62 protein-coding genes, 4 tRNA genes and 1 other annotated feature are annotated in these 56093 nt (G+C 51.5%); of the genes, 36 read left to right on the top strand and 30 right to left on the bottom strand.

The window, feature by feature from the left end:
• The 10 genes from cysC to rpoS all read left to right on the top strand — a co-directional run bounded on the left by cysC (position 1) and on the right by rpoS (position 7480).
• Entirely contained in the window at positions 1-624 is a 624-nt protein-coding gene (gene cysC, locus HGO41_RS15885; protein ID WP_013574010.1) for an adenylyl-sulfate kinase, read from the top strand.
• Positions 625-683: 59 nt separating this feature from the next.
• Positions 684-1064 (top strand): DUF3561 family protein, encoded by a 381-nt coding sequence (locus HGO41_RS15880; RefSeq protein ID WP_013574011.1) that lies wholly within the window; start codon positions 684-686, stop codon positions 1062-1064.
• 167 nt (positions 1065-1231) lie between these two features.
• Positions 1232-1552 carry a cell division protein FtsB gene (ftsB, locus tag HGO41_RS15875; RefSeq protein ID WP_013574012.1) on the top strand — a complete coding sequence of 107 codons (321 nt, stop codon included), beginning with the start codon at positions 1232-1234 and terminating at the stop codon, positions 1550-1552.
• Positions 1553-1554: 2 nt separating this feature from the next.
• Complete coding sequence (ispD, locus tag HGO41_RS15870; RefSeq protein WP_112152125.1) at positions 1555-2274, top strand: 2-C-methyl-D-erythritol 4-phosphate cytidylyltransferase; 720 nt, start codon at positions 1555-1557, stop codon at positions 2272-2274.
• The gene (gene ispF / locus HGO41_RS15865; RefSeq protein ID WP_013574014.1) at positions 2274-2747 is read left to right on the top strand and encodes a 2-C-methyl-D-erythritol 2,4-cyclodiphosphate synthase; all 474 of its coding nucleotides are present in this window, start codon (positions 2274-2276) and stop codon (positions 2745-2747) included. Before ispD ends, ispF begins: the two co-directional genes overlap by 1 nt.
• A 22-nt stretch (positions 2748-2769) precedes the next feature.
• On the top strand, positions 2770-3816 hold the full coding sequence (gene truD / locus HGO41_RS15860) for a tRNA pseudouridine(13) synthase TruD (protein ID WP_162906091.1): 1047 nt from the start codon (positions 2770-2772) through the stop codon (positions 3814-3816).
• Entirely contained in the window at positions 3797-4561 is a 765-nt protein-coding gene (gene surE / locus HGO41_RS15855) for a 5'/3'-nucleotidase SurE (protein ID WP_013574016.1), read from the top strand. Before truD ends, surE begins: the two co-directional genes overlap by 20 nt.
• The gene (locus HGO41_RS15850) at positions 4551-5177 is read left to right on the top strand and encodes a protein-L-isoaspartate(D-aspartate) O-methyltransferase (protein WP_013574017.1); all 627 of its coding nucleotides are present in this window, start codon (positions 4551-4553) and stop codon (positions 5175-5177) included. The genes surE and HGO41_RS15850 overlap by 11 nt, the downstream gene beginning before the upstream one ends.
• 242 nt (positions 5178-5419) lie before the next feature.
• Positions 5420-6442 (top strand): murein hydrolase activator NlpD, encoded by a 1023-nt coding sequence (gene nlpD / locus HGO41_RS15845; RefSeq protein WP_013574018.1) that lies wholly within the window; start codon positions 5420-5422, stop codon positions 6440-6442.
• A gap of 51 nt (positions 6443-6493) precedes the next feature.
• A complete protein-coding gene (rpoS, locus tag HGO41_RS15840; protein ID WP_013574019.1) occupies positions 6494-7480 on the top strand; it encodes an RNA polymerase sigma factor RpoS in 987 nt (328 codons plus the stop codon).
• A gap of 98 nt (positions 7481-7578) precedes the next feature.
• On the opposite strand, the gene mutS is transcribed toward rpoS, so the two are convergent.
• Positions 7579-10134 (bottom strand): DNA mismatch repair protein MutS, encoded by a 2556-nt coding sequence (mutS, locus tag HGO41_RS15835; protein WP_013574020.1) that lies wholly within the window; start codon positions 10132-10134, stop codon positions 7579-7581.
• Positions 10135-10557: 423 nt separating this feature from the next.
• Between mutS and HGO41_RS15830 the strand changes: the two genes are divergently transcribed.
• From HGO41_RS15830 to luxS, 15 genes are all read left to right on the top strand, one after another.
• On the top strand, positions 10558-13218 hold the full coding sequence (locus HGO41_RS15830; protein ID WP_250981208.1) for a hypothetical protein: 2661 nt from the start codon (positions 10558-10560) through the stop codon (positions 13216-13218).
• A gap of 153 nt (positions 13219-13371) precedes the next feature.
• Complete coding sequence (gene mltB, locus HGO41_RS15825; protein ID WP_013574022.1) at positions 13372-14475, top strand: lytic murein transglycosylase B; 1104 nt, start codon at positions 13372-13374, stop codon at positions 14473-14475.
• Positions 14476-14636: 161 nt separating this feature from the next.
• The gene (gene pncC, locus HGO41_RS15820) at positions 14637-15131 is read left to right on the top strand and encodes a nicotinamide-nucleotide amidase (RefSeq protein WP_013574023.1); all 495 of its coding nucleotides are present in this window, start codon (positions 14637-14639) and stop codon (positions 15129-15131) included.
• Positions 15132-15238: 107 nt separating this feature from the next.
• A complete protein-coding gene (gene recA / locus HGO41_RS15815; RefSeq protein WP_013574024.1) occupies positions 15239-16303 on the top strand; it encodes a recombinase RecA in 1065 nt (354 codons plus the stop codon).
• Between the two features lie 171 nt (positions 16304-16474).
• Positions 16475-17113, top strand: coding sequence for a recombination regulator RecX (gene recX / locus HGO41_RS15810; protein WP_370447458.1), 639 nt, complete (start codon positions 16475-16477; stop codon positions 17111-17113).
• A 138-nt stretch (positions 17114-17251) separates the two neighbouring features.
• Entirely contained in the window at positions 17252-19879 is a 2628-nt protein-coding gene (gene alaS, locus HGO41_RS15805) for an alanine--tRNA ligase (RefSeq protein ID WP_015689392.1), read from the top strand.
• Positions 19880-20135: 256 nt separating this feature from the next.
• Positions 20136-20321 (top strand): carbon storage regulator CsrA, encoded by a 186-nt coding sequence (csrA, locus tag HGO41_RS15800; protein ID WP_013574027.1) that lies wholly within the window; start codon positions 20136-20138, stop codon positions 20319-20321.
• 325 nt (positions 20322-20646) lie between these two features.
• Positions 20647-20739 (top strand) — tRNA-Ser (locus tag HGO41_RS15795).
• 8 nt (positions 20740-20747) lie between these two features.
• Positions 20748-20824, top strand: a tRNA-Arg gene (locus HGO41_RS15790).
• 110 nt (positions 20825-20934) lie between these two features.
• Positions 20935-21011: transfer RNA gene (locus HGO41_RS15785), tRNA-Arg, on the top strand.
• A 42-nt stretch (positions 21012-21053) separates the two neighbouring features.
• Positions 21054-21130 (top strand) — tRNA-Arg (locus HGO41_RS15780).
• Between the two features lie 222 nt (positions 21131-21352).
• Complete coding sequence (yqaB, locus tag HGO41_RS15775) at positions 21353-21919, top strand: fructose-1-phosphate/6-phosphogluconate phosphatase (protein ID WP_013574028.1); 567 nt, start codon at positions 21353-21355, stop codon at positions 21917-21919.
• On the top strand, positions 21916-22344 hold the full coding sequence (locus tag HGO41_RS15770; RefSeq protein ID WP_013574029.1) for a YqaA family protein: 429 nt from the start codon (positions 21916-21918) through the stop codon (positions 22342-22344). Before yqaB ends, HGO41_RS15770 begins: the two co-directional genes overlap by 4 nt.
• Before the next feature lie 85 nt (positions 22345-22429).
• On the top strand, positions 22430-24001 hold the full coding sequence (gene gshA / locus HGO41_RS15765; protein WP_013574030.1) for a glutamate--cysteine ligase: 1572 nt from the start codon (positions 22430-22432) through the stop codon (positions 23999-24001).
• Between the two features lie 157 nt (positions 24002-24158).
• Entirely contained in the window at positions 24159-24674 is a 516-nt protein-coding gene (gene luxS, locus HGO41_RS15760; RefSeq protein ID WP_013574031.1) for an S-ribosylhomocysteine lyase, read from the top strand.
• Between the two features lie 69 nt (positions 24675-24743).
• Here the strand turns inward: luxS and HGO41_RS15755 are convergent, their stop codons facing one another.
• Together HGO41_RS15755 and HGO41_RS15750 are read right to left on the bottom strand one after the other, a co-directional pair.
• On the bottom strand, positions 24744-26033 hold the full coding sequence (locus HGO41_RS15755) for an HlyC/CorC family transporter (protein WP_013574032.1): 1290 nt from the start codon (positions 26031-26033) through the stop codon (positions 24744-24746).
• A 16-nt stretch (positions 26034-26049) separates the two neighbouring features.
• Positions 26050-26841 (bottom strand): cytochrome C assembly family protein, encoded by a 792-nt coding sequence (locus HGO41_RS15750; RefSeq protein ID WP_013574033.1) that lies wholly within the window; start codon positions 26839-26841, stop codon positions 26050-26052.
• 164 nt (positions 26842-27005) lie between these two features.
• Here HGO41_RS15750 and ffh point away from each other — a divergent pair, with 164 nt between their 5' ends.
• The 5 genes from ffh (at position 27006) to rplS (ending at position 30598) form a co-directional block, all read left to right on the top strand.
• The gene (ffh, locus tag HGO41_RS15745; RefSeq protein ID WP_013574034.1) at positions 27006-28367 is read left to right on the top strand and encodes a signal recognition particle protein; all 1362 of its coding nucleotides are present in this window, start codon (positions 27006-27008) and stop codon (positions 28365-28367) included.
• A 178-nt stretch (positions 28368-28545) separates the two neighbouring features.
• The gene (gene rpsP / locus HGO41_RS15740; protein WP_015689395.1) at positions 28546-28794 is read left to right on the top strand and encodes a 30S ribosomal protein S16; all 249 of its coding nucleotides are present in this window, start codon (positions 28546-28548) and stop codon (positions 28792-28794) included.
• Between the two features lie 18 nt (positions 28795-28812).
• On the top strand, positions 28813-29361 hold the full coding sequence (gene rimM / locus HGO41_RS15735; RefSeq protein WP_013574036.1) for a ribosome maturation factor RimM: 549 nt from the start codon (positions 28813-28815) through the stop codon (positions 29359-29361).
• Between the two features lie 67 nt (positions 29362-29428).
• Entirely contained in the window at positions 29429-30202 is a 774-nt protein-coding gene (trmD, locus tag HGO41_RS15730) for a tRNA (guanosine(37)-N1)-methyltransferase TrmD (RefSeq protein WP_015689396.1), read from the top strand.
• A gap of 48 nt (positions 30203-30250) precedes the next feature.
• Positions 30251-30598: a 50S ribosomal protein L19 gene (rplS, locus tag HGO41_RS15725; protein WP_013574038.1), complete on the top strand. Its 348-nt coding sequence runs from the start codon at positions 30251-30253 to the stop codon at positions 30596-30598.
• A 92-nt stretch (positions 30599-30690) separates the two neighbouring features.
• Here the strand turns inward: rplS and HGO41_RS15720 are convergent, their stop codons facing one another.
• The 23 genes from HGO41_RS15720 to repB form a co-directional block, all read right to left on the bottom strand.
• On the bottom strand, positions 30691-30870 hold the full coding sequence (locus tag HGO41_RS15720) for an ogr/Delta-like zinc finger family protein (protein ID WP_013574039.1): 180 nt from the start codon (positions 30868-30870) through the stop codon (positions 30691-30693).
• Positions 30871-30934: 64 nt separating this feature from the next.
• The gene (locus tag HGO41_RS15715) at positions 30935-32035 is read right to left on the bottom strand and encodes a contractile injection system protein, VgrG/Pvc8 family (protein WP_013574040.1); all 1101 of its coding nucleotides are present in this window, start codon (positions 32033-32035) and stop codon (positions 30935-30937) included.
• A gap of 2 nt (positions 32036-32037) precedes the next feature.
• Positions 32038-32508, bottom strand: coding sequence for a phage tail protein (locus HGO41_RS15710; RefSeq protein ID WP_013574041.1), 471 nt, complete (start codon positions 32506-32508; stop codon positions 32038-32040).
• Positions 32505-34136, bottom strand: a complete 1632-nt coding sequence (locus HGO41_RS15705; RefSeq protein ID WP_250981207.1) for a phage tail tape measure protein — start codon at positions 34134-34136, stop codon at positions 32505-32507. The genes HGO41_RS15710 and HGO41_RS15705 overlap by 4 nt, the downstream gene beginning before the upstream one ends.
• The gene (locus HGO41_RS15700; protein ID WP_013574043.1) at positions 34129-34263 is read right to left on the bottom strand and encodes a GpE family phage tail protein; all 135 of its coding nucleotides are present in this window, start codon (positions 34261-34263) and stop codon (positions 34129-34131) included. The genes HGO41_RS15705 and HGO41_RS15700 overlap by 8 nt, the downstream gene beginning before the upstream one ends.
• 20 nt (positions 34264-34283) lie before the next feature.
• Complete coding sequence (locus HGO41_RS15695; RefSeq protein WP_013574044.1) at positions 34284-34571, bottom strand: phage tail assembly protein; 288 nt, start codon at positions 34569-34571, stop codon at positions 34284-34286.
• Between the two features lie 59 nt (positions 34572-34630).
• Complete coding sequence (locus HGO41_RS15690) at positions 34631-35140, bottom strand: phage major tail tube protein (RefSeq protein ID WP_013574045.1); 510 nt, start codon at positions 35138-35140, stop codon at positions 34631-34633.
• A 14-nt stretch (positions 35141-35154) separates the two neighbouring features.
• Positions 35155-36324 carry a phage tail sheath protein gene (locus tag HGO41_RS15685; protein ID WP_013574046.1) on the bottom strand — a complete coding sequence of 390 codons (1170 nt, stop codon included), beginning with the start codon at positions 36322-36324 and terminating at the stop codon, positions 35155-35157.
• Positions 36325-36494: 170 nt separating this feature from the next.
• A complete protein-coding gene (locus HGO41_RS15680; RefSeq protein WP_153376025.1) occupies positions 36495-37526 on the bottom strand; it encodes a phage tail-collar fiber domain-containing protein in 1032 nt (343 codons plus the stop codon).
• Positions 37516-38130, bottom strand: coding sequence for a phage tail protein I (locus HGO41_RS15675; RefSeq protein WP_250981206.1), 615 nt, complete (start codon positions 38128-38130; stop codon positions 37516-37518). The genes HGO41_RS15680 and HGO41_RS15675 overlap by 11 nt, the downstream gene beginning before the upstream one ends.
• Positions 38123-39031, bottom strand: coding sequence for a baseplate assembly protein (locus tag HGO41_RS15670; protein ID WP_013574049.1), 909 nt, complete (start codon positions 39029-39031; stop codon positions 38123-38125). The genes HGO41_RS15675 and HGO41_RS15670 overlap by 8 nt, the downstream gene beginning before the upstream one ends.
• Positions 39032-39036: 5 nt before the next feature.
• Complete coding sequence (locus HGO41_RS15665; RefSeq protein ID WP_013574050.1) at positions 39037-39387, bottom strand: GPW/gp25 family protein; 351 nt, start codon at positions 39385-39387, stop codon at positions 39037-39039.
• On the bottom strand, positions 39384-40025 hold the full coding sequence (locus tag HGO41_RS15660) for a phage baseplate assembly protein V (RefSeq protein ID WP_013574051.1): 642 nt from the start codon (positions 40023-40025) through the stop codon (positions 39384-39386). The genes HGO41_RS15665 and HGO41_RS15660 overlap by 4 nt, the downstream gene beginning before the upstream one ends.
• An 81-nt stretch (positions 40026-40106) precedes the next feature.
• Positions 40107-40568 carry a phage tail protein gene (locus HGO41_RS15655; protein ID WP_241916728.1) on the bottom strand — a complete coding sequence of 154 codons (462 nt, stop codon included), beginning with the start codon at positions 40566-40568 and terminating at the stop codon, positions 40107-40109.
• A complete protein-coding gene (gene lysC, locus HGO41_RS15650) occupies positions 40531-40773 on the bottom strand; it encodes an Rz1-like lysis system protein LysC (RefSeq protein ID WP_250981210.1) in 243 nt (80 codons plus the stop codon). Before lysC ends, HGO41_RS15655 begins: the two co-directional genes overlap by 38 nt.
• Positions 40661-41089: an Rz-like lysis system protein LysB gene (gene lysB / locus HGO41_RS15645; RefSeq protein ID WP_013574053.1), complete on the bottom strand. Its 429-nt coding sequence runs from the start codon at positions 41087-41089 to the stop codon at positions 40661-40663. The genes lysC and lysB overlap by 113 nt, the downstream gene beginning before the upstream one ends.
• Positions 41090-41599: a lysozyme gene (locus HGO41_RS15640; RefSeq protein WP_250981205.1), complete on the bottom strand. Its 510-nt coding sequence runs from the start codon at positions 41597-41599 to the stop codon at positions 41090-41092. It lies immediately after the preceding gene.
• Positions 41580-41801, bottom strand: coding sequence for an HP1 family phage holin (locus tag HGO41_RS15635; protein WP_013574055.1), 222 nt, complete (start codon positions 41799-41801; stop codon positions 41580-41582). Before HGO41_RS15635 ends, HGO41_RS15640 begins: the two co-directional genes overlap by 20 nt.
• Entirely contained in the window at positions 41792-41995 is a 204-nt protein-coding gene (locus HGO41_RS15630; RefSeq protein ID WP_013574056.1) for a tail protein X, read from the bottom strand. Before HGO41_RS15630 ends, HGO41_RS15635 begins: the two co-directional genes overlap by 10 nt.
• A 211-nt stretch (positions 41996-42206) precedes the next feature.
• Positions 42207-42401, bottom strand: a complete 195-nt coding sequence (locus tag HGO41_RS15625; RefSeq protein WP_013574057.1) for a hypothetical protein — start codon at positions 42399-42401, stop codon at positions 42207-42209.
• A 112-nt stretch (positions 42402-42513) separates the two neighbouring features.
• Positions 42514-44442, bottom strand: a complete 1929-nt coding sequence (locus HGO41_RS15620; protein WP_250981204.1) for a replication endonuclease — start codon at positions 44440-44442, stop codon at positions 42514-42516.
• A 93-nt stretch (positions 44443-44535) separates the two neighbouring features.
• Positions 44536-44757, bottom strand: coding sequence for a TraR/DksA C4-type zinc finger protein (locus tag HGO41_RS15615; RefSeq protein ID WP_013574059.1), 222 nt, complete (start codon positions 44755-44757; stop codon positions 44536-44538).
• On the bottom strand, positions 44757-45032 hold the full coding sequence (gene repB, locus HGO41_RS15610) for a phage replication protein B (protein ID WP_013574060.1): 276 nt from the start codon (positions 45030-45032) through the stop codon (positions 44757-44759). The genes HGO41_RS15615 and repB overlap by 1 nt, the downstream gene beginning before the upstream one ends.
• Positions 45033-45164: 132 nt before the next feature.
• On the opposite strand from repB, the gene HGO41_RS15605 reads away from it, so the two are divergent.
• The 3 genes from HGO41_RS15605 (at position 45165) to tyrA (ending at position 48248) form a co-directional block, all read left to right on the top strand.
• On the top strand, positions 45165-45755 hold the full coding sequence (locus HGO41_RS15605; RefSeq protein ID WP_013574061.1) for a helix-turn-helix domain-containing protein: 591 nt from the start codon (positions 45165-45167) through the stop codon (positions 45753-45755).
• Between the two features lie 288 nt (positions 45756-46043).
• The gene (locus tag HGO41_RS15600) at positions 46044-47120 is read left to right on the top strand and encodes a 3-deoxy-7-phosphoheptulonate synthase (RefSeq protein WP_037034120.1); all 1077 of its coding nucleotides are present in this window, start codon (positions 46044-46046) and stop codon (positions 47118-47120) included.
• A 6-nt stretch (positions 47121-47126) separates the two neighbouring features.
• The gene (gene tyrA, locus HGO41_RS15595) at positions 47127-48248 is read left to right on the top strand and encodes a bifunctional chorismate mutase/prephenate dehydrogenase (protein WP_013574063.1); all 1122 of its coding nucleotides are present in this window, start codon (positions 47127-47129) and stop codon (positions 48246-48248) included.
• A gap of 77 nt (positions 48249-48325) precedes the next feature.
• Here the strand turns inward: tyrA and pheA are convergent, their stop codons facing one another.
• The 4 genes from pheA to bamD all read right to left on the bottom strand — a co-directional run bounded on the left by pheA (position 48326) and on the right by bamD (position 51152).
• Positions 48326-49480, bottom strand: a complete 1155-nt coding sequence (pheA, locus tag HGO41_RS15590) for a bifunctional chorismate mutase/prephenate dehydratase (protein ID WP_013574064.1) — start codon at positions 49478-49480, stop codon at positions 48326-48328.
• A 53-nt stretch (positions 49481-49533) separates the two neighbouring features.
• Positions 49534-49658, bottom strand: a sequence feature (Phe leader region).
• The gene (locus HGO41_RS25925) at positions 49610-49657 is read right to left on the bottom strand and encodes a hypothetical protein (protein WP_369794779.1); all 48 of its coding nucleotides are present in this window, start codon (positions 49655-49657) and stop codon (positions 49610-49612) included. It overlaps the preceding feature by 48 nt.
• 133 nt (positions 49659-49791) lie before the next feature.
• Positions 49792-50136 carry a ribosome-associated translation inhibitor RaiA gene (raiA, locus tag HGO41_RS15585; RefSeq protein WP_013574065.1) on the bottom strand — a complete coding sequence of 115 codons (345 nt, stop codon included), beginning with the start codon at positions 50134-50136 and terminating at the stop codon, positions 49792-49794.
• A gap of 281 nt (positions 50137-50417) precedes the next feature.
• Positions 50418-51152 (bottom strand): outer membrane protein assembly factor BamD, encoded by a 735-nt coding sequence (bamD, locus tag HGO41_RS15580; RefSeq protein ID WP_013574066.1) that lies wholly within the window; start codon positions 51150-51152, stop codon positions 50418-50420.
• Between the two features lie 130 nt (positions 51153-51282).
• Between bamD and rluD the strand changes: the two genes are divergently transcribed.
• From rluD to clpB, 3 genes are all read left to right on the top strand, one after another.
• The gene (gene rluD, locus HGO41_RS15575; RefSeq protein ID WP_037034119.1) at positions 51283-52260 is read left to right on the top strand and encodes a 23S rRNA pseudouridine(1911/1915/1917) synthase RluD; all 978 of its coding nucleotides are present in this window, start codon (positions 51283-51285) and stop codon (positions 52258-52260) included.
• The gene (yfiH, locus tag HGO41_RS15570; protein ID WP_250981203.1) at positions 52260-52997 is read left to right on the top strand and encodes a purine nucleoside phosphorylase YfiH; all 738 of its coding nucleotides are present in this window, start codon (positions 52260-52262) and stop codon (positions 52995-52997) included. The genes rluD and yfiH overlap by 1 nt, the downstream gene beginning before the upstream one ends.
• A 130-nt stretch (positions 52998-53127) precedes the next feature.
• Positions 53128-55701 carry an ATP-dependent chaperone ClpB gene (gene clpB / locus HGO41_RS15565; RefSeq protein WP_250981202.1) on the top strand — a complete coding sequence of 858 codons (2574 nt, stop codon included), beginning with the start codon at positions 53128-53130 and terminating at the stop codon, positions 55699-55701.
• The last annotated feature ends 392 nt before the right edge of the window (positions 55702-56093 follow it).

Raw genomic sequence — 56093 nt, 5'->3', positions numbered from 1 at the left:
ATGGCGTCACAAGACAGCACTTTTTTAAAAGATGAGAATGTTGTCTGGCATCCGCACACGGTGACTCGTGCGGATCGCGAAAAGCAACATGGCCATCGTGGTGCGGTGCTGTGGTTCACCGGGCTTTCTGGCTCGGGGAAATCCACCGTGGCCGGTGCGCTTGAACAGGCGCTGTATGCGCAGGGCGTTAGCACTTATCTGCTCGATGGCGATAATGTCCGTCACGGACTGTGCCGTGATCTGGGCTTCACCGACGACGACCGGCGTGAAAACATCCGTCGCGTAGGTGAAGTGGCGAAACTGATGGTGGATGCCGGGCAGGTCGTGCTGACGGCGTTCATTTCACCTCACCGCGCCGAGCGTGAAATGGTGCGTGATTTGCTGGAAGACGGTCAGTTTATTGAAGTGTTTGTGGATACGCCGCTGGCTATCTGCGAGGCACGTGATCCGAAAGGTTTGTATAAAAAAGCCCGTGCGGGTGAACTGAAAAACTTCACCGGTATTGACTCAGAATATCAGCCACCGGAAACCCCGGATGTGCATCTTGATGGTGAACAATTGGTAACACAATTGGTGCCTCAATTATTAGAAGTGATGCGCCAGCGCGCTATTATCAATCCCTGAATGTTGCCGGCCAAACGTCACAGAGCGTGCCGGTTTACACTGAAATACAGGGATCATCTATGCAGGCGTTATTTAGCAGACTTGTCAGTCGGAACCGCGTGGATCGCACCGGGGAAATTACCCCCCGGACACGCGTGCCGATACCGGAAACCGACAGTGCAGACACCGAAGATCCTTCCTACTCCATGCAGGGCGGATTCATCGGGTTTGTCTTCTACTGGCTGGCGTTCGCGATCCCCTTCCTGGTTTACGGTTCAAATACCCTTTTTTTCCTGCTCTACACCTGGCCGTTCTTCCTGGCGCTGATGCCCGTTTCCGTCCTGATAGGCATTGCGTTCAGCACGTTCTTTGGCGGTGGCTGGTTTAAAACCTCTCTGGCCAGCGCGGTCTGCGTTATCGGCATGTTCTGGACAGTCTTCTCTTTCCTGTCTGGCTGGTGACTTTTCCTGGCGGTTTTCCCTGCAAATTCCCTTCACGATGTAACCCATTGTGTCATTCTCACCCTTAATTGCGTGCGTAAGTCTGATTCTCACCGGCTTTACCACTGCCACAGTGGAGTCAGAGGGAAAGTTGTGGGATGATTGTCCAGCTTTTTTAGGGGGCGGGGATGGGCAAACTAACACTGCTATTACTGATTTTACTTGGCTGGCTACAGTATTCGCTGTGGCTGGGTAAGAATGGTATTCACGATTATGTACGTGTAAACGATGACGTTCAGGTGCAACAAGTTAATAACGGCAAACTGAAATCACGTAATGATCAACTTTTCGCAGAAATCGACGATTTAAACGGCGGTCAGGAAGCGATCGAAGAACGCGCACGCAATGAACTGGGCATGATTAAACCCGGCGAGACTTTTTATCGTCTGGTGCCTGACAACAAACGTGCGCCTGGTAGCACCGTTTCGCAAAACAACCTGAATCAATAGCCATGAGCCATATCGCTGTTTCCCTTCCAGAGGTTATTGCCGTGTTACCGGCTGCCGGCATTGGCAGCCGTATGCAGGCAGAATGCCCCAAGCAATATCTTTCTATTGGCGGTAAGACGCTGATAGAACACTCAATTTTCGCTTTGCTGCAAAGCGGCAAAGTCAGTCAGGTTATCGTGGCATTAAGCCCGCACGATACGCAATTCGAACAACTTCCCATTGCCCGTGATCCGCGTATTCGCGTGGTTGCAGGCGGTGCGGAACGTGCTGAGTCGGTGATGGCCGGGCTGGATGTTGCCGGAGACAGCGGCTGGGTGTTGGTACATGATGCGGCGCGCCCGTGTCTGCATCCTGACGATCTCCATAATCTGCTGGCGATTGCCACCACCAGTAAAGTGGGCGGGATCCTTGCCGCCCCCGTGCGCGACACGATGAAGCGTGGTGAACCGGGCATTACAGCGATTGCACATACGGTCGATCGTCAGGACCTGTGGCATGCACTGACGCCGCAATTTTTCCCGCTCGAATTACTGAAAACCTGCCTGCGCCGTGCACTCAATGAAGGTGCGGTGGTCACAGATGAAGCCTCGGCAATGGAATATTGCGGTTTTCATCCTATGCTGATCCCGGCACGGGCCGATAATATTAAAGTCACAAGGCCAGAAGATCTGGCCCTGGCTGAATTCTATTTAACCCGCTTATCCCAGGAGGAGAACGCATAATGCGTATCGGTCACGGTTTTGATGTACATAAATTTGGCGGCGAAGGCCCGCTGGTGATCGGTGGTGTGCGTATCCCTTATCCGCAGGGTTTACTGGCGCATTCAGATGGTGATGTTGCCCTGCACGCGGCTACGGACGCACTGCTTGGTGCCGCTGCGCTGGGAGATATAGGTAAACTTTTCCCGGACACTGACCCGGCATTCAAAGGTGCTGACAGCCGCGAACTGCTGCGCGAAGCCTGGCGCCGTATCCGTGCAAAAGGCTACAAGCTGGGCAATCTGGATATCACGATCATCGCACAGGCACCGAAAATGGCTCCGCACATCCCGCAGATGCGCGTGTTTCTGGCAGAAGATCTGCAATGTCATATGGATGACGTCAACGTGAAAGCCACGACAACCGAACAGCTGGGCTTTACTGGCCGTGGCGAAGGTATTGCCTGCGAAGCCGTTGCTCTGCTGATTAAGGAATGATGTTGTGGAAGATTACCGCATGATAGATATGTCCCGTCTCACCTGGTTGCTGGGCGAGCCTGTTGCCACCGGCCTGCTGAAAGCCAATCCCGAAGACTTTATTGTCGAAGAGGATCTGGGTTTTGAGCCGGATGGCGAAGGTGAACATCTGTTGGTGCGGATCCGCAAAAATGGCTGTAACACGCAGTTTGTCGCGGAACAACTGGCGCGATTTGCCAAAGTGCATCCGCGCGATGTCAGTTATGCCGGTCTCAAAGACCGTCATGCCGTTACCGAACAATGGTTTTGCCTGCATCTGCCGGGCAAGACTGATCCCGATTTAAGCCAGTTTGATCTCGAAGGCTGCGAAGTTGTCCGCGCCTCACGCCATCGCAAAAAGATGCGTATCGGTACGCTGAAAGGCAACGCGTTTACGCTGGTGCTGCGTCAGGTAAGCGATATGGCTGATGTCGAGGCGCGTCTGGAAAAAATCACCCAACAGGGCGTACCGAACTATTTCGGCACTCAGCGTTTTGGCCGTGGTGGCAATAATCTGGTGCAGGCGAAACGCTGGGCAACCAATGAAGCCCGTCCGAAAGAACGCGCCAAACGCAGCTTCTATCTTTCCGCCAGCCGCAGTGCGATGTTCAATATCGTCGCCAGCCAGCGTCTGGCCGATGGCACCGTACGTCAGCCGATGCTGGGCGATGCCCTGCAACTGAATGGCCGTGGCAGTTGGTTTGTGGCGAAAGCCGAAGAGTTCGAATCGCTGCTACCGCGCGTTGAAAACGGTGAATTGCTGGTAACCGCACCATTGCCGGGAGATGGCCCGCTGGGCACACTCGAAGACGCTGAAGCCTATGAGCTGGCCTGTCTGAATGGTCAGGAGGATTTACTGTCGCTGCTTAACCGTGAGAGGGTCGAACCGGCACGTCGTGCCATCATGCTGCAACCTTTGCAGATGCAATGGCAGCGCTGGGATGATGTTACTCTGGAACTCAAATTCTGGTTACCGGCCGGCAGTTATGCCACCAGCGTGGTGCGTGAACTGATGAATCTGGATGAAAGTGATGCGGATATTACTGAGTAACGACGACGGCGTACTGGCTCCGGGTATACAGGCGCTGGCGTCAGCACTGCGTGAATTTGCTGACGTGACGCTGGTGGCCCCTGATCGTAACCGTAGCGGCGCATCTAATGCGTTGACGCTGGACGGCCCGTTGCGTATTCAGTCTTACCCTAACGGGGATACCGCCGTAATTAACGGTACGCCGACCGATTGTGTGTATCTTGGCGTGAATACGCTGATGCGCCCTAAGCCAGATATCGTGGTCTCTGGCATCAATGCGGGGCCGAATCTGGGTGACGACGTCATCTATTCCGGTACGGTTGCCGCCGCGATGGAAGGCCGCCATCTGGGCTTTCCCGCGCTGGCGGTCTCACTGGACGGCCATCAGCATTATGACACGGCGGCGATCATCACCTGTCGGATCCTCAGGGCTCTGGCGCGTGAGCCTTTGCGTACTGGCAAAATTCTGAATATTAACGTCCCGGATTTGCCACTTTCGCAGATCAAAGGGATCAAGGTGACGCGTTGCGGTAGCCGTCATCCGGCCGAGCAGGTATTTTGTCAGCAGGACCCGCGTGGTCAGGACTTGTACTGGATTGGCCCGCCGGGGGATAAATTTGATGTCGCACCTGATACTGATTTTGCTGCTGTCGCGCAAGGTTATGTTTCAGTGACGCCACTTCAGGTGGATTTAACCGCCTATGCGGCTCAGGATGTCGTGGTCTCATGGTTGGAAAAGGCCGGGGTGAGCGCGAATGGTGAATAAACCGATGTACAACCTGCTGGAACAACTTCGCCAGCAGGGCATTCATGATGAAAAACTGTTGCATGCCATAGAATCTGTGCCGCGTGAGCGTTTCGTGGATGAGGCATTTCAGCATAAAGCTTACGAAAACACTGCGTTGCCTATTGGCTCCGGTCAGACCATTTCTCAGCCTTATACCGTGGCGAGAATGACCGAGCTGCTGCGCCTTGAACCCTCTTCACGCGTGCTGGAAATTGGCACCGGGTCAGGCTATCAGACTGCGATTCTGGCACACCTGGTTGAACATGTTTTCTCGGTTGAGCGCATCAAAGGGTTGCAGTGGCAGGCCAAAAGACGCCTCAAGCAACTCGATTTGCATAATGTCTCCACCCGTCATGGTGACGGCTGGCAGGGCTGGCCTTCGCGTGGCCCGTTCGATGCCATTATTGTCACTGCTGCACCTCCTGAAATACCTCAAGATCTACTGCAACAACTCGATGATGGCGGCGTATTAATTCTGCCCGTGGGCGAAGAAAATCAAACATTGCAACGGGTCACACGACGTGGTGATGAGTTTGTTGCAGAGACTATCGAAGCCGTTCGTTTTGTCCCGCTGGTGAAAGGCGAGCTCGCCTGAAACCGGTGATAAGCCGATCCCAGCAGGACTAACCTCTTAAAATTTAAATACAACTGTTATATGGTGCTGTACTGGCGATGTTGATAGCATCCACTACAGTTTTTTATGGCACAGCGGCATTTGGGCAAAGGCCTGAATGAGCATGTTGCCTGCCCGCACCGTGTCTGATGACACGAAAAGCGCCAGCTGGCGCGGTGTGCGAGGTTAAAGAGATATTCTGAGATTGCCGTAACGGGGGAAATATGAGCACGGGAAGCCCAATAAAAACACTAAGCCGCATTGTAATGTGTACTTTTATCAGTGCCTGGATGGCGGGATGTACGAACAATTCAACGACATCTGCACCCATCAGCAGCGTTAATGGCGGCGGTGGCAGTGGCAATAGTAGTCAGAATACTCTGAATTCCACTCCGCAAATGGCGCCTGCTGTCGGCCCTGGCGGACACATTGTGTACAACCGCAGCTATAACTCAATCCCTAAGGGAAGTTACAGTGGCAGCACCTATCAGGTGAAGCGTGGCGACACTCTGTTTTATATTGCATGGATCACGGGCAATGACTTCCGCGACCTGGCCGCGCGCAATAATATCCCAGAGCCATACAGCCTCGAAGTTGGCCAGACAATCCAGATAAATAACGTCTCTTCCGCAGCAAGTACCGGGGGTGCGATAGCGGTCACAGATGCCACAAATGGCGGTGTTCCGAAAGTTCCAACCGGGGGCATGCTCACAGGTTCTGTGGTTGCATCTCAACCAACTACCACGTATTCTGATTCTTCTGGTAAACAGAATGTAGGCAAGATGTTGCCTTCATCAGGTGCAGTTACTACCACCACAACACCTGTTGCTGTAGCCAGCACTCCCGTCGCCACATCTACAAATAATGGCGGTCCGGTTTCCTCCTGGAAATGGCCGACTGACGGGAAAATTATCGATAATTTCTCAGCTTCTGAAGGGGGAAATAAGGGGATCGATATTGCTGGTTCGCGTGGACAGTCTGTCGTAGCAACCGCCTCGGGGCGTGTGGTCTACGCCGGTAATGCTCTTCGCGGTTACGGTAATCTGATCATCATCAAACACAATGATGATTACCTGAGCGCCTATGCACATAACGATACAATGCTGGTCCGGGAACAACAAGAAGTGCAGGCGGGTCAAAAAATAGCGACTATGGGTAGCACCGGAACCAGTTCAGTAAGATTGCATTTTGAAATTCGTTACAAGGGGAAATCCGTAAACCCGCTGCGTTATCTTCCGCAGCGATAAATCGGGGCAGAGCATCGATTCTGCCCTCGGGACCACGGGTAGGAGCAGCTTATGAGTCAGAATACGCTGAAAGTTAACGAGTTACATGATGATGTAGATTTCGATGAGAACAGCGCTGAAGCCTTTGACGAGAAAGCAATAGTCGAAGAGACTGCCGACAACGATGCTGAAGAAGAATTGTTGTCGCAGACTGTAAGCCAACGAGTGCTGGATGCCACTCAACTGTACCTCGGTGAAATCGGTTATTCCCCTCTGCTTACCGCAGAAGAGGAAGTTTATTTCGCACGACGCGCGCTGCGGGGAGATGTTCCTTCCCGCCGCCGTATGATTGAAAGTAATCTGCGTTTGGTGGTTAAAATTGCCCGCCGCTACAGTAACCGCGGTCTGGCACTGCTGGATTTGATCGAGGAAGGTAACCTGGGTCTGATCCGTGCGGTTGAAAAATTCGACCCTGAGCGCGGCTTCCGTTTCTCTACCTATGCAACATGGTGGATCCGTCAGACAATCGAACGGGCGATTATGAATCAAACCCGTACTATTCGTCTGCCGATTCATATCGTTAAAGAACTGAACGTTTACCTGCGTACCGCACGTGAACTTGCACATAAACTGGACCATGAACCGAGCGCTGAAGAGATTGCTGAGCAACTCGACAAACCGGTACATGACGTCAGCCGTATGTTGCGCCTGAATGAACGCATCACTTCTGTAGACACCCCATTGGGTGGTGACTCAGAGAAAGCGTTGTTAGATATTCTGGCGGATGAAAAAGACAACGGCCCGGAAGACACCACACAAGACGACGATATGAAACAGAGTATCGTGAAGTGGTTATTCGAGTTGAATGCAAAACAGCGTGAAGTGCTGGCGCGTCGTTTTGGCCTGTTAGGCTATGAAGCGGCAACGCTGGAAGATGTGGGCCGCGAAATTGGTCTGACACGTGAACGTGTTCGTCAGATTCAGGTAGAAGGTTTGCGTCGCCTGCGTGAAATCCTGCAGGGGCAAGGACTGAGTATCGAAGCACTTTTCCGTGAGTAAATAACTCACAGGCAATTGCCACAATATGCAGCATCCAATAAAAACGGTGGGTTAATCCCCACCGTTTTTTTATGCATCCGGTTCAGTTCAGCGGACGTTTACACCATATCTTTCAGACGATAGATCCATTCCAGCGCCTGACGTGGCGATAAAGAATCTGCATCCAGTGACTCCAGTGCCTCAACTGCCGGAGACACTTCTTCGGTCAGTAAAGCCAGTTGCGGACCGTCAACTTTGCTGGCGGCAGCGTTGTTCGACAACGTTTCCAGCTCTTTCAGTTTCTGACGGGCGCGCTTAATCACATCACGTGGCACACCAGCCAGTGCGGCAACGGCCAGACCATAACTCTTGCTGGCGGCGCCATCCTGTACGCTGTGCATAAACGCGATAGTGTCGCCGTGTTCGATAGCATCCAGATGCACGTTGACGGTGCCTTCCATTTTTTCCGGCAGGGTGGTCAGCTCGAAATAATGGGTGGCGAACAACGTCATGGCTTTAATACGGCTGGCGAGGTTTTCCGCACATGCCCATGCCAGCGACAAACCATCGTACGTTGATGTCCCGCGCCCGATTTCATCCATCAGCACCAGGCTGTTTTCGGTCGCGTTGTGCAGGATATTCGCCGTCTCTGTCATTTCCACCATAAAGGTCGAACGCCCGGAAGCCAGATCGTCCGCGGCACCGACACGGGTGAAGATGCGATCCACCGGCCCGATGACAGCGGCTTCCGCCGGTACATAGCTGCCGATATGCGCCATCAGAACAATCAGTGCTGCCTGGCGCATATAGGTACTTTTACCGCCCATGTTCGGACCGGTGATAATAAGCATCCGTCGCGCCGGGGACATGTTCAGCGGGTTAGAAATAAACGGTTCACTTAGCACCTGCTCAACCACCGGATGGCGACCGCCGGTAATATTAATACCCGGTTTTTCACTCATGGTCGGACAGGCGTAATTGAGCGTGTAAGCACGTTCCGCCAGATTGCTCAGCACATCCAGTTCGGCCAGTGCACTGGCGCTTTGCTGTAATGCAGACAGGTGCGGCATCAGCAAATCGAACAACTCTTCGTACAGCGCCTTTTCCAGAGACAAGGCTTTACCTTTGGAGGTCAGCACCTTGTCTTCGTACTCTTTCAGCTCAGGAATGATGTAGCGCTCGGCATTTTTCAGCGTCTGGCGACGGACGTAATGAATCGGCACCAGATGGCTCTGCCCACGGCTGACCTGAATGTAATAACCGTGAACGCCGTTGAAACCGACTTTCAGCGTATCCAGCCCCAGCTTTTCACGTTCGCGGATCTCCAGACGATCGAGATAATCCGTCGCGCCGTCTGCCAGCGCACGCCATTCATCCAGCTCAGCGTTGTAACCTGGTGCGATTACGCCACCGTCACGCACCAGAACCGGCGGGCTTTCGATCACAGCGCGTTCAAGCAGTTCCACCAGTTCGGTAAAGTCACCGGTTTGCTCCACCAGCGTTTTCACATGAGCGGCTTCGGTTCCCTGCAAGATCTCGCGGATTTCCGGCAGTTGCTGCATGGCATGACGCATACGGGCCAGATCACGCGGACGTGCGCTGCGCAGTGCCAGACGTGCCAGAATACGCTCGAGGTCGCCGACCTGACGCAGCACCGGCTGTAAATCGGCGGTGATATCCTGTAACGCACCAATCGCCTGCTGACGATGCGTCAGCAGTTTGATATCGCGGCTCGGCATGTGGATCCAGCGCTTGAGCATGCGGCTGCCCATCGGCGTTACGGCCTGATCCAGCACTGCCGCCAGCGTGTTCTCTACACCACCCGCCAGATTTTGCGTCAGCTCCAGATTACGGCGCGTGGCCGCATCCATAATAATCCCATCCTGCTGGCGCTCCATGGTGACGCCACGGATATGCGGCAGGGCGGTGCGCTGGGTATCTTTAACGTATTGCAGCAGACAACCGGCAGCACGCAGCGCCTGAGCAGCCTGCTCAACGCCGAAGCCGCTCAGATCGCGGGTACCGAATTGCAGATTAAGCTGCTGTTTCGCGGTTTCCAGCTCGAATTCCCACATCGGACGGCGGCGCAGGCCACGGCGGGAGGAAATCAGCGACATGGCTTCAAAGCTTTCCGGGTAGAGTAATTCCGCCGGATTTGTGCGCTGTAATTCGGCTGCCATGGTTTCCAGATCGTCAGGCTGTGCGACGCGGAAACGGCCGGAACTGATATCCAGCGTGGCATAACCAAACCCGCGCCCGTCCTGCCAGATAGCCGCCAGCAGGTTATCATGACGCTCGCTCAGCAATGCTTCGTCACTGACGGTGCCCGGCGTGACGATGCGTACCACTTTGCGTTCAACCGGCCCTTTACTTAGGGCCGGGTCGCCAATTTGTTCAGCAATCGCGACGGATTCCCCTAGCTGGACCAGTTTCGCCAGATAACCTTCTACCGCATGATAAGGCACGCCCGCCATCGGGATCGGCTCACCGGCAGAAGCGCCGCGTTTGGTCAGGGAGATATCCATCAGCTGAGATGCGCGTTTCGCATCGTCATAAAACAGTTCGTAAAAGTCACCCATGCGATAGAACAGCAGAACTTCCGGGTTCTCAGCTTTCAGACGCAGATACTGCTGCATCATCGGGGTGTGGGCATCCAGGTTTACATTATTTGTCATAGACTTAATCTTTTTAATCCATTTTTCGACGCGATGGGTTTAAGGATTTTTTCTGTTGCGTATCTTAGCCCAGCGGGCAAGAAGCTGTCACAACTAAAAATGGAAAGCATCGCGCAAACCAGACATGTAACACCCCCTTCGTTTGCAGAGCGTAAAGGTCAGGGGATTTGAACATGTTGCAACGGGCGTAATAATAGAGTTTTTATTTTTTTGAGAATAATAATAAGGAGGTGATAATAATAAAAAACGTGCCGTTATATTAATGGGTTAGTTGTTCGTAATATTATTAATAATAAGTATATAAAATGAATTAAGTGTGGATATGAATGTTTTACTCCTCTGCTAGGGTGATGGCTGTTCCCGGATGATCTTATTAATACGGGATTTTTCCACGCTATTTATCCATCTTTGCGGAGAAGTATTATGCAATTGCAATTTAAATTAAACATGATCAACGATGCCTGGTATCCCACTCTCGATTTGAATGAGATTAAATCAACGTCTGGCGGCGCGGTTGATATTAAAGAAAAGTTAGTGATCGTATTTTCAGCACCCGGAAAAATAACTGCCGGTGATATTAATGTCGAAACCAATCCGTGGAAACCGCTCGGCACGAAAGTGGAATCCACGGAAGTTGGCGGCGGGATTTTTGATGTCAAAGTGACGATTGAGCCGACCGATGGACAGCCTGTGGGCGATGCCATTCAGAAAATTCATATGGGGCTGAACGTCTCCTCTGCGGATTCGCCTGCCTGGTCTGATTTCCGCGAAACCTTTGCGCTGGCCGCTGATGAAGAACCGGGTGTTACCGGTGAATTGTCGGTCAGTTGTCCGCCGTTGCCTGCCGGGCTGACAAATGCCGCACTCGAACTGCGTCTGGTGCGCGGCGATAAAACATTGCGCGTTTTGCCAGAGTTTGGTCACGTCTCTAAATTTTCCGTCAATGCGGGGAATTACAGTGTCTTTGCAGCAGAATTAAGCACGGAAGACGGTACTGTCCGCGTGCCTGTCAATCTCGGACAGACAGAAATCACCATTGATAAAGGCCGTACCACCTCGCTGGCCGTCACTTTCGGCGCTGTGGATCGCAGTACAACTATTGATGTGGCACTGAATTTTTCAGGCATTGCCGGTTTGCGCGATGAAGAGCTGACGCTGATTTGCAGCGAGAACGGCACAGATAAACTGAGCCTGCCAGTACGCTCCGGCCAGCAATATCGTCTGGAACATTTACCTGCTACCGGCTGCTTTGAAATCCGTATTGCCGATTTACGTCTGAACAATATTCATTATCTGTTTGATGATTACGACGGTCAGTTCGACGGCCAGTATCACAGTATTAACTTCACTCAGGCGCAGGTCAGCCAGCGTGGTGATTCACAGCCAAATGCTGCGAAGCTGACGGTCAGTGTGAAAGCGGAAAGCGCGGTCAGTAAATCCATTTCCCTGCGACTGACAGACAATTCGGCTACACCTCGTCAGTACCGCTTCGATGCGATTGCCGCGCAAAATGGCAGCATTGAGCAGCCAGTTCTGGTTGTGCCGGGTTCTTATACCGTGGTCTCGGGAACCTTTATTCACAACGGCATCGTACATTACGTGGATGTCAGCCCTCAGCCGTTACTGGTCAGCGCGAATGCACCGGCACAGCTGAATGTGACGATTGTGAAAGGGGCGAATCTGCACGTGAAAGGTTTCCCTGAGTTCCTCACCTTTGGTGCCTGCGCCAATATGGTGCCGACTAACGTGGATGATTTTGCCGCGGCGCGTGTGTCTTCAATTTTCAAATATTCCGGTGATGACGGCATGGGCGATGCGGGCGATTATCTGTCACCGTCTAAAGAACCGACGCTGCAAATTATTAAAATGGCACGGGACGTCTCCGCCAAACTGAATGAACCCGTGTTGCCGCTGATGGTGTCTTACACCTGTAACTTATCATTGGGTGATGTGCCGAATATTATTGCTGATCCGGTACGCCATAAATTCAGCTTCGCCAACTTTATTCAGTCGTTGCAAATGGCGCAATCCCAGCAGGATGCGGAACATCCGGTACCAGCCGGGTATATTGTGAATCCGGATTATCTCGGCGAATGCCAGAAATACGGTTTCCTGCCAACGTATGAAATTCCGGTTCGTCAGCCTCTGAGCGAAGCACTTGCCCACCACAATGTGAATGTGCAGGTTCCGGCAGGCATCACCAATACCCTGAAAGGCTATATCCGGGCGGTAAACTGGCTGACGCGCGTGGTTGCGCCAGACGTCGTACTCGGCTGGCAGGTCAACCTGTGGGGAGTGGCAGGTTCGCAGTGGATTTATAAAGATTTCGTCTACGATGATGTTTTTGATGCCGCTGACGGGCAACATAAAAAAATGACGGTTGATCCGTTCACTGCGGGCAGACTGACGGCGCAATATGCATTGCTGGTCGGCGTGTTTGATGACATCGAATATATCCGTGCAGACGGTTCTCCTGACGTGGCGAAGGGCGCTGATTTTATGGCCGCTGACCGTTATGAGGCTGATGACTTCACTATCCGTTCATATGCCAATGGTTATTGTTATTCGCCATACGAATGGGAGCGTACGTTCGATTTCTGCGCATCCTTAAGTCGCCACCTGCGTCAACCGGTTCTGCCATGGCAGATCCCGGCCAGCCATCTGCCAACTTCCGCAGATGAGGTTAATGCTGATTTCAACACCCAGAACTGGGGCAGCGGCGGCAGCTACCTGATGGGGCATTCCGAAATTGGTGCCTCGGTGGATGCCATCCATGAACGCCTTCTGCCGCTGAAATTCGATGCCGCTTATGCCTCAATGATGGGCCACGACACCCGGGAACTGTTCTCCCGGCATTCATGGGATCTTTCCACACCTAAGTATCTGGATTTCCCGTCACGCGGTATTTTCCATGTCCACCTGGGCGGCGGAGCGACGACCGGGGTGATCAGCGGCGTGGGTGATGCCAGCAGCTGGATGCGCAACAAGCTGAAAGCTTATCGTGATAATCCGGTGAAATTTGAGGAAAGCAGTACGCTTAAATCAGGCAGCCAGTGGCGTTCCAAGACGCCGTCGGTGAAATAATTACGCAGTATTTTTAACACGTGCGGGTCCGTTACAGCGGGCCCGTCACTTAGAATTTTTGTGCCTTGTAAAGACGATGATTTTCAGTTTTTTCGGCTTTAATAATGCTCTACCATATCCGCACCTCTTTTATTGCATGGTTACGGATATCCGATGCGCCACCTGGCAGTCATTCTTCCCCTGGTTCTTACACTTTCTGCATGTAGCAGTAATAAGCCCGCACCTCAACCTGAAGGCCCGCGAAATCCTTTTTCCGATGGAAGAAATGCCAGTGCGAATACGGTTCCCGCTGGTGGTTTTCTGCTGCAGGCTGAGCACACCGGTGCCGTCCAGACCGGTGATTTCGCCTATGATCCGGCCATGAACCAGTTTGTTGACAAAATGGTGCGCGAGCACGGATTTGACCGTCAGCAATTGCATGATGTCCTGTCGCAAACCAAACGTCTGGGATTTGTATTACGACTGATGGATCAGCAGGCGCCATCTGGCCCGCCATCTACCGTGCCGAATGGCGCATGGAACCGCTATCGCAGCAAATTCATTACGCCGGATAACGTGCAAAACGGCGTAGTGTTCTGGAATCAGTATCAGGATGCGTTACAGCGTGCGGAGCAGGTTTACGGCGTGCCGCCGGAAATCATTGTCGGGATTATCGGTGTGGAAACCCGCTGGGGACGCGTAATGGGTAAAACCCGCATAATCGATGCGCTGGCGACCTTATCCTTTGCTTATCCGCGCCGGGCAGAATATTTCTCCGGCGAGCTGGAAACCTTCCTGCTGATGTCCCGCCGTGAAGGCGATGATCCGCTGAGTTTACGTGGTTCCTTTGCGGGTGCGATGGGCTACGGCCAGTTTATGCCATCCTCTTATAAGGACTACGCTGTAGACTTTAACGGTGATGGTCATGCCAACCTGTGGGATCCGATTGATGCCATCGGCAGTGTTGCCAATTATTTCAAGGCACACGGCTGGACGAAAGGCGCACCGATTGCGGTGCCGGCAGCAGGCCAGGCGCCTCTGCTGGAGAATGGCTTCAAAACCAAGTATCCGCTGTATACGCTCAAAGCAGCGGGGCTTAGCCCGCTGGGTTCACTGGGCAATTATCAGGAAGCCAGCTTGCTGCGCCTTGATATGGGCACTAATTACCAGTACTGGTACGGATTGCCGAATTTCTACACCATCACCCGCTACAACCACAGCGTGCATTATGCGATGGCGGTATGGCAACTGGGTGAAGCGGTGAAAGCCGCGCGCTAACGCCGGTGAGTTAATCTTTCATGAGGGCCGCAGATTGTGGCCCTTCTTTTTCTTTTTATTCCAATTCTGAATACATCGCGCAAAACGCTTCGACGGGACTCACAGACCGGAAGAGAAATGCTAACATCGGGTCAGTTTCAGATGACCCGCCAGGAGGGAGTATGAGCGAAAAACGTTTACATGAACTGAGTGTGGAAATCGGGGCGGCGCTGAAAGCGAAGGGATGGTGGGTAACCTGTGCGGAATCCTGTACCGGTGGCCTGATTGCCAAAGCGATTACCGATATTGCTGGAAGCTCCGCCTGGTTTGACCGCGGATTTGTCACTTACAGCAATGCGGCCAAGCATGAATTGCTGGGCGTTTCTGAAAGCACGCTTGAGCAATATGGCGCAGTGAGTGAGCAGGTGGTGCATGAAATGGCACTGGGCGTGTTACATGCGGCGGGTGCTGATGTGGCGGTTTCGGTCAGCGGTATCGCCGGCCCTGACGGGGGTTCTGCAGAAAAGCCTGTCGGCACTGTCTGGTTTGGATTTGCCGGAAAAGACGGACGGGTTCTGACCGCGAAACAGCAGTTTTCCGGCGATCGCGAAGCAGTGCGTTTGCAAGCTGCTGTTTTTTCGTTACAAACTGCATTGCGTGAGTTTATTAAAAATTAGGCTTGATACTGTATGAGCATACAGTATAATTACTGCCAATTACCTGTACATAAATTATATTCAGTGATGCAGGCGGGATGTTCCCCTGTATCAGACGAGGAGTAAAAATGGCTATTGATGAGAACAAGCAAAAAGCGTTAGCTGCAGCACTGGGCCAGATTGAAAAGCAATTCGGTAAAGGCTCCATCATGCGTCTGGGTGAAGATCGCTCTATGGACGTCGAAACGATCTCTACCGGCTCTTTGTCTTTGGATATCGCGTTAGGTGCTGGCGGCTTGCCAATGGGCCGTATCGTTGAAATTTATGGTCCGGAATCCTCCGGTAAAACCACGCTGACTCTGCAGGTTATCGCTGCTGCACAGCGTGAAGGCAAAACCTGTGCGTTCATCGATGCAGAACACGCGCTGGACCCTATCTACGCTAAAAAACTGGGCGTCGATATCGATAACCTGCTGTGTTCTCAGCCAGATACCGGTGAACAGGCTCTGGAAATCTGTGATGCGCTGACCCGTTCAGGCGCCGTTGACGTTATCATCGTTGACTCCGTTGCCGCACTGACGCCAAAAGCTGAAATCGAAGGCGAAATTGGTGACTCTCACATGGGCCTCGCAGCTCGTATGATGAGCCAGGCGATGCGTAAGCTTGCGGGTAACCTGAAAAACGCCAATACCCTGCTGATCTTCATCAACCAGATCCGTATGAAAATCGGTGTGATGTTCGGTAACCCGGAAACCACCACCGGCGGTAACGCCCTGAAATTCTATGCCTCTGTACGTCTGGATATCCGTCGTATCGGCGCTATCAAAGAAGGTGATGTGGTTGTCGGTAGTGAAACACGTGTGAAAGTCGTGAAGAACAAAATCGCCGCACCATTTAAACAAGCTGAATTCCAGATCCTGTACGGCGAAGGTATCAACATCAACGGCGAACTGATCGACCTGGGCGTTAAGCACAAACTGATCGAGAAAGCGGGTGCATGGTACAGTTACAACGGCGAGAAGATTGGTCAGGGTAAAGCGAACTCTTGTAACTACCTCAAAGAAAACCCGAAAGTTGCTGCTGAACTGGACAAAAAACTGCGTGATATGCTGCTGAGCGGCACCGGTGAATTGAGCGTTGCGACTACTGCTGAAGACGCTGACGACAACATGGAAACCAGCGAAGAGTTTTAATTTCGCGGTTGTCTGACAAAGACATTTGAAGGGCAGGGGACTTTGTCCGCTACTTTCAACAGTCGTTAAAATGCCAGTCTGGTTTCCAGACTGGCATTTTGCATATCAGGGGGAAATCTTATGCCCGATGAAAAAATACTTAATGAAAAAATCGTCGACCTGAAAAAATTGCTGGAAGACGTTGCGCAAAACAGTGAGTCCACGCTGTTTGAGCCGCAGAAAAAAGACGGTGATGCAGCGAAAATCAACACGCTGATTAACCGCGCTATGCGCCTGCTTTCTCAGCGTGATCACGGCGAAACAGAGTTGCGCCGCAAGTTGCTTATTCCACCAATGCCTTTTGTTAAACCTCAGAATAAGAAAAACAGCTGGTCATCACGTAAAAAAGCGGAGCAAAATGCGTTTGCTGAAGAAGAGGTGGTGAGAGCTAAACCTCAGCCGCGGCCAGTGCCAGAAGAAATTGCGGAAGAACATGTGCAGGCGGTGATTGACTACTGCTATCAGCATCACTGGCTCGATGATGCCAAATTTGCCAGCCGTTATATTTCCGGTCGCAGTAACAAAGGTTACGGTGCGCAGCGCATCCGTTCGGAATTACTGCAAAAAGGCGTCGATAAAGAAATCATTACAGTGGCGCTGGAAAACACTGAGGTAGACTGGTGCGTTCTGGCGCGGGATTTGGCCGTCAGGAAATTTGGTGAAAATTTACCGACTGACTGGAAAGAAAAATCAAAAGTTCTGCGTTATTTGCTCTACCGGGGCTTCTTTCAGGAAGAAATACAGTCTATTTATCGCGATTTTGACGATTGACCGCATACGGTATTTTACTTCCCCGCGCAGAAATTTTATCTTATCCGCACTTTTTCGTTCGTGAGCTGAACAGATTGCTGCCATATGCAGCGTTATCCGGCTCAAGAGCCGTTCTTCCAGCATGATTCCGGGACATTTATGAGCAAGAGCACCGCTGAGATCCGTCAAGCGTTTCTCGATTTCTTCCATAGTAAGGGACACAACATTGTTTCAAGCAGTTCGCTTGTCCCGACAAACGATCCGACACTGTTGTTTACCAATGCCGGGATGAACCAATTTAAAGATGTTTTCCTCGGTCTGGATAAGCGTGATTACAACCGCGCCACCACATCTCAGCGTTGCGTCCGCGCAGGCGGTAAGCACAACGACCTCGAAAACGTCGGTTATACCGCACGTCACCACACCTTCTTCGAAATGCTGGGCAACTTCAGCTTCGGTGATTACTTCAAACACGATGCCATCAACTACGCCTGGGAACTACTGACCGGCGAAAACTGGTTTAATCTGCCGAAAGAGAAGTTGTGGGTCACCGTCTATGAGACTGATGACGAAGCCTTCGAAATCTGGGAAAAAGAAGTCGGCGTTCCAAAAGAACGTATTATCCGCATTGGCGATAATAAAGGCGGCGCATTTGCTTCTGATAACTTCTGGCAGATGGGCGATACCGGCCCTTGCGGCCCTTGTACCGAGATTTTCTATGATCATGGCGATCACATCTGGGGCGGTCCTCCGGGTTCTGCTGAAGAAGATGGCGACCGTTATATCGAGATCTGGAACCTGGTGTTCATGCAGTTCAACCGTCAGGCTGACGGCACCATGCTGCCACTGCCAAAACCATCCGTAGATACCGGGATGGGGCTTGAGCGTATCACTGCGGTTATGCAACATGTGAACTCAAACTACGACATCGACTTGTTCCAGAAACTGATCGCTGCGGTGGCAGAAGTCACTGGCGCGACCGATTTGAGCAACAAATCCCTGCGCGTTATTGCTGACCATATCCGTTCATGCGCATTCCTGATTGCAGATGGCGTTATCCCGTCGAATGAAAACCGTGGCTATGTGCTGCGTCGTATCATTCGTCGTGCGATCCGTCACGGCAACATGCTGGGGGCGCAAGACACGTTCTTCTACAAACTGGTTGCTCCGCTGATTGAAGTGATGGGGCCGGCTGCGACAGAACTGAAAGAACAGCAGGCGATGGTTGAGCAACTGCTGAAAACCGAAGAAGAACAGTTTGCCCGTACTCTGGAGCGCGGACTGGCGTTGCTGGACGAAGAATTGGCTGCACTGAAAGGCGACACTCTGGACGGCGAAATTGCTTTCCGTCTGTACGACACCTTTGGTTTCCCGCTGGATCTGACTGCTGACGTTTGCCGTGAACGTAATCTGAAAGTGGATGAAGCCGGTTTTGAAAAAGCGATGGATGTTCAACGCCGCCGCGCACGTGAGTCCAGCGGTTTCAGCGCAGACTACAACAGCATGGTGCGTGTTGACGGCGTGACTCAGTTCTCAGGCTACGAACATTTGCAGCGCCATTCCAAAGTCGTGGCGCTGTTTGTCGATGGGCAGCCAGTGAATGATATTCAGGCTGGCGTTAATGCTATCGTGGTTCTGGATGACACGCCGTTCTACGGTGAATCTGGTGGACAGGTTGGCGATAAAGGCATTCTGAAAACGACTACTGGCGTATTCTCTGTTTCTGATACCCAGAAATATGGAAAAGCGATCGGTCATCAGGGCGCACTGAGCGCAGGTAAACTGAGTATCGGCGACAGCGTCGAAGCAGAAGTTGATGTCGCCCGCCGTGACCGCATCCGTCTGAACCACTCGGCAACGCACTTGCTGCATGCCGCGCTGCGTCAGGTGCTGGGCAAGCACGTTGCTCAGAAAGGTTCTCTGGTTAACGATAACTATCTGCGTTTTGACTTCTCGCATTTTGAAGCAATGAAACCAGAGGAAATTCGCCAGGTAGAAGATCTGGTGAATGCCCAGATTCGTCGCAACTTGCCGATTCAGACCACCATCATGGATCTGGACGAAGCGAAAGAAAAAGGTGCAATGGCGCTGTTTGGTGAGAAATACGAAGACAGCGTTCGTGTGCTGAGCATGGGCGATTTCTCTACCGAATTGTGTGGCGGTACGCACGCCAGTCGTACCGGTGATATCGGCCTGTTCCGTATTCAGAGTGAATCCGGTACTGCAGCAGGTGTTCGTCGTATTGAAGGGATCACCGGTGAAAACGCGATTAATGCCCTGCATCAGCAAAGTGATTTGCTGCAGGATGTCGCGCATCTGGTTAAAGGGGATGTGAACAGCATCACCGATAAAATTCGTTCTCTGATTGAGCGTTCACGTACGCTGGAAAAAGAACTTCAGCAGGTGAAAGGTCAGCAAGCCGCGCAGGAAAGTGCATCACTGTCCAGCCAGGCGAAAGAAGTGAAAGGCGTTAAACTGTTGGTTCGTCAATTGGATAACGTAGAGCCTAAAATGCTGCGTACGATGGTTGATGACCTGAAAAATCAGTTAGGATCAGTGATTATTGTCTTGGCAACCATTGCCGATGACAAAGTCAGCCTGATTGCAGGTGTCACAAAGGATCTGACCGATCGTGTTAAAGCCGGTGAGCTGATTGCTTCTGTGGCACAGCAGGTCGGTGGCAAAGGTGGTGGTCGTCCTGATATGGCGCAGGCTGGCGGCAGCGATGTACAGGCATTGCCTGCCGCGCTGGCGACTGTTGAAGCCTGGGTTGAAGCTAAGCTGTAATAAGAAATAAATAGCTAACCATGAAAACGTCATAATGTATTGTGCTGTATGGCGTTTTCAGTCTTAATGGCAATGTAAGCTTCGCGATTAAAGTCGCGACAATGACGATATCGGCTAAACTTAAAGTACTCATGGCTGAAGTTGCAGGCTGCTTACATTTTATGTAGGGGTCATGGCTTACGTTTTACCCGCTTATGATCGATAATGGCCGGGAAACTGAGAGACCCGACTCTTTTAATTATTCAAGGAGCAAAGAATGCTTATTCTAACTCGCCGAGTTGGTGAAACCCTCATGATTGGCGATGAGGTTACTGTTACCGTATTAGGTGTTAAAGGTAATCAGGTGCGCATTGGTGTGAATGCGCCGAAAGAGGTCTCTGTTCACCGTGAAGAGATTTATCAGCGTATTCAGGCTGAAAAGTCACAGCAGACGAGTTACTGATTTACGAGGCGTCTCGCTAATGGCGAGGCGCTGAACCTCTTTTGTGTGTGTTATCCCTTATTCTTCCCTCGTTTTCCTGCGTTTTAGTTTTTAATTTCTTCCTGTGTCTTATCTCCTGAATTGTCTTTTTCTAAAAATGAAGGCGTTTTTTACGCGTTCGCGGCCTGTTATTGTGTTCAAACTGCGCAGGTTGCGCGTGAAATGTCCAAACGGGTGATTGTTAGGAAAAAAGGGTTTGACTTATAAGGGCCAGAAAGTAATATGTGCGCCACGCAGTGCCGATGAGCTTGAACAAAGTTAGTCAGCACACTCGCAAGAGGCGTATGGTGAGGTGGCCGAGAGGCTGAAGGCGCTCCCCTGCTAAGGGAGTATGCGGTCAAAAGCTGCATCCGGGGTTCGAATCCCCGCCTCACCGCCATTTAAAATGCACCCATAGCTCAGCTGGATAGAGTACTCGGCTACGAACCGAGCGGTCGGAAGTTCGAATCTTCCTGGGTGCACCATACTTTCCTGAATGTATGTTGATTTGCAATCAAATGAGCGTGAAGGGCAAAAGCGAAAGCTGATGTAGTACGGTAAAATGGTCAGGTAAATCTGCAGTAAGAATCAAAATGCACCCATAGCTCAGCTGGATAGAGTACTCGGCTACGAACCGAGCGGTCGGAAGTTCGAATCTTCCTGGGTGCACCATTCTTTTAGCAATTTCCGAAATAAAATCTGTAGTAACCCAATGCACCCATAGCTCAGCTGGATAGAGTACTCGGCTACGAACCGAGCGGTCGGAAGTTCGAATCTTCCTGGGTGCACCATATTTTGTGTATGTTGAAGCGATTTTTGTCTTTCAGCATTAGAAAACCCGCTTCGGCGGGTTTTTTGTTTTCTGGATTTCACGTCTGTATCTCACTCTTCTTTTTCATTTTCCTGATCTTTCTGACGTGTTCTGATGTGCTGTGCGCGTGGACAAAATGCGACTTTCTACAGACTTTGCGATAAAGTAGTTTTCCTGTTTTTTCGTGATCATGGAGCATCCGATGTACGATCGATACGAAGGGCTAATATTTGATATGGATGGCACCATATTGGATACCGAACCTACGCACCGTAAGGCATGGCATCAGGTCTTGACCAAATACAGCATGCGGTATGATGTCGACTCCATGGTCGCTCTGAATGGCTCTCCAACCTGGCGCATCGCCAAGTTTGTTATAGACAGCAATAATGTTGAGATGGACTCCCATCTTCTTGCTGCTGAGAAAACGGCTGCCGTGCAGGAAATGTTGCTCGATACCGTACGTCCTCTGCCGCTGATTGATGTCGTGAAGGCTTATCATGGCCGGCGTCCAATGGCGGTAGGAACAGGAAGTGAGCACTGGATGGCGGATGCACTCTTACGGCATTTAGGGCTGCGCGATTGCTTTGATGCGATTGTGGGGGCCAATGACGTGAAGAATCACAAACCTGCACCGGACACTTTTTTGCGTTGTGCGGAGCTGATTGGCGTGCCTCCTGAAAAATGTGTCGTCTTTGAAGATGCTGATTTCGGTATTGAGGCAGCAAAACGCGCCAATATGGATTTTGTGGACGTGCGTACGCTGTGAGCAGCGCCCTGGCGCTGGCTTCCTTATTCGGCAGCAGCTTTTTAAGTGCCACATTATTGCCTGGGAATTCAGAAGTCTTATTAGTGGCTTTATTGTCAGCTGGCAGCGCAATGCCAGCGGCACTGGTTTTGTCTGCATCAGTTGGCAATACCTTAGGTGGCATAACCAACGTCATCATCGGACGCTTTTTGCCGCAGCTTAAGCCTCAACGTGGACTCAATGTTGCACAGGGCTGGCTGAAGCGCTTCGGACCTGCGGCGTTATTGCTGAGCTGGTTACCGGTGATTGGTGATGTGTTATGCGTATTAGCAGGTTGGCTGCGAATGCCGTGGGGTCCTGTCGTCTTTTTCATGTTTATCGGAAAAGCAGTGCGTTACATCCTTTTGACTTTTGTAACGCTGGAGGGGCTCTCATGGTTCGGTTAGATTGGCATCAGCTATCAATTATGGTCACATCTATGCAGATTCAGTATGCTTGCAAATTAATGGTTTCACCAAGCGGGAGGTCAATTTGATCCCGGATGTATCTCAGGCGCTTTCCTGGCTGGAAGCCCACCCTCAGGCATTAAAAGGTATTCGTCGTGGTATCGAGCGTGAAACGCTTCGGGTTAATCCTGACGGTTCATTAGCGACTACGGGCCACCCGGAATCTTTAGGTGCGGCTCTGACGCATCGCTGGATCACCACCGATTTTGCTGAAGCCTTATTAGAATTTATTACGCCCGTCGATGACAATATTGAACATCTGATGGCGTTTCTCCGTGACATTCATCGTCATGTGGCCCGTGAGCTTGGTGACGAGCGTATGTGGCCGTTCAGCATGCCCTGCTTTATCGAATCCGGACAGGATATCGAACTGGCGCAATATGGTTCGTCGAACATCGGGCGTTTAAAGACACTTTATCGCGAAGGCCTGAAAAACCGCTATGGCGCGCTGATGCAGGTAATTTCCGGCATCCATTACAATTTCTCGCTGCCGATGACGTTTTGGCAGGAGCGGTTGGGCGTGACTGATACGGAAAGCGGGAAAGAGGCGATCTCTGCAGGTTATTTCAAACTCATCCGTAACTATTACCGTTTCGGTTGGGTGATCCCGTATCTGTTTGGGGCTTCGCCTGCAATCTGTTCCTCATTCCTCAAAGGACGTGAAACGGATCTGCCTTTCGAATATACCGAAGGTGGATTATGTTATCTGCCTTATGCGACATCACTGCGTCTGAGTGATTTAGGGTATACCAATAAGTCACAGAGCAATCTGGGCATCACTTTTAATGATCTGAACACCTACGTTCAGGGCGTGAAGAGAGCGATCCGCACACCGTCTGCTGAATATGCGGAAATGGGTGTGAAAAAAGACGGTAAATATCTTCAGCTGAACACCAATGTGTTACAGATTGAGAACGAACTTTATGCGCCAATCCGTCCTAAACGGGTCACCAAATCGGGTGAAACACCTTCGGATGCGCTGATGCGCAGCGGGATCGAATATATTGAAGTCCGCTCGCTGGACGTCAACCCGTTCTCTCCGGTGGGGATTGATGCAACCCAGGCGCGTTTCCTGGATCTGTTTTTGGTATGGTGTGCTTTAGCGGATGCGCCGGAAATGAACAGCGATGAGCTGCTTTGTACGCGTAAAAACTGGAACCGGGTGATCCTCGAAGGACGTAAACCGGGCCAGACGATTGGTATCGGGTGTAACGATGAACGTCAGCCGTTAGCCAGCGTTGGCAATGCGTTGTTTGCTGATCTGAATCGGGTGGCTCAGATCATGGATAACCAAAACGGTGATCATCTCTATCAGGATGTTTGTAAAGAGCTGGTTGCTGCGTTTGATGATCCTGAACTGACTTACTCTGCCCGCATCCTCAAGGATCTGAAACAACAGGGCGTTGGTAACCTCGGGCTGGAACTGGCAGAAAAATATCGTCAGATGCTGGTGAGTGAACCGCTGGAAGTGTTGGATGAAAGCGCTCTGATGGCTGAACAGGATGGTTCATGGCAGCGTCAGCGCACACTGGAAGCCAGTGATAAGCTAAGCTTTGAAGAATACCTGGCTGCGAATGCAGGCAGTAGCAATGAGTAGAAAAGAAAAAGGCCACAATTAATGTGGCCAAATAAACATCTCTGTTTACAGGGATGATGATAACAAATGCGCGTCTTTCACTAATTAAGACCCGCATGCTGGGAAAAGGTTTCCTGAGTTCGTAAAAAAAATTAATTTATTTAGGAGAGGTGACGATATGCCACTGTTGGATAGCTTTACCGTAGACCATACCCGTATGGCAGCACCTGCTGTTCGCGTCGCAAAAACCATGAAAACCCCGCACGGGGACACGATCACTGTGTTCGATCTGCGTTTCTGCCGCCCGAATATTGAAGTGATGCCGGAACGTGGTATCCACACGCTCGAGCACCTGTTCGCGGGTTTCATGCGTAATCATCTGAACGGTAACGGTGTTGAAATCATTGATATTTCTCCGATGGGTTGCCGTACCGGTTTTTACATGAGCCTGATTGGTGTGCCGGAAGAGCAACGGGTTGCTGACTCCTGGAAAGCAGCGATGGCTGACGTTCTGAAAGTGAAAGAGCAGCGCCAGATCCCTGAGCTGAATGAATACCAGTGCGGGACTTACGAAATGCATTCCCTGAAAGAAGCCCAGGAAATTGCACAGCACATTCTCGATCATGATGTTGTTGTGAACCATAACGATGATCTGGCTCTGCCAAAAGAGAAATTGTCCGAACTGCACATCTAGTTTTTAGTTTGTGCTGATGACAAAAAAGACGCGAATTCCGCGTCTTTTTTATGTCTGAAATTCAGAGGATTAGCGCTGATTCACACTGCTTTGCAACGGTTGTAACGGACGGACCTGCACCTGTTTGATCATGTTGTCCTGAACATCCAGGATCTCAACTTCATAGTCCTCAATGCGCAGATTAGTACCGATTGTCGGGATCTCTTCCAGCACTTCCAGCAGCATGCCGTTGATAGTTCTCGCTTCTTCGGCTGGCAGATGCCAGTTAAAGGCTTTATTCAGTTCCCGCACGTTCGCGCTGCCTTCGATCAGTACTGAACCATCACTTTGCGGCGTGACTTCTTCTGCCAGCGTTGGCGACATCGACGTCGTGAAATCACCGACGATTTCTTCGAGGATATCCTCAACCGTTACCAGCCCCTGAATATCACCGTATTCATCAACCACGATGCCCACTTTCTTTTTATTTCGCTGGAATTTTACCAGCTGAATATTCAGCGGCGTGCCTTCCGGAATGTAGTAAATCTCGTCAGCGGCGCGCAGCAGATTTTCTTTGGTGAACTCTTTTTTCTCGGTCATCAGGCGATAAGCTTCGCGCAAACGAAGCATCCCAATAGCGTCGTCGAGTGAGTCTCGGTAAAGCACAATACGGCCATGAGGTGAGTGGGTAAGCTGACGAATAATCGATTTCCAGTCGTCATTGATATCAATACCGACGATTTCATTGCGCGGAACCATGATGTCATCAACAGAGACTTTCTCAAGATCAAGCACGGAAAGCAGCATGTCCTGATTCCGGCGCGAGATATTCGAGCGTGACTCGTTCACGATGGAACGCAGCTCTTCTTTACTGACGGCGTCACTGAGGCTTGTGGTGGTTTTGATACCAAACATTCGCATCAGCAAACGCGAGAGACTGTTAAGGATCCACACCAGCGGCATCATAATGGTTTGCAGCGGACGCAACAAAATGCTGCTCGGAAACGCGATGCGTTCAGGATTCAGGGCGGCAAATGTTTTAGGCAGCACTTCTGCAAACAGCAGTACGACAAATGTCAGTACACCCGTGGCAATCGCTACACCGGCATCGCCGTAAAGACGGATGCCCACAATGGTTGCCAGAGCGGAAGCAAGGATGTTGACCAGGTTGTTACCGATAAGTACCAGACTGATCAGCTGGTCCGGGCGTTTTAACAGCTTTTCGACGCGACGCGCCGCGCGGTTACCCTGTTTAGCCAGGTGACGTAACCGGTAACGGTTGAGTGTCATCATACCGGTTTCGGAGGCTGAAAAATAAGCCGAAACCACCACCATGATGATCAATGTGATGATCAGGGTTGTTGTTGAGACGTGCTCCAACGGGTATTCCTTTTAATTAATGAACCATGATTTGCTGGATCAGGCGACTGCCAAAATAGGCAAGAGTAAGCAGGATGGCGCCCGCCATGCTGAACCATACCACGCGACGGCCACGCCAGCCTTCGTGATAATGGCCCCACAGCAGAACGATATAAACAAACCATGCCAGTATCGATAAGACAGCCTTGTCGATATTCTCTGGGCTGAACAGGTTGTTCAGATAAAGTAATCCGGTGCACAACGTCAGCGTCAGTAAAATAACGCCAATCTGAGTGATGTGAAAAAGTTTGCGTTCAATACTCATTAACGGCGGCATATCAGCCGTAAACGTCAGGCGTTTATTCTTTAGCTGATAATCCAGCCACGCCAGTTGCAACGCGTAAAGGGCGGCAATCATCAGCGTGGCATAAGAGAATAATGCCAGGCCGATATGTACCAGTAAGCCTTTGCTTTCTTCAAGATGCGTGATGAATTCGCCAGGAAGAAACGTCACGAACGCCAGATTGATCAGCGAAAAGCTGTAAACAATTGGCAAAACAAACCAGCCGCGATTGCGCGAGGCTACGATGGTCATCACCGTTCCGATGATTAAACTGACCACCGAACCGATATTGACCAGGCTGAGGTTCTGGCCGGTGCTGACGTCGAAAATACGTTGCTGCAATGCGACAGCGTGGCAAACAAGTGCCACCACAACGGAAATCAGTGCTAAACGCCGGTATGCGCTGTTCTTCCGGATGATGCTCGGAATGATCAGTGCAAGGCTGAGCAGATAGGCCAACATGGCGACGAGAGCAAAAACTGACATAGCGTTTCGGTAGCATCGAAAAGTGAATGAGAACCGCAGTATAACGTTACCCGCGTCACGCTCCAACCTATCTGAGATGCCAAAGCAGAGATCGTCCGCGCTTCGTGTTATAATCCCGCAATTACGTCGCAAAAGCGGCCTGTCATTACGTTGAGCAAGAGACGATGTTTGAGAATTTAAGCGATCGATTGTCGCGCACACTGCGCAATATCAGCGGCCGCGGGCGGCTGACCGAAGAAAATATCAAAGAGACATTACGTGAAGTGCGTATGGCCTTACTGGAAGCGGACGTTGCGCTGCCGGTCGTACGTGACTTCATCAGCCGGGTGAAGGAAAGCGCTGTTGGCCATGAGGTCAATAAGAGTCTGACGCCGGGGCAGGAATTCGTCAAAATTGTCCAGAAAGAACTGGAAACTGCGATGGGCGAGGCGAACACCGAGCTTAACTTAGCGGCGCAGCCTCCGGCCGTGGTTCTTATGGCGGGTTTACAAGGTGCAGGTAAAACAACCAGCGTCGGTAAACTGGCGAAATTCCTGAAAGAAAAGAAAAAGAAAAAAGTACTGGTGGTGTCCGCCGACGTTTATCGCCCTGCGGCGATCAAACAGCTGGAAACCCTGGCGCAGCAAGTTGAAGTGGATTTCTTCCCGTCTGATGCACAGGAGAAGCCGGTTGATATCGTTAGCCGCGCCCTGCAGCAGGCGAAACTGAAATTCTACGACGTGCTGATTGTCGATACCGCCGGCCGTTTACACGTCGACGAAGCGATGATGGACGAAATCAAACAGGTACATGCCGCGATTAATCCGGTTGAAACCCTGTTTGTGGTCGATGCTATGACCGGTCAGGATGCCGCGAATACCGCGAAAGCGTTTAATGAGGCGCTGCCGTTGACCGGTGTGATCCTGACAAAAGTCGACGGTGATGCCCGCGGCGGTGCTGCGCTGTCGATTCGTCACATCACCGGCAAGCCGATTAAATTCCTGGGTATGGGTGAAAAAACCGATGCGCTGGAGCCGTTTCATCCGGATCGTATTGCCTCCCGTATTCTGGGTATGGGCGACGTTCTCTCTCTTATCGAAGATATTGAGAGCAAAGTTGACCGCGCGCAGGCTGAAAAACTGGCCAGCAAACTCAAGAAAGGCGACGGCTTTGACCTGACCGATTTTCTCGAGCAGCTCAAGCAAATGCGTAATATGGGCGGCATGGCGAGTATGATGAGCAAACTGCCGGGTGTCGGTCAGTTGCCGGATAACGTCAAATCCCAGATGGATGACAAAGTGCTGGTGCGGATGGAAGCGATCATCAACTCGATGACGCTGAAAGAGCGCGCTAAGCCAGAAATTATTAAAGGTTCCCGTAAGCGTCGTATCGCGATGGGTTCCGGCATGCAAGTGCAGGACGTCAACCGCTTACTTAAGCAGTTCGACGATATGCAGCGCATGATGAAGAAAATGAAGAGTGGCGGCATGGCGAAAATGATGCGTGGCATGAAAGGTATGATGCCACCAGGTTTCCCTGGCCGTTAATCGACGTCACTGCCTATATATCAGCCATATAGGTGGCTCATGCAAAATGGTGGCTAAGGTTTCTACGCTTTAGATTGCTTTTTGCGCCAAAATGAGTAAAATTTTCGGGCTTTTTATATTGCAACCAGACCCCGTTCCCCGATGGGGTCTGGTTGTTTTATTAACTAAAGAGGATGTTATGGTAACAATTCGTTTAGCACGTGGCGGCGCAAAAAAGCGTCCGTTTTATCAAGTAGTAGTGACCGACAGCCGCAACGCTCGTGACGGTCGTTTCATCGAACGCGTAGGTTTCTTCAACCCATTGGCTTCTGGCCAGGCTGAAGCACTGCGTATGGATCTGGACCGTGTTGCCCATTGGGTTGGTCTGGGTGCTACCGTTTCTGATCGCGTTTCTGCGCTGATCAAAGACGCTAAGAAAGCAGCTTAATCTGTCGCGGTGGTGGCAATGAGCAAGCAATCCAATCCAGTGGTACCCGCTGAGCCGTTAGTTCTTGGCAAAATGGGTTCAACGTACGGCATTCGTGGTTGGCTCAGAGTGTTTTCATCCACCGAAGACGCTGAAAGCATCTTTGACTACCAGCCCTGGTTTATCCAGCGTGCCGGTAAGTGGCAAGTTGTCGAGCTGGAAGGCTGGAAACGCCACACTCAGGACCTGATTATCAAAGTCAAAGGCGTTGATGATCGGGATGCCGCGAATCTTCTGACTAATTGCGAAATTGTCGTCGATTCAAAGCAACTGCCTCCACTGGAAGACGGTGACTACTACTGGAAAGACCTTTTCGGTTGCCAGGTAGTGACAACTTCCGGTTACGAACTGGGCAAAATCATCGATATGATGGAAACCGGTTCTAACGATGTGATGGTAGTTAAAGCCAACCTGAAAGATGCCTTCGGACTCAAGGAGCGGTTGATTCCGTTCCTCGATGGGCAGGTTATCAAGAAAGTCGATCTCGCTACTCGCACTGTTGAAGTAGATTGGGATCCTGGTTTTTGACCTCCGTAGTGTTTACTGATGTAAACAACGTCTGGTTGAGCGGTCAAACATTTGGAAGGGGTAGGCTATGTGGATTGGTATAATTAGCCTGTTTCCTGAAATGTTCCGCGCAATTACGGATTACGGGGTAACTGGCCGGGCAGTTAAGAATGGCCTGTTGAGCGTAAATTGCTGGAGTCCTCGTGACTTCGCATACGATCGACATCGTACCGTGGATGAGCGCCCTTATGGCGGTGGTCCCGGAATGCTGATGATGGTGCAACCCTTACGGGAAGCTATTCATGCAGCAAAAGCAGCGGCAGGCGAAGGTGTGAAGGTGATTTATCTTTCACCTCAGGGGCGCAAACTGGATCAAACCGGTGTTTGCGAGCTGGCGGCCCATCAGAAAATTATTCTGGTTTGTGGCCGTTATGAAGGGATCGATGAGCGCATAATTAAAACCGAAATTGATGAAGAATGGTCAATTGGCGATTATGTTCTTAGCGGTGGAGAGTTGCCGGCAATGACTCTGATTGATTCAGTTTCCCGCTTTATACCGGGCGTTCTGGGTCGTCAGGCTTCAGCAGAAGAAGATTCTTTCGCTGACGGATTGTTGGATTGTCCCCATTATACCCGCCCTGAAGTGTTGGAAGGCATGGAGGTACCGTCAGTTTTACTGTCGGGCAACCACGCTGATATACGTCGCTGGCGCCTGAAACAGTCGCTGGGTCGAACCTGGCTTAGAAGACCTGAACTTCTGGAAAACCTAGCTCTGACTGACGAGCAAGAGGTGTTGCTGAGAGAGTTCCAAAAGGAACATCGGCTCAGTCAACAAAACTATGAAGGGAACGCCAAAGCATAACGCGAGGCCGTCCCGATATATCAGTTTACCTAGGGTAAGAGACATATTATGAGCAATATCATTAAACAAATCGAACAAGAGCAGATGAAGCAAGACGTACCTGCATTCCGTCCAGGTGATTCTCTGGAAATTAAGGTATGGGTCGTTGAAGGTTCTAAAAAGCGTCTGCAGGCATTCGAGGGCGTGGTTATCGCTATTCGTAACCGCGGTCTGCACTCTGCATTCACTGTTCGCAAAATTTCTAACGGCGAAGGTGTTGAGCGTGTATTCCAGACTCACTCCCCGGTAATCGACAGCATTACTGTTAAACGTCGTGGCGCCGTTCGTAAAGCTAAACTGTACTACCTGCGTGAGCGTACTGGTAAGTCTGCTCGTATTAAAGAGCGTCTTAACTAAGGTATCGCTAACGCGACATCTACTAGTTAATATAGAACAAGGGGTTAGCCATCGGCTAACCCCTTTTTTTTACATCAGTGACTACAAAATGGCTACGCAGTGGCAGGTTGGCTACCCGGTTTTGAGATAACCCGGGCGACTGATTCATGCGTCGCAAAAGTACAACTGCATTTGATATTCTGGCACTGATGATAGCGTTCCTTGGTCGATTCACTCAGATAGCGGCTCGAACGCGTATGGGCTACTTTTCCGCAAAGTGGACAATGCATCATAAAAACCTCCGGCATAACAGGTAAGCGATGAGGTAATTATGAACTCATAACTCGCAAAAGCAAGTTATAGTTGCAAAATTGAAGACTGATAAGTGATATCTGCAACATAAGGTTTCAGAATCAATTTAGTAGTAAAACCTTTCTCATTAATCTCATGCAGAGCGGAATCAATCACCCAGCGCTGACTGTCGATCACGTCTTTAAACCCTTGCACATTGACCGGAGATTGCGCACTCAAATCAGCACGTCCCAGGGCCAGCCGTATGCTGAATGTTGCGGCATCATTCTGAATCTGATTGAACACTGAATCCGCAGCCCGCTTAGCAGTCTCTTCGTCAGGAAATATTTTGCCCAGTTCAAGAACATTTGTCCCGGATCCCGCGATGTAACTGGCAGGCTGGGCTTCTTTGCCTTCTGCGGGCGAACGCTTGAGAGCAACATTGCTGGTGGTCGCCGTTTTGAGATCATGCCACTGCGCCTTCACGCCATCGTATGCCTTCTTATCGACCATCTGATAGTTGTGGTTATCGCCGTCACTGCGGACAATGGTTTTCCAGGGGATTGCTTGTCCGGAAGAGGTTCGACCGGTGCCTGCTTTAAAAAATAAAATTGCGCCGTTTTTAACCGTTACCTGCGCACCGTAACGTTGTGCCAGCCGGGTGAGAAAGTAGCTGTCCGTTTCGCTGGTCTGGTCAATATGCGGGATCTTAACGCTATCAAGTTCCTGCGGGATTACTGGCAGATCTAATTTATTCCGGCTTGAAATGATTCTGACAATCGCGCCGAGCGTGTAATCATCGTAAGACTGGCTGATTTTGTTATCAAAGGAACCGCGGAAATCTGCGCTGCGGGCAACCACACCTATTTTGTCCGGAGAGCCGGAATGAGTGACTGTATCGACCGTGAAATAGCCGCAGTCATAGAGCGCCTGTTTCGACCACCCCAGATGCAGATGTAAAACGGTGCCGCGAACGGGCATTTGCAATTGCCCGTCGCTGTCATCGAAGGTTAAATTCAATGTGTCTGCGGTAAAACCGCTGTTATCCGTGACAGATAAACTGATGATCCGAGCAGAGATATTTTCTTCCAGCACCTTATTTTTTATCGTCAGCGTGAATGCGGGCGTGATGCGTGCGCCAACGGGTAGCTGCAAATCAGTAAGCATGATCAGACTCCGCTGGCGAAATTGTTGAGTGCCGAACTGGCCTTGTTATATAAGCCCTCGGCCTGAGTCAGCAGATCGCCGAACATGGCGGCCTGCGATTCATCGACGCGCGTCAGATTGAGCGTGAAATTGATGCTTCGCGCCTGGCCGCTGGAAGTAAACTCGGCATTGTCATTGGCTATACTTTTGATAACGAACATGCCGTAAATCGTGCCACTGCCTTCAATGAGCGGCCATGCCCGCCCTGAATCTGCCATGCTCTTCAGTGCCTGCAAATAGCGCATGCCGCCGGTCATTTCAGGCAATAATTGCCCGGTGATTTTTATCGTTTCCTCACCCAGCCCGAGAAACTGCGAGACCGGACGCTGTCCGAAACGCGCGTTCGCCCCCCAGCCATAGTTCACCTGACGGTTCGTATTCTGATAGGGCAGCGTGCTCAACTTAAATACAAATAAACCCAGTGACATCATCATGAGTAAATCCCTCCGTTGTTGTACTGGCTGAGGAGATTGTTGGTATTGTTCCATTCCCGCTGGTTAATGGAATCCTCGATCCAGGCTCTGACCTGGTTATGATCCGTCTCCGGGGTAGCTGTGAAACTTAAATTTACCGTCGTTGCCCGGTTATCCGTCAGGTTGTTGGCCACGCTGCTTTTAGCTGGCTGATACAGGTTCAGCGCACCGCCGGTTGGGGAGATGCCATCTAAGGGCGGTGTTGAAATATCCGGGCGTTCAGCGGGTTCATTGTCACCAAAAATGGAGTCCCATCCTTTTTTCGCCCAGCTAAAGACTTCGCCGATTTGAGAGACGGCTTTATTCAGCGTGACGAAAATCTCTGCGATCGCTTCTCCGACCCCTTTGCCGATATCAGTGAAGCCGCTCAGGGTGTCCTGAGTGAAGTGGATTGGCTCAAACAAATCCGTAATCCATCCCAGCGCGGTTCTGAACGGTGTAAACGCGCCACTTATTGGCCCCATTGCAGCAGTAAATCCGTCAATTACTCCGCCGACAAAGGCACTGATCGGTTCCCAAAGTTTCACTACGGCGATCCCGATCCCGGCGATCAGTGCGATGACGGGCAGAAGTGGCAACCCGATGGCCGTGAACGCTGCGGCAATCATGCCACCGGTACCGGTAAAAATAGTCCCAAGCAAACCGGCTCCCGCCATCAGCATACTGATGCCGCTGAGCACCGGCGCGATGACCATGCCGAGCGCACCCATACCGCCGACAATGCCCGTGATGCCTAATGCCAGACCGAGCAGGGAATTCACCAGCATAGGATTATCGGTGATCCAGGTATTGATCGTGCCCAGCCAGCTGGTAGCCGTTTGCGTCAGTTCACGCAGGGCGGCACTTTGCCCGTCAAAAAGATTGATACGGATAGTGTCCCAGGTGGCAAATAACTTAGTGATATCGCCATCCAGATTGTCGCCTTTCACGGTCACCGCCATCTGCGCAGCAGGCGTTGCGCCATTCAGTGCCGCCGGTGTTTGTTCCAGAACCTGATCGGCATTCATTCCGCCTTTCGCTAATGCCTGCTGTCTGGCGACAACCTCCGCCGGCGAATGGCCGGAAGCCGCCATCGAAAGACTTTGCTGACGCAGAGCGGCAATGTGCGGATCGTCATTTTTCAGTCCGAGGACCGACTGCACTTCAGCCAGCCCGGCCTCCAGATCTGCACCCGGTTTGAGAAAAGTTTGCGCCAGCGCCAGTTTCGGTTGTGCAAAGGAAAGGGCTGATGAGCTGATATTTTTTAACTGGCCAATTTTCAGTTCGCGATTTTTAAACTGTTGCCCGATCTCCAGCCCTTTCTGTTCCATTTGCATCGGGCGTTGCTGCCGCAACTTTTCTGCCGGCTGGCTGACCACCGCCTTTTTCAGGCCGGAAAATGCCTGCGTTTCGGTTTCGCTGTCCGGGGCGAAAAGCGACTTTTCAAACTGAAGGGAAGCGTCAGTGATATCTTCTGAGACGACGCTGAATAACGTCTTCCCGGGCAGTGTCAGCAGGTTGTTTCTGACCTTGTCGGTTTCGGCCCTGAAGGCGGCCAGATCCTGATTTATTTTTTCCAGCGTGTGAGGTAACTTTTCGAGATTACTCATCTGTTTTTACTCCGCTGCGTTGCAGTGCCTTATGTCGCCAGTTCAGCAGATCGGTGAGTGACATACCGTCCATCTCGGACGGCGGCCAGTGAAATATCACCGCGATATCTGCCATCAGGTCATCCACGGTGAGGCGGGGCGCAATACTTACGCCACCGGTTTCGGCGATAAAAAACCTATCACCTTACCTGCCAGCGCGATCAGATCGGGAAGCTCCAGGCGTGAGCATTCTTCTTTGGTCAGATTCGGATACGTGATGCGCGGCAAAATAGTGATCAGCGCGTCCACATCGGCGTTCGCCAGCGCCGCGAGGCCGATACCCCGCAGGCTACCGGCTGTGGGTTTAGTCACCTGAACTTCAGTGATTTCCATTTCACCGCGTTTTAGCGGAACATCCAAAATCACGGTGTTGTCGTTGATATCAGTGAGATTCATACGTTTTCCTGCTTAAATCGGAAATCAAGCCGGCAAAAGCTGCCGGCTCAGGGAAGGGATTACAAGCCGAGCGCGGTGCGGTGTTCCGCCAGACGGTCAACGCCGTTGACGACTTCCACCATATTGACGGTGTCGATCTCAATCAGTTCTTTGCCGTCGATGGTCAGTTTGAAATACGTACACTGGGTGGTGACTTTGGTTTCAGTATCTTCACCCTGTTTGTACTCGCCGAAATCAAACTCTTTGTGACGGCCACGCATCATCACTTCGACTGCGGAGACATCACCGGTGTCGTCCCGCTGCAATGAACCGGCAAACCGCAGCGGAATGTCTGATGTGCTGCCCCATTGCTGCAGAACCAGCTCATCCAGACCGCCGATGGACCATTCAAGCGTCAGCGCATCATCATCCAGACCGAAGTCCACCGCGACCGAACCGCTCATGCCGCCGCCACGATAGTTTTGCAGTTTACGGGTGAGTTTCGGCAGCGTCAGTGAGGAGACCAGACCGAGGTAGCTGTTCCCGTCATTAAACAGGTTCAGGTATTTCAATTTCTTAGGAAGTGCCATGAGTTTTTGTCTCCTTAGCTGTTTACGGACGCGGCAAAGTTCACCAGGTAAGAGTCGGTGATACGCTGGCGCAGGGTCAGATCTTCCAGTGGAGGAACCGGGGTATAGTCGTAATCGATATACAACTTACCGGCCTTCAGAGTTTCCGCTGTGTTTGCGGTTTCGTCATACCAGCAGTCGCCGTCAATGATGTAACCCGCTGATTTCATTTCGCGCATTTTGGCTTTGATGCCGTCAATCATGTCGCGCACCAGTGTCGGGGTCATTGGTTTATCGACCGCCCACATGTGCGCTTCGGCCATTGTATCGGCCAGAACCTGCGCTGTACGGGTGTAGTTTTCGAACAGGAACAGTGTGTCATCGCTGCAGGTCCGGTTGCCCCAGAAACGGAAACCGTCTTTGCGCACCAGTGTTGTCACACAGGCTTCGTTCAGCAGATCCGCGTCGGTACCCGTTGCCTGCAAATCCCAGAAGACACTGGCGGACAGACCGGTAACACCGTTAACGCCGACGTTGGATAAGGTTTTATGCCAGCCAGTGTCCTGGTCAATTTTGGCGCGTAAACCCAGAGCGCGGGCGGTGGCATAAGCGATATCAGACTGGCTGGTGGTGGTATTCCAGTTAACAAAGTCTGGCCAGATCAGCATCAGCTCGCGCTGGCTGAAGTTGTCGCGGTATTTGATCGCATCAGAAATGGTTTTTGCACCGTAAACGCTGACATAACCGAACGCACGCAACTGCTGACAAACACCTGCCAGCGCGGTCGCGACAGCCTGGTTATCCAGACCAGGGACACCCAGAATACGAGGCTTCACGCCCAGCTCTGCCTGCGCAGAAAGCAGCGCTTTCATACCGGTGTAACGGCCATTGGCATCAGAACCGCCAATGATGTTGCTGGTGGTTGCGGCTTCATCTTCACCCGTGGCGACACGTACCACGACGGTGACAGGTTTACACTGGTCTGCAATTGCCAGAAGCGCGGCACGCAATGTTCCGCTGGTGCCCGCTTTACCGCTGGCCGCCAGAACGTCAGTGATCAGAACCGGGGTATTCAAAGGGAAAACAGTCGCATCCGCATCTTCTGCGGTACAAACCATGCCGATAATTGCTGTGGAAACGGTGGAAATAACGCGGGTGCCGTCGTTGATTTCGACAACACGCACGCCGTGATGATAATCAGCCATCAGGGTGACTCTCTCTGTTGTGGGTGGTGAAGCAAGGATGCCGGTTCGCAACAGAAAGCGCATTTGATCAGGGGCGTGGGGGCGGTGGCACAACAGAGAGGGGAAATAAAAAAGAGATAATAATAATTATCTCTTTGCACAGGTCCGGAAGTTTTTACGCTTTAAGAGGATCAGGCTGCCCGAACAATATAATTAAAAGCGATATTACGAGGACGCATAGTGATCCATACACCAGCAGGATTTGTCAAACCGGAGGATGATTGTACGGCGGTCATGCTGTTGTCCGCCAAGATGGAGCCAAGAGTAGTGTTGGCTGGGCTTTTCGCTCCTGCGGGCTGTAAAGTGCTAGCTGAGTCAGCGGCAACAAACGAAGTGCCTATTGTTGCTCCGGCCGCTGTCTCATCGACTCCGAAGTAATCCAGCGCCGCGGTTCTGATCCCGGTAGCTCCCTGAGCGCCATAGATCACTCGTCCGGTATCAACTCCTCGGCCATCATCCCAACCACGAATAAACTCGCCTCGCAAATCAGGCAACAAACCCAGTGGGTAAACAGCGGCGAGCTTAGGATATTTTGCCTTATCAAACGCAGCGCCATTACATTTTAACCAACCGGCTGGCGGTGTTGCTGTCGGCCAGGGAAGGGGGATACCAACAGGTATTTCATATTGTGGATGAGGCGAAGCTGCCGCCAGGTGAGCAGCCATAAGGCTGTCTGCATAGGCCTTAACCTCAATGACTTTATCATCGACATATTTGCGTGTTGCCAGTACCACTGACGGATCAATTTTCAGCGTGACCGCGTCCGTGCTGTTTACCACTAAAATCATACGAACCGTCTGCGTCCGGCCACTGCCTTCCTGTAACTGGGGTTTATAGGTTTCAGGGCAGTTGGCGATAGCAATCAGCGTATTGTCCTGATCAAATAAGCCAATTTCTCGGATCCAGAATCCGCCCTGATCCTCAGGGATAATTTGTTCGGCGATAATCTGATTAGTATTTGCCGGATCAACACTCAGTGAATTGAGCGCCGCCCGGCGTTTTTCGCCAATTAATTGCGTTTGAGCAGGGTCCGGTGTTGGCAGGGTACCGCCGCCATCACCGACCGCCATTTGGGTCAGGCTGAGTTGCGTACCCAGCGCCGTCGCATTGGCCAGTTTCGCTGCGCCCAGATTGGTCAGCAGGGCATAATATTTAGCTGTCATAATTCACTCTCAGGTTGTCGATTAAATGGATTGCTGAACCGGTAAACGCGGATCCGGATGCTGTAATGGTTTCGGGGAAATACGGATAAACCGTCAGTTCTTCTCCGTCGTAAGTCGCTGCTGCTATATAAAAATCACCCGTGACATCCAGATTGATGGAGAGACCGTTCAGATGGCGGCTGCAGGGTTTGGCATCGGTGATCAGACGTTCGAGTTCCTGATACATTTCTTCCGTGATGCCCGTTTCAAGCACGCCGACATCGAGGCGAAAAGTGCCCGGAATATCGTTGGTCTGCCACCATTCGGTGACGCGAATTAAATATCCCAGCGGTTCAACGACCCGCCGCAAAGCCCCGATAGTTCCTTTATGTTTATGAACGAACCAGGCCGCGCTAACTGCAGAGCGTTTCGCTGGTTCGGTCCAGTTTTCATCCCAGCGATCGACCGAAAATGACCAGGCAAGATAAGGCAGCAGCTCCAGCGGACAGGTATCAGGATCCCAGAGTTCACGCAGAGGAACGCTGAGATTACCGATTTGCGATAGCACCTGCGTGGCCGCAACCTCAAGCTGAGTGGAACCCGAGGGTAACAGACGATCACTCATCCGAGCCTCCCACTGTCAGTGAGTAACCGGTACAGAGTGACGCCTGAGTTTTATCAAGCACGATATCCGCCAGCGGTGACGACAGCTCTACCCGCTGAACGCCTTCAACATGCAGAGCGGCATAGATTGCAGAAAGCCGGATATCACGGCCTAGCCGACTTTGCGTATTGATATACGTTTTTAACTGCGCTTCAGAGGCCGCGCGAACAGGCTCAATTTCAGGTGTGGGCAAGACATACAGCACGGCATCAATCTGATAAGGCACAATCTCGGCCGCCTGCACAGTGACGCGATCGGCAACAGGCCTGACATCTTCATCGTTCAGGGCTTTTTCAACGGCAATGAGCAAGTCATCAGAGGCAACGCCATCGTTGTCTCGTGACAAAATAGTGACGGTCACTTCAGCGGGAGACGGGCTGATAGCCGATGCATCCGCAATGCGTCCGTCTGCCGAACGAGCATGATATTCGTAAGCTCCGGTCGGGCCCGCCACGCTCAACCCTTCGAACGCCTGAGGAATACGCACGCGTAAATCGCTATCGGCTTCTAGAACGGCGGCTTTTGGGGGGATTGTATTGATATCCGCAGGCTGTAAAACCAGGCGCTGAACGTTGAAATTCGCCGCAAGCTGATCCAGATCACTGCCCGTCGCATAGGCCACCATCACGGCGCGTGCGGCTTCGTTCACCCGCTGGCGCAGGATCAGTTCGCGGTAGGCATTCTCCTGCAACAGTTTGACCAGCGGTTCGGATTCCAGCGTCAGCGTGCGGCTGATGGCCTCCTGCTGATCGGCTGGATAGAGCGAAATCAGCGTCGTTTTACGTTCTTCAAGCAGGCTTTCATAATCCAGTTCTTCGACCACATCAGGGGGCGGTAACTGGCTCAAATCGATCGTTGCCATAAGTGTCAGCTCACAGGAATATTCAGGGAAAAATCCGTTGCCGTGTCGTTACGGCTTCCGGTCAGTTCCACCACCATCTTGCCGGTGTAATCGGTCTCGAAAGTGATGGCATTCAGTGAAATGCGGGGTTCCCACTGCAACAATGCGGTGTAGCAAATTGCCATCATCTGCAGTTGCAGTGCGCCGTTTTGCGGCTGGTCGATCAGCTCAGAAAGTAACGAACCGTAATTGCGGCGCATCACTCTGGAACCGACCGGTGTATTCAAAATGTCGCTCACGGACTGGCGGATATGGTCGAGATCTTCGATAGCCATACCGCTGTTTCTGTTCATCCCCAGGTACTTGGGATTGCTCATTGCGGGCCTCCTGTCTGACCGCCGCCGGTCTGAACACCGCTGTGGCGGTGAGTGTGCACAACGATGCCGTTGGATGTCAGGCTGCCGCCGCTGTGGGTTAAGTTGCCGGTCAGCGTGCCGCCTTGTTTCACCTCGAGAGATCCGGTAGTCAGTTTGCTGGTGCAAACTACTTCCGGCGTGTCGAGCGTGATGCGGGTGCTGGCGGTACAGCGGATTTCGGGTGCGGTCACCTCAACCTTTTGCGCTGCGTTAATCACGGCTGTTTTAATTCCCGTCACTTTCAGAGCGCTTTGTGCCGGTTCGTATTCAAAAACTGCGCCGTCCGGGAAGGCCAGATGAAAGGCGTCCGGCGAGGCAGATGGGGCGGGCGAAGCATCAGAAAATACTGCCGGTAACACGAATGCCGTATTAAGCTCGCCGCCCATCGAGAGCAGCAAAACCTGTTCACCGACGGAGGGCGCCCACCAGCTGCGCGTACGTCCGGCGCGATGCGTCATCCACGGCAGCCAGGCTGTCACGTTGCTGCCCGTTTTGACGCGGCAGCGGGCGTTGGCAAGATCCAGTTCGGAGACTTTGCCGATGCGTACCAGATTGCCAATCAGCCGCATTATGTCGTTGAGTTGAAGAGTCGTATTCATGGGATAAAGGATGCCGTTTCAGAGGGTTGAGCGACAACCGGTGACCGTTCGCCAGCGGCTGACACAACAAGGTTTATCGGGTTACACCGTCCAGCTGCTGATCAGTTCGCCGTTGAGATAAACCTGACGCGGCAGCGCCACATTTTCTGGCAGTGGCGGTTCCGGGAGATGAGTGATGGTGCGCACCTCATCCTTGTCACTTACCTGGACGCGTTCTGTCAGTTGCAGCACCAGAGCGAGGCTTCGTTCCTGCTGAGTGAAGGTAAAATCATTTAGCCGGTGCAAGGCGTTGCCGAGAATTTCAGGCTGATTAACCTGCAGCCAGTCGAGAACGGTGACCACGGCCAGATCGACCAGCGTTTCGCTGAGCGCGTCGTCAGTGATCGTCACTGTCAGCGGATAGCGGTACTCAAAAGAAAGCGAAGGTGCAGATGTGGCCACCACATTGCCCAGCCCGGTGGCAATCACCAGTTTTTCAGGCGTAGCCGCAAGCAAGGGGATCTGTTCAATCAGCCGTTGTTGCAATTGAATCGGTTTTTGCATGTTGTGCCTCCTGACACTTTTTGATGGCTTCAATTTGTAAGCCGCAATCCATCAGCGCGGACTCCAGCTGAAGAATGTCGGTACTCAGATCTTCATTGGTGGCCGGTTTGCTGGCCGGAATAGGGCATGAGCTGACCGCCGGACAGCCAACGTAAATAATCGCTGGCGGAGCTGAAGGCGGGACGCTGGTGCAACCGGTTGATATCAGCAGGCAGACTGCTGTCAGCCCACTGACGGGTTTGCGGATCATCATGGAGGCTCCTCTGCCTTTGTTGCTCACGGCTTTGCATCACTTGCCGGGCGGTGTTCAGGTCTTCGCGTAACGCCAGTTCAGCTTGCTCGCGCTGGCGCATTTGCTGGTTCAGTGTGGCGATCAACTGCTCGCGTTGTTGTAACTGTGTAATCAGGGCATCGCGTTGCTGACTGGCATTGTTGAGGTCGTGCTGTAATGAGCGATTGGAAAGCAACAGGATGGCGACCAGTAAAACCATCCCCGCCAGAAGTGCTGTTAACAGACGCATTCAGACTCCTTTCAGGCAGAGAGTACGTTCGGCATTTCGCCTGCGTTCCAGACCCCGGTTGCGTTCGCCATTAACGAAAACCCACCGTGGCAACTGGTCGCAGGCTTGTTGCCACTGCTGCTGGTTGATGAAAAACGCCAGTGTTGATTTACAGGCGGCACCGGTGCCGACGTTAAAACTGAAGGACACCACGGCATCAAAAACCGGTTGCGGCATGATCACCGGCATACATTTTTTTACGGCGCGCTCTGTCTGCTGAATATCCCCCAGCAGATTTTCAGCGGCCTGATGTTCGGTGACTTCCTGTGCCGGTTTAACGCCGGCCGTATGACCGATGCCGCTGGTCCATACGCCAGCGTTGCATTGATAGGGTTGCAGCTGACAGCCTTCAAAATCGGTGATCAACCGCAGACCCTCTTCTGACACCTGCAAGGAGCTGTAGCCTGGCAGTGCTGCCATCAGCCCCAGGACCACGGCGGCACTACAGCGTTTAAGAGTTGAGGTTTTCATAGTCGTCTTTGCTCAGACCTTTACGTGCCAGCAACTGATAGCTTTTGCGCCGGTAGTACCAGTTGATCAAAAACGTGCCGACGCCAACTGCTGAGCCGACCAGAAAGGCGACGTCCTGCGATGTCAGACTGGCGAGCCAGGTCAGCGAAGTGGCGATGAAATAGGCGCAGCCTGAACTGATGCGCTCCGTATTCAGTCCCATAATTTGATCGTTTCCTGAACCGGTTGTTCTGCAATGTCGGGCATAAAGACGGCTGTGCCGTGAGGTAATAACGGGCCTAAATCCGCGATGCCAATATTGGCGGCATACACTTTTTCGACGACGAGTGCCGTGCGGTTGTAATAGCGCCAGCAAAGAGAATCGAGGGTATCGCCCTGTTCTGCATAGACTTTCATGAACTTTCTCCACAAGTGAGTGAAATCGTCAGGAGGTGAGTTCAGTCTGCGCAATAGCACGCCGGGCGGCAATCTGAGTGGGATGTGAAACAGCTGGCACAACAGGTAAGCAGACAGCGAAGAGAGGGAAAGGGCGGGGCGCTTAGTCCGGAGGGAAACCGGTCGGGCAAGCGCCAGTAATGTTGGCTACTACCGCCGCAGGATCTGGCAATCAGTGGGTGTCGTCAGTGCTCCCGTTGCAATACACAACGTCCTGGTTCTCGTCAGTCAGCGCCTGGCTGGCCAGCTCTGAGATCAGTGACATCACGACCAGGAATTCTTTTGGATTGCATTGCGCCGTCTGCGAAATGTCTGCGATCAATTGTATCCTGGACAACGTTAACTGTTGTTTAGTCAGGTTTTCCATTTTCTCCCCTCGCCAGATACTGTGTTTATATACAGTATTCTTTAATTAATCTGATACGTCAACAGTCAGAGTATTTTAAAATTTATAATCCATTGAATTTATGTATGAATTTTTATTGGCGCGGTTTTTGTATCAATGACTGACTTTGTCCGGCGGGAGGCGATCCACAGTTATTGACAGAACTCCAAGGTATACGAATCTTCGATATTTCCGTATAAGAAGGCCGGTGACGGACAATCCGCCACTGTGCAGTGTGTGTCAGAAAAATATGAGAGATGCCCAGATGAGGGGCATAAATGCCGATGACTTTATTGCGGGGCTCTTCGTAGGCATTTTTCTCCTCGCTGAGTTGACGGGCAACGCGAACCGTTTGCGCCTTGCGGGGAATGTGAATACCACCCTGTGCCTGAATATAACGGGCGAAATCACCTTCATCGGCAGCGCTGCGCACGTTTTCAACCCGTGCGTCAAAACGGCTGGTCAGATTCTGGTAGCGGATCCGCCTGCATTCTCGCCAGGCGCCGACTGAGGGAATACCGATGGCGTGGAATTGTGGGATCCGCCACGTCGAGGCCCAGGAGGTGACCGCAGTGGCGATATCTGTCAGCAAGCGTCCAGAGTCAAAATCGGTTTCGCCATCGAGCGCGTATCCATCGATATTCTTGGCGACGTATTTCGCGATATAGCCGGCTGCCCCACCCCGGTTAAGCGGCTTGCAATTGAAACGTGACTCAGCGGCACCCGGTTCATCCGAATCTTCTTCAAGAGCATAACGGCGCATAACCTCTGTCACTTTTTGCTGCTGATGCTGCGGTGTGAACAACATCATGTGCCAGTGCGGCGTGCCGTCATGATGCGGTTCGACGACGCGCACGCCGTAAACTTTCAGGTTCCGGTCTTTAAAAGTGGTACGGATTTTTGCCCAGACAGCCACCAGATAACGCTGCGCATCTTTGGGGGTAAACGCGTGCTGATCCCATTTCTGGTTAAAAACGGGTGATGAACCGGTGCCAGTCGTTTTTAGCGGATGGTATTTTGACGGCGTGGTCAGCGTGATAAACAGGCCGCAGTCCCGCTGCTGGTCAGCAACATCTTCGACGCCGGCGATCAGCGTCATCAGTTCCATACGACGAAGTTTGGGATTGGAAATGCTGGCCAATACGGTATCCAGCAAACTCAGCGTTTCACCGGATTCAACATTTTCGAGCTGGCACTGTTTCAGGTAGTTGATGGCGGATAAGCGGCGTGATACCACGTCACGGATGGCGTTTTTACTGGCATAAGGCGATGTCGCGCGGCTGACATAACCGCAGGCAATCATCAGGGATTCCCGCCACAAACGCTGTTTTGAACGCAGCTGTTTTTCCCACCATTCGCCGCTGACCAGACGTGAAATGCTGGCGACAGCCGAATGCGTTGTCATATGGCCTTTTTGCCATTTCTGCCAGTAAAGAGGTTGTACGCGGCAGGAACGTGCCATCGCGGCGACATGCCCGTAAATTTCCTGCTGTGTGCTGTCGCGCAACAAAATGCCGGGTTCGTCAGGACGGTTTTTCAGCCAGCATTCACAGTGATATTCATAGGCATCCTGCATTTGCACGGCAAGTTTGTTGGCCAGCCTTCTCAGACCGTCATCATTAAGATCGGGCAAGCGGTTAAACATTTCTTCTTCAGTGAGTAGCTTTTGCGAGATTTGACGATTCAGTGTGTTTCGCGCATTTACCAGCTTAATACGCGGCCATACGCGTTGCGTGAAAACTGTCATCAGGAAATGAAACGCCACGCGCACTCCTTTAGTTTCCAGTAAAAATGTATACCGCTGATATAACGGCGTGCGCACGCAACGGGGCAGTGCTGCCAGCTGAGAAAGGGCCGTTTGCTGGCGCTGACAAAAGTCACGGGTCAGTGGTTTTTCCAGCGGGCTGCTGAGCGCTGCGCGGGGGGCATTCCACCACCAGGTACCCGCAAAATATTGCCCTGGTGTCCGGTTAAATGCAGGTGGGGGCGAAGGGATTGTTCTGCCTCTGATATTCTCTGACATACATTTATTCCGAAAAATAAAATAGAAAATCCTCTCCGGAAATAATATTATTTCCAGCGTGATGATTAATTTAAATAATATTAATTAGACTTTTTATACGGGGCGGTAATTCTTTCTTTTAATCTCCTCAATTTCCTGACATTCAATACATCGCTGTACACCGGGGATGATTTTCCTGCGTGGCTCCGCAATCGGAGAATCACAATCCACGCAGAAGAAGGCCGACAGTGCAGGCCGGGTACGGGTTGCCTGCGTAATCTGCGCTTCGAGGATTTTTAACTGATACTCCTGCGATTCATCTATCCAGTCTGCCATCAGTAAAGTTCTCCTTTAAATATCGCCGTGAAGTGGCGAAGTGATAATAATGCCTGCATTATTTTCATTTTTTCCTCATCATTTAATTGTGAATATGTCAGTAAGGTATGATGGCGTTTAAGACCGGCGTGAAAACATAATGTGAGTTTCCATTTTTCAGGAGCCTGATCATAAATAACCTCAACCTGATTCTTACTCTGAACGAAATAAGTTTCTTTCAGATGAGCGATATGGCGCAGGCCGGTCTGGCGCTGCTGCTCTGTTCCTAAAAACATCGCGTCTCCTTATTTCTCCACGACGCCGTAAATTTGGTATCATGGTCGTCTGTCGGTACATTACATAATCAATCTAAACTTGCATTTGCGAGTTGTCAAGATGATATTTACAGATTCAGGGGTTTTCGCCAGATGCAATTAGATGAACTTGAAGGTGGAAAAGCTGTTCTGACGCGTATGCTTCAGGCTTACGGCTTTAGCATGCAGAAGGAACTGGGGGATCTGTATGGATTATCATCTGGCACGATAAGTACCTGGGTAAGAAGAGATTATTTCCCCGGTGATGTGGTCGTGGCCTGTGCGCTGGATACCGGCGTCTCGTTGCGCTGGCTGGCAACGGGCAAAGGCGCGATGCAGGATGCAAGCTCTTCGGCTGCCGTGGCGTCAGGTGAAATCCGTCAGCTTAAAAAATTGAGATTGCGCGGCGGGGAGCTTGAGGAAGAAGGCCTCTGGACGGTTGACCCTTCGCTATTGGACGATTCGCTGGCGCAGCCTGCGTATATCGTGAAAGGCAATCATTCATGGATTATCGATCTGGGCAGCACACATCCCGGCAATGGTCGCTGGCTGTTGGACATTGATGGTGATCTGGACGTTTATGATGTGGCCCGTATTCCTGGTAACCGTCTGAGCGTGACGCGTCAGGAAAGCCATTTCGAGTGTGGCGTGGATGAAGTGACTGCTTTAGGGCAGGTATTTATTACCCTGGATCGTAATCTGTAAATTTCGTCTCCTCAGCAGCTCCCTGTTGCTGAGGGTATTTCTGACGTTGTTCTCCTTCCCTCCCCTGAAATTCCTTTTTCACCGCTGACAAACCATGTGTAATATTTACGGTACATCCTTTTCGTCTGATTCGCTTTTTATGTAAAGTTAACTTTCCGTTGTCTGCATATCAATGGTGAAATGGTAATGTTAAGTTTACAACTAAGGCTTGCTAAGTTTACGTGCTGTGTTAATGTTGTCCGCAGATGCCGCCGTGGCAGCCCATTTTCCTTATAACGGAACACGATCATGCAAAAAGACGCCCTGAATAATGTTCATATCACTGCCGAACAAATCCTTATCACTCCTGAAGAGCTGAAAAACCGTTTTCCTTTAAGCGTCAGCGACGAAAACAGTATTTCCGAAGCACGTAAAACCATCGCGGATATCGTCCATGGTCGTGATCCTCGTCTTCTGGTGGTGTGTGGCCCTTGCTCAATTCATGACGTGGATGCGGCGCTGGATTACGCGCGTCACCTGAAAACACTGGCGGCCGAACTCAGCGATCGTTTGTACATCGTGATGCGTGTTTACTTTGAAAAACCGCGGACCACTGTCGGCTGGAAAGGGTTAATTAACGATCCGCACATGGACGGCACGTTTGATGTGGAAGCGGGTCTGCACATTGCCCGTGATTTGTTGCTGCAACTGGTTGGCATGGGTTTACCGCTGGCGACAGAAGCGCTGGATCCCAACAGTCCGCAATACTTAGGTGATCTGTTCAGCTGGTCAGCAATCGGTGCGCGTACGACCGAATCTCAGACTCACCGCGAAATGGCGTCTGGTTTGTCAATGCCGGTGGGCTTCAAGAACGGGACTGACGGCAGCCTGGGTACGGCGATCAATGCGATGCGTGCTGCAGAAATGGCGCACCGCTTTGTGGGGATCAATCAGGCCGGTCAGGTTTGCCTGTTGCAGACTCAGGGCAACCCGGACGGGCATGTGATTTTGCGCGGCGGCAAAATGCCAAACTACAGCGAGCAGGACGTTCAGGCCTGTGAAAAACAGATGGCCGATGCGGGACTCCGTCCTTCCTTGATGATAGATTGCAGTCACGGTAACTCAAACAAAGACTATCGTCGCCAGCCTGTCGTGGCTCAGTCTGTCATCGATCAGATTAAAGCCGGTAACCGCTCTATCACGGGGCTGATGCTGGAAAGTCATCTGAACGAAGGCAGCCAGTCTTCTGAACAACCGCGTTCAGAAATGAAATACGGTGTGTCTGTTACGGATGCCTGCATTAACTGGGAAACCACGGAAAACCTGCTGCGCACGATGCATCAGGAACTGGGCGACGCGCTGGCGGCACGAATCGCAGGAGAGTAAGTTTTTATGGTGGCAGAACTTAACGCGTTGCGCGATCAGATCGACGACGTTGATAAAGCGTTGTTAGATCTCTTATCACGGCGTCTTGCGCTGGTGGCAGAAGTCGGGGAAGTCAAAAGTCGTTATGGTTTGCCGATTTATGTCCCTGAACGGGAAGCGGCAATGCTGGCTTCACGCCGTCAGGAAGCGCAGAACCTCGGTGTTCCGCCCGATCTGATTGAAGATGTATTGCGCCGCGTGATGCGTGAGTCCTACTCAAGCGAAAACGATAAAGGCTTCAAAACATTGCATCCGGCATTGCGCCCGGTGGTGATTATTGGCGGAAACGGGCAGATGGGGCGCTTGTTCACTCGTCTGCTTGAACTTTCCGGTTATCAGGTAAAAGTGCTGGAGCAGGAAGACTGGCCGCAGGCAGAAACATTACTGGCGGATGCCGGAATGGTGATTGTCAGCGTACCGATCCATCTGACTGAAGAAGTGATCGCACGTCTGCCAAAACTGCCGGATGACTGTATTCTGGTGGATCTGGCGTCAGTGAAAAATCGTCCGCTGCAGGCGATGCTGGCGGTGCATGAAGGTCCGGTGCTTGGCTTGCATCCTATGTTTGGGCCGGATGTCAGCAGCCTGGCAAAACAGGTTGTGGTGTACTGCGATGGTCGTGAACCTCAGGCCTATCAGTGGTTGCTGGAGCAGTTACAGGTCTGGGGTGCTCGCCTGCATAAAATCAGTGCGGTCGAGCACGACCAGAACATGGCGTTCATTCAGGCGTTACGCCACTTTGCAACGTTTGCTTATGGCATGCATTTATCAGAAGAAAACGTTGAAATCGAACAGTTGCTGGCTCTGTCTTCACCGATCTATCGCCTCGAACTGGCGATGGTTGGTCGCTTGTTTGCACAGGATCCGCAGCTTTACGCTGATATTATTATGTCGTCAGAAAGTAATCTGGCGCTGATCAAACGTTACTATCAGCGTTTTGGCGATGCACTTGCTCTGCTGGAAACGGGTGATAAACAGGCGTTTATCGATAAGTTCAGGCAGGTTGAGCACTGGTTCGGTGATTATGCACCGCGTTTCCTGAAAGAAAGTGGTGCGTTACTCCGTCAGGCCAACGACAACCGCAAGTAAGCTTTTCGGAAATGCTGTCTGTAAATGAAAAGAAGGGCGTTGCAGCTGTATGCAGCGCCCTTTTTGTTTGCGGAAAATTACAGGTCGACGGAAACGACGTTTTCGCTTGGATAACAGCCGAGAACTTTCAGCGAGCGTGTGATTGGAGCCAGATCCTTCAGCGCCTTTTTCATCTCTTCTGAACGCAGGTTTGCCTGCACATCGATATAAAACATCTCTTCCCACGGATTACCGTTGATCGGACGTGATTCCAGCTTGGTCATGATGATGCCCTGATCACGCAGCACCAGAAGCGCGTTCACCAGCGCCCCCGCTTGCTGGCCAGTGGCCATAATCAGCGTGGTTTTAGCCGGAACCTGGTCTGTCACTTCAATGGCTTTGCGCGCCAGAATAATGAAGCGGGTGATGTTTTCCTGCTGGTTCGCCAGGTTGTGTTCGAGCACCTGCAATTTGTACAACGCGCCACCGGCTTCGCTGCCCAGCGCAGCCACGTGCGGAGAATTGGCTGCCGCCACTTTCTCCATCGCCGCCGCAGTGCTTTCGCAGTATTCAATTTTCCAGTGAGGGAAGCGGTTAATGAACTGGCTGCATTGCTGGAAGGGTTGCGGATGGCTGTAAACCGTCTGAATCTGAGATAAATCCGTGTCTGCCGCCACCAGAACGCAATGATCGATAGGGTTTGTCAGCTCGCCCACAATCGACAAACTGGTGTGTTGCAACAGGTCATAAACATCATTGATTGAGCCGGAACTGGTATTTTCAATCGGCAATACCGCGTAATCAGCCTGGCCGGTTTCAACCTGAGAAAAGATATCCTGGAATTTCTGGCAGCCACATTCGATGAACTGGTCGAAATGACGTGCGGCAAACTGACGGGCGGCGAGATGTGAATATGAACCTTTCGGACCGAGGAAAGCGATGCGGGCTGAATCAGAAGAGGTTTTATTCAGATGTTGCTGCAGGAGTGCCTGCTGTGTGAGAACGGAATCTTCAATGATTAGCTGATAAACGCGGGTGATATAATGACCGTCCAGCCCCTGTTTTTTCCCTTCCTGAATCAGTGTGTTAATCAGTTCGGCTTCGCGTTCTTTATCGCGGATAGGGCGGTGAGAGTGCATTTTGGATTGCGCGACCTCAATCGCCATCGTACGTCGTTCTGCCAGCAGGGCCAGCAATTTCAGGTCTAATGCGCTGATGCGTTCGCGCAGAGCCAGTAATGAGTTCTCGGTCATGTTATTACCCTTTTAGATGTTCTTTCTTTCAGCAAAATGTGTAAAACGCAGGCATAAAAAAAGCCCCCTTTTCAGGAGGCTTTGTTGTTCGTCTTCGCATTCATTCTTTCGCGACGAAACGCCTCCCAATCAGGGGAAGGTAAAAAAGAATGCGAAGAAAAACAGACGGGTATTCATGTATACGTTGTTTCCATAAGTTTGAGCAGAGTCTTAAAGTAACCGCTGGGTTTTCCCTGTGTCAATAAGATTCCTTCAGACACAAAAAACGCGCCCCTCAGAGCGCGTTGTTACTGACATGCCGGATAACCCGGTTATTCCTCTTCTTCCTGCACCGGTTCCAGATTGAGTTCTTTGACGCCGGACTCTGCACGGCGGGCCTCACCTTTATGCTGCGCTTTATTGAGCTGGCGCTCGAGTTTGGTCGTCATTTCGTTAATCGCAGCGTACATATCATCGTGCGTAGCACTGGCAACCAGTTTTCCGTTTGGTGTACTGATGGTCGCATCGGCGACAAATCCCTGAGGTTCTTTCGACAGGATTATGTGTGGGTTAATTAGCTGAGTTTGCCATTTATCCAGTTTTTTCAGACGCCCTTCGATGTGTTCACGAATCGCGGGGGTGATGTCCATTTGTTTACTGGTAATGTTGACTGTCATATAACTTACCTCTCTTCTTTCCGTCTCCGATGAATCCAACATACCAGCCTTTTTTACGAAATGCGTCCCTAAACTCGCGGTTTTTTTTCACTTTTTGTCAATGTTGAAGTTTATGTGACTCAGGGTAATTAATGGCCGGAAAGGCCTTGAGACTTCATTCAGGAGCAGGCATGATTGATGGGATCAGTACGTTATTCTTTCCTGTGTTTCTGCAATTATCCCCTAAAAAGAACCAAAAAAAACGGCAGCCTGAGCTACCGTTTGTCCACGGACATGTAAAATTATGCTGCGCTGTTGGCGGCAATAATTTTCGCGACTTTATCAGCCTGAGTGTTCAGCTGCAGTTCACGGTAGGCGTTTTCCATCAACGGCAGCGCATCATGCGTTGCTTTCGTATCCGGATAATCTTTCAGCATTTGTTCTACACGGTTAACGACAGCGACGTAAGCACCGCGTTTAGTGTAGTATTGCACCACTGACAGCTCGTATTTCGCCAAACGATCTTTCAGGAATACCAAACGTTTAGTCGCGTCAGTGGCGTACTGGCTGTTTGGATACGTGTGGATCAACTGGCTGAAATCACGGAATGCTGCACGTGCATGCTGTGGATCACGGTCTGAACGATCAACACCGAAAAATCCTTGCAGGGCACTGTCATCCAACGCCATATCCGTTAAACCACGCATATACATGACGTAGTCGATATTCGGATGTGTTGGGTTCAGACGCATAAAGCGATCAATAGAAGCCTGAGCCATAGGCAAGTCAGCAGACTTGTAATAGGCATAAATCAGATCTAACTGAACTTGCTGCGAGTAAGGCCCAAACGGATAGCGGTTATCCAGCGCTTCTAATTGCGCAATAGCGCCTTTAAAGTTACCGTCCTGCAGCTTTTGCTGGGCAGTGGCATAAAGGACGTTAGGCGGGTTATCGGGAACCGTTTCTTTGGAACTGGAGCAACCGACCAGCGCCAGGCTCAACGTGGCTGCTGCCACCAGATATTTCACACGCGTCATGACGTTTTGATTATCCTCAGGTGTTATTCTGGGAGACTGTCCGTTAAGCTCCCGACAAAGACCAGCTACAATAGCACATTATTTTAAACGGCATCGCCGTGAAAACCCAACGTTAACCAAGAAGCTGCATATGGCACAACAAGTACAACTCACCGCAACGGTGGCCGAATCTCAACTCGGTCAACGGTTAGATCAGGCTTTGGCCGAATTGTTCCCTGATTATTCAAGATCTCGCATAAAAGATTGGATCCTTGAAGACAGGGTCACGGTCAATGGCAAAAAAGTGACCAAACCAAAAGAAAAAGTGTTGGGTGGCGAGGCTATCGCAATCGATGCGCAAATTGAAGAAGAAGCGCGTTGGCTGCCACAAGATATCGCTTTAGATATCGTGTATGAAGATACTGATATTTTAGTCATCAATAAACCCCGTGATCTGGTTGTTCATCCGGGCGCCGGGAATCCTGATGGCACGGTACTGAATGCGCTGCTGCATTATTACCCTGCAATTATTGATGTACCGCGCTGCGGCATCGTGCATCGCCTGGATAAAGATACCACCGGTCTGATGGTGGTGGCGAAGTCGGTGCCTGCACAAACGCACCTGGTGACCGCACTTCAGGCCCGCGAAATTACCCGCGAATATGAAGCCGTGGCGATTGGTACAATGACGGCAGGCGGCACAGTGAATGAGCCGATTGCGCGCCATTCCACCAAGCGTACGCATATGGCGGTTCATCCGACTGGCAAACCGGCGACGACACACTATCGCATCATGGAGCATTTCCGTGCTCATACGCGTCTGCGCTTGCGTCTGGAGTCCGGTCGTACACACCAGATCCGCGTGCATATGGCGCACATTAACCATCCTCTGTTAGGCGATCAACTGTATGGTGGCCGTCCACGTCTGCCAAAAGGTGCTTCAGAACCGTTCATTAATATGCTGCGCGGATTCGATCGTCAGGCTCTTCACGCTACCATGCTGCGTCTTTATCATCCGGTCACTGGTATTCAGATGGAATGGCATGCGCCACTTCCGCAGGATATGGTTGACCTGATCAATGCGCTTAAAGCGGATACCGAAGAGTTCAAGGACCAGATGAACTGGTAATGAGCGTGCTTATCCAGCCTCAGTGGCCGCAACCGGCATCGGTGCGGTCATGTGCGACAACCCGCGAAGGAGGCGTCAGTCTGCCTCCTTACGGTTCGCTTAACCTCGGCAGTCATGTCGGGGATTCTCCTGAGCATGTTGCGCTGAACCGCCAGCGGTTGATCGCGCTGGGCGGTCTGCCTGCTTCGCCACACTGGCTTGAGCAGGTTCATGGCACCGACGTGGTTCGTTTATCATCGCAAACTCCCCTTATTCCGACACAGATTGCCGATGCGGCCTATACCCGCGAGCCAGGCGTTGTCTGTGCAGCAATGACAGCCGATTGTTTACCGGTTCTGTTTTGCAGTAAAAACGGCGATGAAGTCGCTGCAGCTCATGCGGGCTGGCGGGGATTGTGTGCGGGTGTATTAGAAAATACAGTGGCCTGTTTTGAAGCGACTACCGGGGACGTGATGGCATGGATGGGACCGGCGATTGGCCCTTCTCATTTTGAAGTTGGCGGCGAAGTTCGCGAAGCCTTTATGGCTGTGGACTCTGCCGTATCCGTCGCTTTCAGACCTGCAGGTGCCAAATTCATGGCCGACATTTACCAGCTTGCACGGTTTCGCTTGCAAGCTGCGGGCATCACCGCCCTCTACGGCGGTGAATATTGCACTGTGACAGACAGCAACAAATTTTACTCTTATCGGCGCGACGGAATTACCGGACGGCTGGCAAGTTTAATTTGGCTGATATAACCTATCGAATCAAGACGATCCATCACGCATAACAGCTGTCCTCTGAATATACTGCCAAGATAACCTTGAAAACGTGAGGGTTGACCTCATCTAATCTCCAGTAGCAATTTTGTTCAGTATTGGAGGTGTTATGCGTCTGGATCGTCTTACCAGCAAATTCCAGCTTGCCCTCGCGGATGCTCAGTCACTCGCGCTCGGGCGCGACAATCAATTTATCGAACCTGTTCACCTGATGAGTGCTTTGCTTACTCAGGAAGGCGGAACCGTACGTCCTTTATTAACGGCGGCTGGGATAGATACCCAGAAACTGCGCACGGACGTTGATCAGGCTTTGGGGCGTTTGCCGCAAGTTGAAGGTACCGGCGGTGATGTTCAACCATCCCATGAGCTGGTACGTGTTTTAAATCTTTGTGACAAGCTGGCACAACAACGTGCCGATACTTTCATCTCTTCAGAACTGTTTGTTCTGGCCGTGATGAAAGACCACGGCTCTTTAACGGATCTGTTAAAAGCCAGCGGTACAACGGCCGAGAAAATCACAGCGGCTATCGATCAAATGCGTGGGGGTGAGAAAGTGGATGACCAGAATGCCGAAGACCAGCGTCAGGCATTAAAAAAATTCACTATCGATCTGACCGAACGTGCCGAGCAGGGCAAACTGGATCCGGTCATCGGTCGTGATGAAGAAATTCGCCGGACTATTCAGGTTCTGCAACGTCGTACCAAAAATAACCCGGTGCTGATTGGTGAGCCAGGTGTCGGTAAAACCGCGATTGCGGAAGGACTGGCACAGCGCATCATTAATGGTGAAGTGCCGGAAGGTCTGAAAAATAAACGTGTGCTTTCATTAGACATGGGTGCATTGGTTGCCGGTGCCAAGTATCGCGGTGAATTTGAAGAACGTCTGAAAGGCGTGCTGAGTGATCTGGCTAAACAGGAAGGCAACGTCATTCTGTTTATCGACGAATTGCATACCATGGTCGGTGCGGGTAAAGCCGATGGCGCAATGGATGCCGGCAATATGCTGAAACCGGCTCTGGCGCGTGGTGAACTTCACTGTGTAGGTGCGACGACATTAAATGAATATCGTCAGTTCATCGAGAAAGATGCGGCGTTAGAGCGTCGTTTCCAGAAAGTGTTTGTTGCCGAGCCTTCTGTTGAAGACACCATCGCTATCTTGCGTGGTCTGAAAGAACGCTATGAGCTGCATCACCATGTACAGATTACTGACCCGGCTATCGTTGCAGCAGCCACATTGTCGCACCGTTATATCTCGGATCGTCAGTTACCGGATAAAGCAATCGACCTTATAGATGAAGCGGCATCCAGCATTCGTATGCAGATGGACTCTAAACCGGAGTCTCTGGACCGTCTCGATCGCCGTATTATCCAGCTCAAACTGGAACAGCAGGCGCTGAAAAAAGAGTCTGATGATGCCAGTGTGAAACGTCTGGAAATGCTGGAAACCGAACTGAGCCAGAAAGAGCGTGAATATTCTGAGCTGGAAGAAGAGTGGAAAGCTGAGAAAGCATCCCTGACCGGCACGCAGAATATTAAAGCCGAGCTGGAGCAGGCAAAGATTACGCTTGAACAGGCTCGCCGCGTTGGCGATCTGGGCCGTATGTCAGAATTGCAGTACGGTAAAATCCCGGAACTGGAAAAACAGCTGGCAGCGGCGACTCAGGCAGACGGTAAAGCCATGAAGCTGCTGCGCAACCGTGTGACAGATGTGGAAATTGCCGACGTGCTGGCGCGCTGGACCGGTATTCCGGTTGCCCGGATGCTTGAAAGTGAACGTGAAAAACTGCTGCGTATGGAAGAAGAACTTCATAACCGTGTGATTGGCCAGAACGAGGCGGTAGAAGCAGTATCGAATGCCATTCGTCGTAGCCGCGCAGGATTGTCAGATCCAAACCGTCCGATCGGGTCATTCCTGTTCCTCGGTCCGACCGGTGTGGGTAAAACAGAGCTGTGTAAAGCGCTGGCGACATTCCTGTTTAACAGCGATGACGCGATGGTTCGCATCGATATGTCAGAGTTTATGGAAAAACACTCCGTTTCACGTCTGGTCGGTGCGCCTCCGGGTTATGTCGGTTATGAGGAAGGGGGTTACCTGACCGAAGCGGTTCGTCGTCGTCCTTACTCTGTCATCTTGTTAGATGAAGTTGAGAAGGCGCACCCGGATGTCTTCAACATCTTATTGCAGGTGCTGGATGACGGCCGTTTAACTGACGGGCAGGGGAGAACAGTTGATTTCCGCAACACGGTTGTCATCATGACCTCTAACCTGGGCTCTGACATTATTCAGCAGCACTTCGGTGAGGCCAGCTATGCGCAGATGAAAGCGTCGGTAATGGAAGTGGTCACACACAGCTTCCGTCCGGAATTCATCAACCGTATAGATGAAGTGGTTGTGTTCCATCCGCTGGGTCATGCGCATATCAAGAATATCGCCAAGATCCAGCTGGCACGTTTGTATAAACGCTTAGAAGAACACGGCTACACGGCAACGCTGACCGATGCGGCGCTGGAACTGCTGGGTAACACAGGATTTGACCCGGTTTATGGTGCGCGTCCATTGAAACGTGCCATCCAGCAGGAGATTGAGAACCCGCTGGCTCAGCAAATCTTGTCTGGCAAGCTGATCCCAGGCAAACCAATTACTGTCGATGTGGAAGATGATCACATCATCGCAAGACAGTAAATAGATAAGTAGCGGCCTTATAACGGGCTCCGGAGTCATTCGGAGCCCGTTTTTTATGCATTACTTGTGTGTTACTTATTCATTTGGTGAATTTATGAACGCTTGGTAGGAAAAGTGAAATTAGCCCTTGCGGCCTGCTGAGAACTCCCTATAATGCCGCTCCATCGACAGGGAACAACGTGAACAACATCACGAAGTAACCGGGTCGGAAAGATTAAAAACAGTGATGACCGGATAAAATAAACGGTTGACACTGAATGAGGAAAGCGTAATATACGCCACCTCGAGTTAGCAAGCGAAAGCGCGTAACTCACTGCTCTTTAACAATTTATCAGACAATCTGTGTGGGCACTCACAAGACGATATCAGCCACCTCGGTGGCAAAAAATATC

Origin of the sequence: Rahnella sp. CG8 (assembly GCF_023701875.1) — a bacterium.
In the GTDB taxonomy this organism is placed as follows: Bacteria; Pseudomonadota; Gammaproteobacteria; order Enterobacterales; family Enterobacteriaceae; genus Rahnella; species Rahnella aceris.
The sequence above is the reverse complement of the archived record's forward strand: the minus strand, read 5'-3'. Positions and strand labels throughout refer to the sequence as shown.

Coding starts and splice junctions, on each gene's coding strand:
- clpB (WP_250981202.1), top strand. CDS start 53,128: ATGCGTCTGGATCGTCTTACCAGCAAATTCCAGCTTGCCCTCGCGGAT.
- ispF (WP_013574014.1), top strand. CDS start 2,274: ATGCGTATCGGTCACGGTTTTGATGTACATAAATTTGGCGGCGAAGGC.
- HGO41_RS15680 (WP_153376025.1), bottom strand. CDS start 37,526: ATGACAGCTAAATATTATGCCCTGCTGACCAATCTGGGCGCAGCGAAA.
- HGO41_RS15710 (WP_013574041.1), bottom strand. CDS start 32,508: ATGATGATGTCACTGGGTTTATTTGTATTTAAGTTGAGCACGCTGCCC.
- HGO41_RS15850 (WP_013574017.1), top strand. CDS start 4,551: ATGGTGAATAAACCGATGTACAACCTGCTGGAACAACTTCGCCAGCAG.
- HGO41_RS15880 (WP_013574011.1), top strand. CDS start 684: ATGCAGGCGTTATTTAGCAGACTTGTCAGTCGGAACCGCGTGGATCGC.
- HGO41_RS15640 (WP_250981205.1), bottom strand. CDS start 41,599: ATGAAAACCTCAACTCTTAAACGCTGTAGTGCCGCCGTGGTCCTGGGG.
- HGO41_RS15670 (WP_013574049.1), bottom strand. CDS start 39,031: ATGGCAACGATCGATTTGAGCCAGTTACCGCCCCCTGATGTGGTCGAA.
- nlpD (WP_013574018.1), top strand. CDS start 5,420: ATGAGCACGGGAAGCCCAATAAAAACACTAAGCCGCATTGTAATGTGT.
- HGO41_RS15625 (WP_013574057.1), bottom strand. CDS start 42,401: ATGGAAAACCTGACTAAACAACAGTTAACGTTGTCCAGGATACAATTG.
- mltB (WP_013574022.1), top strand. CDS start 13,372: ATGCGCCACCTGGCAGTCATTCTTCCCCTGGTTCTTACACTTTCTGCA.
- HGO41_RS15635 (WP_013574055.1), bottom strand. CDS start 41,801: ATGGGACTGAATACGGAGCGCATCAGTTCAGGCTGCGCCTATTTCATC.
- trmD (WP_015689396.1), top strand. CDS start 29,429: ATGTGGATTGGTATAATTAGCCTGTTTCCTGAAATGTTCCGCGCAATT.
- HGO41_RS15675 (WP_250981206.1), bottom strand. CDS start 38,130: ATGAGTGATCGTCTGTTACCCTCGGGTTCCACTCAGCTTGAGGTTGCG.
- HGO41_RS15750 (WP_013574033.1), bottom strand. CDS start 26,841: ATGTCAGTTTTTGCTCTCGTCGCCATGTTGGCCTATCTGCTCAGCCTT.
- HGO41_RS15655 (WP_241916728.1), bottom strand. CDS start 40,568: ATGCAAAAACCGATTCAATTGCAACAACGGCTGATTGAACAGATCCCC.
- HGO41_RS15600 (WP_037034120.1), top strand. CDS start 46,044: ATGCAAAAAGACGCCCTGAATAATGTTCATATCACTGCCGAACAAATC.
- rpoS (WP_013574019.1), top strand. CDS start 6,494: ATGAGTCAGAATACGCTGAAAGTTAACGAGTTACATGATGATGTAGAT.
- surE (WP_013574016.1), top strand. CDS start 3,797: ATGCGGATATTACTGAGTAACGACGACGGCGTACTGGCTCCGGGTATA.
- HGO41_RS15705 (WP_250981207.1), bottom strand. CDS start 34,136: ATGAGTAATCTCGAAAAGTTACCTCACACGCTGGAAAAAATAAATCAG.
- mutS (WP_013574020.1), bottom strand. CDS start 10,134: ATGACAAATAATGTAAACCTGGATGCCCACACCCCGATGATGCAGCAG.
- ftsB (WP_013574012.1), top strand. CDS start 1,232: ATGGGCAAACTAACACTGCTATTACTGATTTTACTTGGCTGGCTACAG.
- HGO41_RS15660 (WP_013574051.1), bottom strand. CDS start 40,025: ATGAATACGACTCTTCAACTCAACGACATAATGCGGCTGATTGGCAAT.
- recA (WP_013574024.1), top strand. CDS start 15,239: ATGGCTATTGATGAGAACAAGCAAAAAGCGTTAGCTGCAGCACTGGGC.
- rimM (WP_013574036.1), top strand. CDS start 28,813: ATGAGCAAGCAATCCAATCCAGTGGTACCCGCTGAGCCGTTAGTTCTT.
- HGO41_RS15665 (WP_013574050.1), bottom strand. CDS start 39,387: ATGAGCAATCCCAAGTACCTGGGGATGAACAGAAACAGCGGTATGGCT.
- raiA (WP_013574065.1), bottom strand. CDS start 50,136: ATGACAGTCAACATTACCAGTAAACAAATGGACATCACCCCCGCGATT.
- HGO41_RS15620 (WP_250981204.1), bottom strand. CDS start 44,442: ATGTCAGAGAATATCAGAGGCAGAACAATCCCTTCGCCCCCACCTGCA.
- rpsP (WP_015689395.1), top strand. CDS start 28,546: ATGGTAACAATTCGTTTAGCACGTGGCGGCGCAAAAAAGCGTCCGTTT.
- alaS (WP_015689392.1), top strand. CDS start 17,252: ATGAGCAAGAGCACCGCTGAGATCCGTCAAGCGTTTCTCGATTTCTTC.
- tyrA (WP_013574063.1), top strand. CDS start 47,127: ATGGTGGCAGAACTTAACGCGTTGCGCGATCAGATCGACGACGTTGAT.
- HGO41_RS15720 (WP_013574039.1), bottom strand. CDS start 30,870: ATGATGCATTGTCCACTTTGCGGAAAAGTAGCCCATACGCGTTCGAGC.
- HGO41_RS15690 (WP_013574045.1), bottom strand. CDS start 35,140: ATGGCACTTCCTAAGAAATTGAAATACCTGAACCTGTTTAATGACGGG.
- HGO41_RS15715 (WP_013574040.1), bottom strand. CDS start 32,035: ATGCTTACTGATTTGCAGCTACCCGTTGGCGCACGCATCACGCCCGCA.
- ispD (WP_112152125.1), top strand. CDS start 1,555: ATGAGCCATATCGCTGTTTCCCTTCCAGAGGTTATTGCCGTGTTACCG.
- yfiH (WP_250981203.1), top strand. CDS start 52,260: ATGAGCGTGCTTATCCAGCCTCAGTGGCCGCAACCGGCATCGGTGCGG.
- HGO41_RS15615 (WP_013574059.1), bottom strand. CDS start 44,757: ATGGCAGACTGGATAGATGAATCGCAGGAGTATCAGTTAAAAATCCTC.
- ffh (WP_013574034.1), top strand. CDS start 27,006: ATGTTTGAGAATTTAAGCGATCGATTGTCGCGCACACTGCGCAATATC.
- yqaB (WP_013574028.1), top strand. CDS start 21,353: ATGTACGATCGATACGAAGGGCTAATATTTGATATGGATGGCACCATA.
- csrA (WP_013574027.1), top strand. CDS start 20,136: ATGCTTATTCTAACTCGCCGAGTTGGTGAAACCCTCATGATTGGCGAT.
- HGO41_RS15685 (WP_013574046.1), bottom strand. CDS start 36,324: ATGGCTGATTATCATCACGGCGTGCGTGTTGTCGAAATCAACGACGGC.
- pheA (WP_013574064.1), bottom strand. CDS start 49,480: ATGACCGAGAACTCATTACTGGCTCTGCGCGAACGCATCAGCGCATTA.
- HGO41_RS15630 (WP_013574056.1), bottom strand. CDS start 41,995: ATGAAAGTCTATGCAGAACAGGGCGATACCCTCGATTCTCTTTGCTGG.
- HGO41_RS15830 (WP_250981208.1), top strand. CDS start 10,558: ATGCAATTGCAATTTAAATTAAACATGATCAACGATGCCTGGTATCCC.
- bamD (WP_013574066.1), bottom strand. CDS start 51,152: ATGACGCGTGTGAAATATCTGGTGGCAGCAGCCACGTTGAGCCTGGCG.
- lysB (WP_013574053.1), bottom strand. CDS start 41,089: ATGCGTCTGTTAACAGCACTTCTGGCGGGGATGGTTTTACTGGTCGCC.
- luxS (WP_013574031.1), top strand. CDS start 24,159: ATGCCACTGTTGGATAGCTTTACCGTAGACCATACCCGTATGGCAGCA.
- repB (WP_013574060.1), bottom strand. CDS start 45,032: ATGTTTTTAGGAACAGAGCAGCAGCGCCAGACCGGCCTGCGCCATATC.
- rplS (WP_013574038.1), top strand. CDS start 30,251: ATGAGCAATATCATTAAACAAATCGAACAAGAGCAGATGAAGCAAGAC.
- rluD (WP_037034119.1), top strand. CDS start 51,283: ATGGCACAACAAGTACAACTCACCGCAACGGTGGCCGAATCTCAACTC.
- HGO41_RS15605 (WP_013574061.1), top strand. CDS start 45,165: ATGCAATTAGATGAACTTGAAGGTGGAAAAGCTGTTCTGACGCGTATG.
- HGO41_RS15695 (WP_013574044.1), bottom strand. CDS start 34,571: ATGAATCTCACTGATATCAACGACAACACCGTGATTTTGGATGTTCCG.
- cysC (WP_013574010.1), top strand. CDS start 1: ATGGCGTCACAAGACAGCACTTTTTTAAAAGATGAGAATGTTGTCTGG.
- pncC (WP_013574023.1), top strand. CDS start 14,637: ATGAGCGAAAAACGTTTACATGAACTGAGTGTGGAAATCGGGGCGGCG.